Origin of the sequence: Dyadobacter sp. CY343 (assembly GCF_021390335.1) — a bacterium.
Taxonomy (GTDB): domain Bacteria; phylum Bacteroidota; class Bacteroidia; order Cytophagales; family Spirosomataceae; genus Dyadobacter.
The window spans coordinates 1-57,671 of the sequence record NZ_JAJUXK010000005.1 but is presented as its reverse complement, the minus strand read 5'-3'; the positions used below and the strand labels follow the sequence as shown (position 1 = coordinate 57,671).

49 protein-coding genes, 1 tRNA gene and 1 pseudogene (1 of these 51 running past the window's edge) are annotated in these 57,671 nt (G+C 42.6%); 21 read left to right on the top strand and 30 right to left on the bottom strand.

All coding sequences use genetic code 11. From position 1 onward, the window contains the following. From gltB to LZG94_RS17900, 8 genes are all read left to right on the top strand, one after another. On the top strand, positions 1-3,650 hold the 3' portion of the coding sequence (gene gltB / locus LZG94_RS17935) for a glutamate synthase large subunit (RefSeq protein ID WP_409013314.1). 934 nt of this gene lie to the left of the window's left edge; the window shows 3,650 of its 4,584 coding nt (coding positions 935-4,584); the start codon falls outside the window, past its left edge; its stop codon occupies positions 3,648-3,650. A gap of 60 nt (positions 3,651-3,710) precedes the next feature. Next, positions 3,711-5,219, top strand: a complete 1,509-nt coding sequence (locus tag LZG94_RS17930; protein WP_233793183.1) for a glutamate synthase subunit beta — start codon at positions 3,711-3,713, stop codon at positions 5,217-5,219. 127 nt (positions 5,220-5,346) lie between these two features. Further along, the gene (locus LZG94_RS17925) at positions 5,347-5,970 is read left to right on the top strand and encodes a polysaccharide deacetylase family protein (protein ID WP_233793182.1); all 624 of its coding nucleotides are present in this window, start codon (positions 5,347-5,349) and stop codon (positions 5,968-5,970) included. After that, on the top strand, positions 5,970-6,983 hold the full coding sequence (locus LZG94_RS17920; protein WP_233793181.1) for a glycosyltransferase: 1,014 nt from the start codon (positions 5,970-5,972) through the stop codon (positions 6,981-6,983). Before LZG94_RS17925 ends, LZG94_RS17920 begins: the two co-directional genes overlap by 1 nt. Before the next feature lie 196 nt (positions 6,984-7,179). Then, positions 7,180-7,950, top strand: coding sequence for a TatD family hydrolase (locus LZG94_RS17915; protein WP_233793180.1), 771 nt, complete (start codon positions 7,180-7,182; stop codon positions 7,948-7,950). Further along, positions 7,947-9,020, top strand: coding sequence for an asparaginase (locus LZG94_RS17910; protein WP_233793179.1), 1,074 nt, complete (start codon positions 7,947-7,949; stop codon positions 9,018-9,020). The genes LZG94_RS17915 and LZG94_RS17910 overlap by 4 nt, the downstream gene beginning before the upstream one ends. A gap of 61 nt (positions 9,021-9,081) precedes the next feature. Next, positions 9,082-9,168: transfer RNA gene (locus LZG94_RS17905), tRNA-Ser, on the top strand. A gap of 252 nt (positions 9,169-9,420) precedes the next feature. Continuing rightward, positions 9,421-10,647 carry a site-specific integrase gene (locus LZG94_RS17900; RefSeq protein ID WP_233793178.1) on the top strand — a complete coding sequence of 409 codons (1,227 nt, stop codon included), beginning with the start codon at positions 9,421-9,423 and terminating at the stop codon, positions 10,645-10,647. Between the two features lie 172 nt (positions 10,648-10,819). Here LZG94_RS17900 and LZG94_RS17895 read toward each other — a convergent pair whose 3' ends face one another. The 7 genes from LZG94_RS17895 to LZG94_RS17865 all read right to left on the bottom strand — a co-directional run bounded on the left by LZG94_RS17895 (position 10,820) and on the right by LZG94_RS17865 (position 17,825). Then, positions 10,820-11,296, bottom strand: a complete 477-nt coding sequence (locus tag LZG94_RS17895) for a hypothetical protein (RefSeq protein WP_233793177.1) — start codon at positions 11,294-11,296, stop codon at positions 10,820-10,822. Positions 11,297-11,536: 240 nt separating this feature from the next. Then, positions 11,537-12,133: a hypothetical protein gene (locus tag LZG94_RS17890; RefSeq protein ID WP_233793176.1), complete on the bottom strand. Its 597-nt coding sequence runs from the start codon at positions 12,131-12,133 to the stop codon at positions 11,537-11,539. Between the two features lie 131 nt (positions 12,134-12,264). After that, a complete protein-coding gene (locus tag LZG94_RS17885; RefSeq protein WP_233793175.1) occupies positions 12,265-12,690 on the bottom strand; it encodes a hypothetical protein in 426 nt (141 codons plus the stop codon). Between the two features lie 488 nt (positions 12,691-13,178). Continuing rightward, positions 13,179-14,171: a hypothetical protein gene (locus tag LZG94_RS17880; protein ID WP_233793174.1), complete on the bottom strand. Its 993-nt coding sequence runs from the start codon at positions 14,169-14,171 to the stop codon at positions 13,179-13,181. Positions 14,172-14,400: 229 nt separating this feature from the next. Beyond that, positions 14,401-14,967, bottom strand: a complete 567-nt coding sequence (locus LZG94_RS17875; protein WP_233793173.1) for a hypothetical protein — start codon at positions 14,965-14,967, stop codon at positions 14,401-14,403. 137 nt (positions 14,968-15,104) lie between these two features. Continuing rightward, positions 15,105-15,764 (bottom strand): recombinase family protein, encoded by a 660-nt coding sequence (locus tag LZG94_RS17870; RefSeq protein ID WP_233793172.1) that lies wholly within the window; start codon positions 15,762-15,764, stop codon positions 15,105-15,107. 273 nt (positions 15,765-16,037) lie between these two features. After that, positions 16,038-17,825: a hypothetical protein gene (locus LZG94_RS17865; protein ID WP_233793171.1), complete on the bottom strand. Its 1,788-nt coding sequence runs from the start codon at positions 17,823-17,825 to the stop codon at positions 16,038-16,040. 811 nt (positions 17,826-18,636) lie between these two features. Between LZG94_RS17865 and LZG94_RS17860 the strand changes: the two genes are divergently transcribed. The 4 genes from LZG94_RS17860 (at position 18,637) to LZG94_RS17845 (ending at position 23,274) form a co-directional block, all read left to right on the top strand. Continuing rightward, complete coding sequence (locus LZG94_RS17860) at positions 18,637-19,629, top strand: hypothetical protein (protein ID WP_233793170.1); 993 nt, start codon at positions 18,637-18,639, stop codon at positions 19,627-19,629. Positions 19,630-19,676: 47 nt separating this feature from the next. Further along, positions 19,677-20,261 (top strand): RNA polymerase sigma factor, encoded by a 585-nt coding sequence (locus LZG94_RS17855; protein WP_233793169.1) that lies wholly within the window; start codon positions 19,677-19,679, stop codon positions 20,259-20,261. Further along, entirely contained in the window at positions 20,248-21,426 is a 1,179-nt protein-coding gene (locus tag LZG94_RS17850; RefSeq protein ID WP_233793168.1) for a hypothetical protein, read from the top strand. The genes LZG94_RS17855 and LZG94_RS17850 overlap by 14 nt, the downstream gene beginning before the upstream one ends. A 384-nt stretch (positions 21,427-21,810) precedes the next feature. Continuing rightward, positions 21,811-23,274 (top strand): hypothetical protein, encoded by a 1,464-nt coding sequence (locus LZG94_RS17845; protein ID WP_233793167.1) that lies wholly within the window; start codon positions 21,811-21,813, stop codon positions 23,272-23,274. A 192-nt stretch (positions 23,275-23,466) separates the two neighbouring features. On the opposite strand, the gene LZG94_RS17840 is transcribed toward LZG94_RS17845, so the two are convergent. The 3 genes from LZG94_RS17840 to LZG94_RS17830 form a co-directional block, all read right to left on the bottom strand. Further along, a complete protein-coding gene (locus LZG94_RS17840; protein WP_233793166.1) occupies positions 23,467-24,627 on the bottom strand; it encodes a hypothetical protein in 1,161 nt (386 codons plus the stop codon). 63 nt (positions 24,628-24,690) lie between these two features. Further along, a complete protein-coding gene (locus tag LZG94_RS17835) occupies positions 24,691-25,179 on the bottom strand; it encodes a hypothetical protein (protein WP_233793165.1) in 489 nt (162 codons plus the stop codon). A 95-nt stretch (positions 25,180-25,274) separates the two neighbouring features. Continuing rightward, entirely contained in the window at positions 25,275-25,637 is a 363-nt protein-coding gene (locus LZG94_RS17830) for a hypothetical protein (protein ID WP_233793164.1), read from the bottom strand. A gap of 105 nt (positions 25,638-25,742) precedes the next feature. Between LZG94_RS17830 and LZG94_RS17825 the strand changes: the two genes are divergently transcribed. Beyond that, on the top strand, positions 25,743-26,042 hold the full coding sequence (locus LZG94_RS17825) for a hypothetical protein (RefSeq protein WP_233793163.1): 300 nt from the start codon (positions 25,743-25,745) through the stop codon (positions 26,040-26,042). A 322-nt stretch (positions 26,043-26,364) separates the two neighbouring features. Here LZG94_RS17825 and LZG94_RS17820 read toward each other — a convergent pair whose 3' ends face one another. Next, a complete protein-coding gene (locus tag LZG94_RS17820; protein ID WP_233793162.1) occupies positions 26,365-26,502 on the bottom strand; it encodes a hypothetical protein in 138 nt (45 codons plus the stop codon). A gap of 216 nt (positions 26,503-26,718) precedes the next feature. Here LZG94_RS17820 and LZG94_RS17815 point away from each other — a divergent pair, with 216 nt between their 5' ends. Further along, positions 26,719-27,801, top strand: coding sequence for a M12 family metallo-peptidase (locus tag LZG94_RS17815; protein ID WP_233793161.1), 1,083 nt, complete (start codon positions 26,719-26,721; stop codon positions 27,799-27,801). 61 nt (positions 27,802-27,862) lie between these two features. Continuing rightward, positions 27,863-29,875 carry a T9SS type A sorting domain-containing protein gene (locus LZG94_RS17810; RefSeq protein ID WP_233793160.1) on the top strand — a complete coding sequence of 671 codons (2,013 nt, stop codon included), beginning with the start codon at positions 27,863-27,865 and terminating at the stop codon, positions 29,873-29,875. Positions 29,876-29,911: 36 nt separating this feature from the next. Here LZG94_RS17810 and LZG94_RS17805 read toward each other — a convergent pair whose 3' ends face one another. The 4 genes from LZG94_RS17805 to LZG94_RS17795 all read right to left on the bottom strand — a co-directional run bounded on the left by LZG94_RS17805 (position 29,912) and on the right by LZG94_RS17795 (position 32,483). After that, positions 29,912-30,292: a hypothetical protein gene (locus LZG94_RS17805; protein WP_233793159.1), complete on the bottom strand. Its 381-nt coding sequence runs from the start codon at positions 30,290-30,292 to the stop codon at positions 29,912-29,914. Positions 30,293-30,431: 139 nt separating this feature from the next. Next, entirely contained in the window at positions 30,432-31,079 is a 648-nt protein-coding gene (locus LZG94_RS17800; protein ID WP_233793158.1) for a peroxiredoxin, read from the bottom strand. Between the two features lie 122 nt (positions 31,080-31,201). Continuing rightward, the gene (locus tag LZG94_RS26560; protein WP_409013312.1) at positions 31,202-31,561 is read right to left on the bottom strand and encodes a DUF4369 domain-containing protein; all 360 of its coding nucleotides are present in this window, start codon (positions 31,559-31,561) and stop codon (positions 31,202-31,204) included. Between the two features lie 484 nt (positions 31,562-32,045). Beyond that, complete coding sequence (locus tag LZG94_RS17795; protein ID WP_233793157.1) at positions 32,046-32,483, bottom strand: Rrf2 family transcriptional regulator; 438 nt, start codon at positions 32,481-32,483, stop codon at positions 32,046-32,048. A 103-nt stretch (positions 32,484-32,586) separates the two neighbouring features. Between LZG94_RS17795 and hmpA the strand changes: the two genes are divergently transcribed. The 3 genes from hmpA (at position 32,587) to LZG94_RS17780 (ending at position 35,308) form a co-directional block, all read left to right on the top strand. Then, positions 32,587-33,792: an NO-inducible flavohemoprotein gene (hmpA, locus tag LZG94_RS17790; protein WP_233793156.1), complete on the top strand. Its 1,206-nt coding sequence runs from the start codon at positions 32,587-32,589 to the stop codon at positions 33,790-33,792. 110 nt (positions 33,793-33,902) lie between these two features. Further along, positions 33,903-34,352, top strand: a complete 450-nt coding sequence (locus tag LZG94_RS17785; protein WP_233793155.1) for a cupin domain-containing protein — start codon at positions 33,903-33,905, stop codon at positions 34,350-34,352. 62 nt (positions 34,353-34,414) lie between these two features. Continuing rightward, positions 34,415-35,308 carry a dihydrodipicolinate synthase family protein gene (locus tag LZG94_RS17780; RefSeq protein WP_233793154.1) on the top strand — a complete coding sequence of 298 codons (894 nt, stop codon included), beginning with the start codon at positions 34,415-34,417 and terminating at the stop codon, positions 35,306-35,308. 62 nt (positions 35,309-35,370) lie between these two features. Here LZG94_RS17780 and LZG94_RS17775 read toward each other — a convergent pair whose 3' ends face one another. From LZG94_RS17775 to LZG94_RS17760, 4 genes are read right to left on the bottom strand one after another with little or no spacing between them, the layout of a single operon-like run. Then, positions 35,371-36,861 (bottom strand): catalase, encoded by a 1,491-nt coding sequence (locus tag LZG94_RS17775; protein ID WP_233793153.1) that lies wholly within the window; start codon positions 36,859-36,861, stop codon positions 35,371-35,373. 35 nt (positions 36,862-36,896) lie between these two features. Then, on the bottom strand, positions 36,897-37,469 hold the full coding sequence (locus LZG94_RS17770) for a MarR family winged helix-turn-helix transcriptional regulator (RefSeq protein ID WP_233793152.1): 573 nt from the start codon (positions 37,467-37,469) through the stop codon (positions 36,897-36,899). Between the two features lie 8 nt (positions 37,470-37,477). Continuing rightward, entirely contained in the window at positions 37,478-38,209 is a 732-nt protein-coding gene (locus tag LZG94_RS17765) for a hypothetical protein (RefSeq protein WP_233793151.1), read from the bottom strand. 55 nt (positions 38,210-38,264) lie between these two features. Beyond that, positions 38,265-38,498, bottom strand: coding sequence for a thioredoxin family protein (locus LZG94_RS17760; RefSeq protein WP_233793150.1), 234 nt, complete (start codon positions 38,496-38,498; stop codon positions 38,265-38,267). 231 nt (positions 38,499-38,729) lie between these two features. Here LZG94_RS17760 and LZG94_RS17755 point away from each other — a divergent pair, with 231 nt between their 5' ends. The 3 genes from LZG94_RS17755 to LZG94_RS17745 all read left to right on the top strand — a co-directional run bounded on the left by LZG94_RS17755 (position 38,730) and on the right by LZG94_RS17745 (position 41,165). Beyond that, the gene (locus LZG94_RS17755) at positions 38,730-40,169 is read left to right on the top strand and encodes a PLP-dependent aminotransferase family protein (protein WP_233793149.1); all 1,440 of its coding nucleotides are present in this window, start codon (positions 38,730-38,732) and stop codon (positions 40,167-40,169) included. Between the two features lie 52 nt (positions 40,170-40,221). Next, complete coding sequence (locus LZG94_RS17750; protein WP_233793148.1) at positions 40,222-40,464, top strand: hexameric tyrosine-coordinated heme protein; 243 nt, start codon at positions 40,222-40,224, stop codon at positions 40,462-40,464. Between the two features lie 86 nt (positions 40,465-40,550). Continuing rightward, a complete protein-coding gene (locus LZG94_RS17745; RefSeq protein WP_233793147.1) occupies positions 40,551-41,165 on the top strand; it encodes an FMN-binding negative transcriptional regulator in 615 nt (204 codons plus the stop codon). Positions 41,166-41,953: 788 nt separating this feature from the next. On the opposite strand, the gene LZG94_RS17740 is transcribed toward LZG94_RS17745, so the two are convergent. The 11 genes and pseudogenes from LZG94_RS17740 to LZG94_RS17690 form a co-directional block, all read right to left on the bottom strand. After that, a complete protein-coding gene (locus tag LZG94_RS17740) occupies positions 41,954-42,244 on the bottom strand; it encodes a hypothetical protein (RefSeq protein ID WP_233793146.1) in 291 nt (96 codons plus the stop codon). A gap of 53 nt (positions 42,245-42,297) precedes the next feature. After that, positions 42,298-44,073: a hypothetical protein gene (locus LZG94_RS17735; RefSeq protein ID WP_233793145.1), complete on the bottom strand. Its 1,776-nt coding sequence runs from the start codon at positions 44,071-44,073 to the stop codon at positions 42,298-42,300. Positions 44,074-44,170: 97 nt separating this feature from the next. Continuing rightward, entirely contained in the window at positions 44,171-45,193 is a 1,023-nt protein-coding gene (locus LZG94_RS17730; protein ID WP_233793144.1) for a YhcG family protein, read from the bottom strand. A gap of 91 nt (positions 45,194-45,284) precedes the next feature. Then, positions 45,285-45,944 (bottom strand): hypothetical protein, encoded by a 660-nt coding sequence (locus LZG94_RS17725; protein WP_233793143.1) that lies wholly within the window; start codon positions 45,942-45,944, stop codon positions 45,285-45,287. Positions 45,945-46,153: 209 nt separating this feature from the next. Next, complete coding sequence (locus LZG94_RS17720; protein ID WP_233793142.1) at positions 46,154-46,768, bottom strand: Abi-alpha family protein; 615 nt, start codon at positions 46,766-46,768, stop codon at positions 46,154-46,156. After that, on the bottom strand, positions 46,758-47,525 hold the full coding sequence (locus LZG94_RS17715; RefSeq protein WP_233793141.1) for a TIR domain-containing protein: 768 nt from the start codon (positions 47,523-47,525) through the stop codon (positions 46,758-46,760). Before LZG94_RS17715 ends, LZG94_RS17720 begins: the two co-directional genes overlap by 11 nt. A 35-nt stretch (positions 47,526-47,560) precedes the next feature. After that, on the bottom strand, positions 47,561-49,042 hold the full coding sequence (locus tag LZG94_RS17710) for a hypothetical protein (RefSeq protein ID WP_233793140.1): 1,482 nt from the start codon (positions 49,040-49,042) through the stop codon (positions 47,561-47,563). A gap of 18 nt (positions 49,043-49,060) precedes the next feature. Next, the gene (locus LZG94_RS17705) at positions 49,061-51,802 is read right to left on the bottom strand and encodes an SIR2 family protein (protein ID WP_233793139.1); all 2,742 of its coding nucleotides are present in this window, start codon (positions 51,800-51,802) and stop codon (positions 49,061-49,063) included. A 185-nt stretch (positions 51,803-51,987) separates the two neighbouring features. Continuing rightward, entirely contained in the window at positions 51,988-55,776 is a 3,789-nt protein-coding gene (locus tag LZG94_RS17700) for an Eco57I restriction-modification methylase domain-containing protein (protein WP_233793138.1), read from the bottom strand. A 99-nt stretch (positions 55,777-55,875) separates the two neighbouring features. Next, a complete protein-coding gene (locus LZG94_RS17695) occupies positions 55,876-56,448 on the bottom strand; it encodes a recombinase family protein (RefSeq protein WP_233793137.1) in 573 nt (190 codons plus the stop codon). Between the two features lie 1,023 nt (positions 56,449-57,471). After that, positions 57,472-57,671, bottom strand: a pseudogene (locus LZG94_RS17690) (globin); the annotation flags it as partial.

The window sequence follows — 57,671 nt, the reverse complement described above, 5'->3', positions numbered from 1 at the left end:
TGCATTTGTCGGGTCGCTCATTGCCGCACGTGATGATGATGCTGATCCCGGAAGCCTGGGACGGAAACGAACAAATGGACCCGGACCGCCGCGCATTCTACGAATACCACGCAGCGATCATGGAGCCTTGGGACGGACCTGCTTCTATTTCATTTACGGATGGAAAAATGGTAGGCGCTACCCTCGACAGAAATGGACTTCGCCCGTCGAGATATTGGGTTTTGGACGATGATACCATCATTATGGCTTCGGAAGCCGGGGTTTTGGAAGTAGATCAGGCACGCGTGGTAACCAAAGGCCGCCTGCAACCGGGACGGATGTTTGTGGTGGATATGGAGCAGGGAAGAATTATTCCTGACGAAGAAATTAAAGCTTCTGTATGCAAGGCGCAGCCTTATCAGAAATGGCTGGACGAAAATAAACTGCACGTAGATCAGCTCGATCACCCGATCCGTACTTACCGTGCTTATGACGAAAATGCATTGCTGAAACGTCAGGTTGCATTCGGATATACTTCGGAAGATCTGCGGATGATCCTGGCGCCGATGGCGCAAACGGGACTGGAAGCGATCGGCTCAATGGGAACGGATTCTCCTTTGGCGGTACTTTCCGAGCAAAGCCAGCATTTATCGACTTACTTCAAACAACTTTTCGCGCAGGTTACCAACCCGCCGATCGACTCGATCCGCGAGCGTGCGATCATGTCGCTGATCTCGTTTGTCGGCAGCACTGAAAATATTTTAACCGAAACCCCAAAACACTGCCGCCAGATCGCATTACCTCACCCGATCCTTTCGGTGCAGGAATTTGACAAGCTGCGTTTTGTGGACAAAGACGGTTTTCAGGCGAAAACGATCAACACCTATTTCCGCGCCGATGAAGGTGGAAAAGCGCTTGAAAGAGCACTGGAACGCATTTGTCGCTATGCAACCGACGCGATTGAAGATGGTTTTGAGATATTAATCCTTTCCGACCGCGCTATTGATTCCGACCACGCGCCTATTCCTTCGCTGCTTGCTACTGCTACTATTCACCACCATTTGATCCGCGAAGGTTTAAGAGGTAAGGTTGGACTTTTGGTTGAAGCCGGAGACGTTTGGGAAACGCACCACGTGGCCACATTGATCGGCTACGGTGCAGCGGGTATTTGTCCGTACATGGCTTTCGAAACGCTTTCTTATATGAATAAGAAAAGCATGATCGATGGCGAGTTTACAGACGAAAAACTGCATTACAACTATATCAAGGCGGTTAATAAGGAGCTTTTGAAGATATTCTCGAAAATGGGTATCTCGACCTTGCAATCGTACCAGGGCGCGCAGATTTTTGAATGCGTCGGTTTGAATAAGGATGTAGTTGACAAATATTTCACCGGTACTATTTCTCGTATCAGCGGAATGGGTATTTCTGAAATCGCGCGTGAAATTCTGGTTCGTCATAAAGTGGCTTACCACGAAACGCCGGATCAGAAACCAAGGCTGGAAGTAGGTGGTGTATATCAATGGAAACAACGCGGCGAAGCGCACATTTTCAATCCACAGTCGGTGCATTTGCTGCAACAGTCGACAAGGACCAACAGCTACGAACAATTCAAAAAATACTCGAAACTGATTGACGATCAGTCACATAAAGCATTAACACTACGCGGTTTGCTGCGTTTCAAGAAAGGAACTTCCATTCCGATCGAGCAGGTGGAACCCGTAGAAAGCATATTCAAACGTTTCGCAACCGGCGCTATGTCATTCGGTTCGATCTCTTGGGAAGCACATACTACCCTTGCGATCGCGATGAACCGCATTGGTGGAAAGTCCAATTCAGGTGAAGGTGGCGAAGATGAGCTGCGGTACAACCGGTTGCCAAATGGCGACAGCATGAACTCGCAGATCAAGCAGGTTGCTTCCGGCCGTTTCGGGGTTACCAGCCACTATCTGAGCAATGCGGGCGAGTTGCAGATCAAAACCGCGCAAGGTGCGAAACCTGGCGAAGGCGGGCAATTACCTGGGTTTAAAGTAGACGACTGGATCGGACGTACGCGTCACTCGACGCCGGGAGTAGGACTTATCTCTCCCCCGCCCCACCACGATATTTACTCGATCGAAGATTTGGCGCAGCTGATATTCGACCTTAAAAATGCCAACCGCCAGGCGCGTATCAGCGTAAAATTGGTATCGGAAGCGGGAGTGGGTACTGTTGCATCGGGAGTCGCGAAAGCACACGCAGATCATATTCTGATCTCAGGTTATGATGGCGGAACAGGCGCTTCTCCATTGAGCTCGATCAGGCACGCAGGTTTGCCCTGGGAGCTTGGACTCGCTGAAACGCACCAGACTTTGGTGAAAAATAAATTGCGCGGAAGGGTTACCGTTCAGGCTGACGGACAATTGCGTACCGGTCGTGATTTGGCGATCGCTGCAATGCTGGGTGCGGAAGAATGGGGTGTGGCTACTGCTGCACTGGTTGCCGCTGGTTGTATTATGATGCGTAAATGTCACCTCAATACCTGTCCGGTAGGTGTGGCAACTCAAAATAAAGAACTGCGTGCATTGTTCTCGGGTAAGCCGGAGCACGTGGTGAATATGTTCACATTTATGGCGCAGGAATTGCGGGAAATTATGGCGCAGCTTGGTTTCCGCACTGTTAATGAAATGGTTGGACAGGCGCAGTACCTTGAAATTCGCAACGATATCAAGCATTGGAAATATAAAAACCTGAATTTCGACGCGATCCTTTACAAGGAAGGAGACTTGTCGGTAGCTCAGTTCAAGCAGGAAGAGCAGGATCACGGTATTGACAGTATTCTCGATATTGATTTGATCAAAGCGGCGCAGCCTGCATTGGAAAGTAAGGAAGAGATTTACGGGGAGTTTCCGGTGAACAACCTGAACCGCTCGCTCGGAACCATGCTTTCTAATGAAATCTCTAAAAAACACGGCGGCGCGGGACTTCCGAAAGGAAATATCCACTTCAAATTCCGCGGAACAGCGGGACAAAGTTTCGGTGCATTCAATACTGCCGGTGTGCGCCTGGAATTGGAAGGTGACGCAAATGACTACTTCGGAAAAGGACTTTGCGGCGCGGAACTGATCGTGTACCCGGATCGTGACTCGAAATTTAAACCGGAAGAAAATATCATCATTGGTAACGTGGCATTCTACGGAGCTACCTCCGGCGACGCGTACATTCGTGGAACTGCCGGCGAGCGTTTCTGCGTGCGTAACTCGGGTGCGAAGGTAGTAGTGGAAGGTGTAGGAGACCACGGACTGGAATATATGACCGGCGGATTGGCGATAATTCTAGGATCGACCGGCCGCAACTTTGCAGCAGGTATGTCGGGCGGGGTAGCTTATGTTTTGGATAAAACAGGCGACTTCCGCGAAAAAGTGAATATGGAAATGGTTTCGCTTGAAGCGCTGAACGAAGAAGATCAGGGCATTTTGCGCGAATATCTTGACAAACATTTCCAATACACAACCAGCAACGTCGCATTCCAGCTGATCCAGAACTGGGAACAGTCTGTGAAGCGTTTTGTGAAAGTGATGCCTTCTGATTTCAAAAAGGCCTTGGAAGGTCGTGGTATCACGCTGGCACAGCAGATAGCAGACAAGAATGTGGTGTACAAAGACATCGTTGTAGATGTGGTTCACCAGTAACAATGCATTCTCTATCAGTTAGTTAATCTATTCGAATAACGATTTAATAAGAAGTTAATAATGGGAAAACCAACCGGATTTTTAGAGTTTGAACGGGAATTGCCTAAGAAGAGAAGTGTGGATGAGCGCTTGAAAGATTACAGCGAGATTGAAACGGCACCTACTGACTCTCATTCCAAACAGCAGGCAGCGCGCTGCATGGATTGCGGCATTCCTTTTTGCCACAATGGTTGCCCTCTTGGAAATATCATCCCGGAATTCAACGACGCGGTTTACGATGAAAACTGGGCATTGGCTTACGAAATTCTGGCTTCTACCAACAATTTCCCTGAGTTTACCGGCCGCATTTGCCCTGCACCTTGCGAAGCTTCCTGCGTTTTGGGGATTAATAAGCCGCCGGTTGCGATCGAATATATTGAGAAGGCAATTATTGAAAAAGCGTTTGAACTGGGACTTGTTGTACCAAAACCACCTAAGACCCGCACGGGTAAAAAAGTGGCGGTAGTAGGTTCGGGACCAGCCGGATTAGCAGCTGCATACCAGCTCAATCAGGCAGGTCACAGTGTGGTATTGCTGGAAAGAGCTGACAAGATCGGCGGGCTTGTTCGCTATGGTATCCCCGATTTCAAATTGGCTAAGTCCGTGATCGACCGCCGTTTGGCAGTTATGGAAGCAGAAGGTGTGGAATTCCGTACCAATGTAAATGTGGGTGTGGATATTACCGCCGACGAGCTGACCAACGAATACGACGCGGTTGTATTGACAATGGGATCGACCGTTCCGAGGGACGTAAAAATCCAGGGCCGGCAATTGAAGGGTGTTCACTTCGCGATGGAATTTTTGAGCCAGCAAAACAAAAGAGTAGCTGGTATCAATCCGGAAGTTGACCACCGCGGCGCAGCTTATATTAACGGACAGATCATTGCAAAGGATAAAAATGTAGTTGTGATCGGTGGCGGCGATACAGGTTCCGACTGTGTGGGAACATCCGGCCGTCACGGAGCTGCTTCGGTTACCCAGATAGAACTAATGCCGATCCCGCCGAAAGACAGGGATTCGAGCACGCCCTGGCCTAACTGGCCGATGATGCTGCGGACTTCCACTTCACACGAAGAAGGCTGCGACAGACACTGGTCTATCAATACCAAAGAATTTGTAGGCGACGAAAATGGTAACCTGAAAGCATTGAAGATCGTTGACCTCGACTGGCAGAAAGATCCCGAAACCGGCCGCATGCAAATGGCGGAGGTTCCTGGCAGCGAGCGGAATATCCCTTGCGAACTGGCATTCCTGGCAGCAGGTTTTCTTCACCCGCAGCAGGAAGGTTTGCTGAACGACCTGGAACTGGAATTTGACGAAAGAGGAAATATCAAAACCAATGGATATCAGTCTACCAGCAACGAAAAAGTGTTCGCAGCAGGTGACTGCCGCCGCGGACAATCGCTCGTGGTTTGGGCGATCAGCGAAGGGCGTGAGGCAGCAAGATCGGTGGATGAATTCCTGATGGGACAATCGTTTTTGGAAGCTAAGGCGGTATCTATGTTCAACCCGATGTTTGCCCACGCATAATCCCAGGCCGTTTTTCAGACCTGATTTATATTATTTATGGTGAGAAAGCTGCTCGTTTCGGGCAGCTTCTTATTTTTTGAGCCCCTATATTTGACTGAAAATTCCTGTCGGAACAGAATAGCATTTCATGTTTATACACCACTCTCCTTTTTGGCTCAGAGCATTTTTTCCTGGCTTTACCTGGCGCGTACCTACCAATGAAAAGAAACTTTTCATCACTTTCGACGACGGCCCAATCCCGGACGTTACAGAATTTGTGCTCGAAACTTTGAAGGAATTCAATGCAAAAGCCACTTTTTTTTGCATCGGAGATAATGTGCGGAAATATCCCGATATTTTTCAAAGGGTTTTAGAATCCGGACATTCCGTTGGTAATCACACATTTAACCACATGAATGGCTGGAAAACAGAAGATGATATTTATTTTGATAACATTAAAAAATGCGACGGGCAGCTGAACCTGCAAACTATACTTTTCCGGCCGCCTTACGGAAGGATCAAGAAAACGCAATCAAAAAAAGTGCTTGAAAACAGGCAGATCGTTATGTGGGATGTGCTGAGCGGAGATTTCTCAACGGAGCTTTCGCCTGAAAAATGTTTAAAAAAGAGCATCCAATATTCGCGAAATGGCTCGATTGTTTTGTTCCACGACAGCCTCAAAGCTTCAAAGAATATGCAATACACACTTCCAAGATACCTTGCACATTTTTCTCAAAAGGGTTATACTTTTGAGTCCTTACCCATGCAATAATGCTATCCATGCCAAGCCCCGACAATCCGGTCCGAATAAGCATATTGGTAGCGGCGCGCAATGAAGAGCAGAATATCGAAAGATGCCTTCGTTCGCTCGACTTACTTGACTTCCCCAAAGAACAGCTCGAAATCATCATTGGCGACGATGATTCGGAAGACAATACCGCTTGGATTACACAGCAATTCAGCGCTGAAAAACAAGAATTTAAATACGTAAAAATCACTAACCGTATTTCCGGATTGAAGGGAAAGGCCAATGTACTCGCGCAGCTTGCCCACATAGCGCGGGGTGAATATTTTTTTTACTGTGACGCTGATATAGAAGTGCAGCCAGGCTGGGCTTCGCAAATGCTTTCGCATTTTAAGCAAAAAACCGGCGTGGTTGTGGGTGTGACAAGAATGAAGAAGAACAGACATTTACTGGCAGATATGCTTTCGATGGAATGGCTGTTCGCATTAACGGCAATGCGTTTTTTCTCGCATTTCAAGGTCCCGATCACGGGAATGGGAAATAATATGGCGGTGACGCGGGAAGCGTATTTCAAGGTTGGCGGTTATGAAAAGATCGGATTTTCGATTGTTGAAGATTACGCCCTTTTTATGGGAATAGTGCGCGGCGGTTTTGATTTTCAAATGGCTTACAAACCCGAAGTGATCAGTATCTCCGAACCTGTAAATACATTTCCAGAGTTATTGAGGCAGCGAAAAAGATGGATGCACGGTGTGATGGAATCTTACTGGGTCACGCGGCTGAGCTTGTTTGTATCGTCGCTCATCGTGCCTATCTTGTTTCTGCTGTCGATCTGGTTGCCTATTAATCCCGTGAGCAGCGTTGTGCAATATTATGTATTGGTAACTGCTGTTTCCCTGACGGCCGTTGTACTATTAAAACAACCCGACCTCTGGAAAGCCGCCCTCCTTTTCTGGTTTTATATGGTGAGTATTGGTTTGATTATGCTGATAAATTATTATTTGCCTAGCAGGACGGTTTGGAAAGGGAGGGAGTATTGAGGGGGGGCGGTCGGCTATCGGCTGTCGGCTGTCGGCTGTCGGCGATTGACTTTTAGCTTTTGACGATTGGCTATTACCCTAAATCCCTAAAGGGACTTTTTTGTTCATTCAGTCATTCACTAATTAACTCATTAACCGCTCTACGGCAACACATTCAATCATTCAATCATTCAATCATTCAATCATTCCCTCCCCCATGATCGAAACTCACGCACATATATATAGCGACGATTACGCGGACGACCGCATCGAAATGCTTACCCGCGCCTGGAATGCAGGTGTGGAGCAAATTTGGATGCCGAATTGCGATTCGGGAACGATTGCCGGGATGATGGAACTGGCGGCTGCTTATCCGGAAAAATGTCTGCCGATGATCGGCCTTCACCCTACTTATGTGAAAGACGGTTTCGAGAAAGAGCTGCAAATTATGGAAGAGTGGCTTGACAAATATCCTTTTATTGCGGTTGGAGAAATCGGCATGGACCTGTTTTGGGACGTCACCTATAAAGAGCAGCAGGCGGAGGCATTTTTGTATCAATGCAAACTGGCGCGCAAACACAATCTTTGGATCGATATTCACAGCCGGAATGCGTTTCAGGAAACCGTCGATTTGATTGAGCAGTTCGGAGATTCTGCGTTGAAAGGTATCTTTCATTGCTTCACAGGTACGCTGGAAGAAGCGAATCAGGCGATCGAACTGGGTTTCAAACTGGGTATCGGCGGGGTCGCAACTTTTAAGAACGGCGGGCTTGATAAGGTTATTCCTTATGTCGATCTGGAACATCTTGTACTGGAAACTGACGCACCCTACCTCGCACCCGTCCCCTACCGTGGCAAACGCAATGAAGTTTCTTATATTGAAATCGTTGCACAGCGCGTGGCTGACTTGAAACAACTATCAAAACAGGAAGTGATCGACGTTACTACCGAGTCGGCGCGTAAGTTGCTTCAAATCCAACCGGCATGAAATATTCCAAAATTAACATCAATCCCATTTCGCCTGAACCGACTTCGGGTTCCGTGCTGGTGATTTATACCGGTGGAACTTTGGGAATGGTTTATGAGGCAAAAGGCAGGCAGCTCGTTCCCTTTAATTTTGAGCAGATCATTGAAAGAGTGCCTGAAATTGGCCGGTTCGACTTTGCTATTACCTTCCTTTCACTCGCTGAGCCCATCGATTCGTCGAATATGAGCCCCGCTATTTGGGTTGAGCTGGCAGAGATCATCGGTTCGCATTACGATCAGTTTGACAGCTTCGTGATCCTCCACGGAACGGATACGATGGCTTATACTGCTTCTGCATTAAGTTATTTGTTGGAAAACCTGAATAAACCCGTGATTCTCACCGGCGCGCAGTTGCCTATTGGTGTGGCGCGGTCGGATGCGAGAGAAAATGTGATCACGGCGCTGGAACTGGCGGCGGTCAAAAATGAGGAAGGTAACCCGATCATCAGCGAAGTATGCATTTACTTCAATTCCGTTTTACTCCGCGGCAACCGTTCCAAGAAGAAAGAGAGCTCTGATTTCAATGCATTTCACTCTGAAAATTACCCAGCGCTGGCCACGGCTGGAGTTCGCATTGAATATAATTTGCCTTATATCAAAACCTTTGATCGGGACAGTCAACTGGTTGTTCATAAGTCATTTAGCACGCAAGTTTCATTTCTAAAAATGTTCCCCGGCATTAGCGCGGAAGTGGTAAGGGCTGTGATGAATATCCCGAACCTGCGCGGCATTGTATTGGAAACTTTCGGCGCGGGCAATGCCACTACCGACATCTGGTTTCTGGATGCGATCAGCGACGCGATCCAGCGGGGAATCGTGATTTTTAACGTATCCCAATGCGACGGTGGCCGCGTGGCGCAGGGACACTACGAAACCAGCAGGTATATGCAGCAAGCCGGCGTAGTAAGCGGCTCGGACATCACGGCCGAAGCCGCGATAACAAAAATGATGTATGTTTTCGGCCAGGAAAGCGACCATCTTAAATGCGCCGAAATGCTTGGGAAACCAATACGGGGAGAAATGAGCATTTGATTTGATCCCGCATTTGCATTACAAACCAGCTTTACTATCTTTGCACCCTCAATAACCACACAGAGAGGTGTCCGAGTGGTTGAAGGAGCTACCCTGGAAAGGTAGTATGTGGGTAACTGCATCGAGAGTTCGAATCTCTTCCTCTCTGCAAGTAAGAATAACAAAAAGCATCAAAAGCCTGTAAATCATACATTTACAGGCTTTTTTGTTTTTCAGATTTTGTCAAAATCTGCAAATATTCGCAATATCTAGGTGAGCATCGGGTGAGCACTTCGAAATAGCAAAAAAAGTGCTCACCTAAACTGCTGAAACAATCTGAATTACAACCTGTTCATCAGATAAACATCTTGATTTTTTGGAAGCATCGGTAGTAGTTTTGTTCCACTAAACATTGAATGTTATGTTATCAAGAAATCTGACTATGTTTTTTTATTTGAAAAAACGTAGCAACTACAAAAGCGGCAAACTGCCAATTTACATCCGCATTACCGTAGAAGGAGAGCGAATGGAAATATCAACCAAGAGGGAGTGTGAACCAGAAAAGTGGAATTCTCAAACTGGACGAAAAAACGGGACAAAGGATGATACGAGGACATTGAACGCCTACCTAGATGCCCTTCAATTCAAAATTTATGAAATACAAAGGCAAATCATCGAATCAAATTCATCTTTAACAGCTAAGTTAGTCAGAAACAGGATAAATGGAGTAGCGGACAAGTCAAAGGGAATTTTGGAAGTGTTCCAAGATCACAATAAAAAATTGGAACAACTTGTAGGAAGCGACTATGCGCTTGGTACGTTAACACGGTACAAGACCACCTACGACCACACAAAGACATTCATACTCTGGAAATACAAAACGTCTGATGTCGACATATTGAAACTAGACTACGACTTCATCTCAAGTTTTGAGTTCTGGATGAAAACTGTAAGGAAAATTGGTCATAATACGACAATGAAATATCTTACGAACCTAAAAAAAATCGTTTTTATCTGCATCAAAAACGGGTGGCTCGTAAAAGATCCTTTCATAGCTTTCAAAATGACCATTAAAGAAGTTGATAGAGACGCTTTGACTTCAATAGAGATTCAAAATATATCCAACAAGGACTTTGAGAACGAGAGACTAAATCAGGTTCGAGATATATTTCTGTTTTGCTGCTATACCGGTTTGGCATACGCGGATGTGTTTAAACTTAAAAGGTCGGAGATTATTGATGGAATGGATGGAGAAAAATGGCTATCGATCAAGAGGCAAAAAACAGATACGCCTTCGAGGATTCCTATTTTGCCGATGGCAATGATGGTGCTTGATAAGTATCAGCAACATCCACAATGTATAACCAAAGATAAGTTGCTTCCTGTACTTTCAAATCAGAAAATGAACTCCTATCTAAAGGAGATTGGTGATGTTTGTGGTGTAAATAAGCCCATTACTTTTCACCTAGCGAGGCACACCTTTGCCACCACTATCACACTTACCAACGGCGTACCGCTTGAAAGTGTATCGAAGATGCTTGGACATCGTAATATAAAAACAACTCAGCATTATGCGAAAATCGTGGATAAGAAGATAAGCGACGACATGAAAAATCTGAAGGCCATTCTTCAAAATGTTCAGCATTGATATCCTTACAGCGCTACTGGTAAATTTTGTTTGAGCAATTCTTTACCAGTGGCGTTATTAGGTTCAACTCATCTTGCTGGATAACCCTTATTATGTTAAGTGACGAAACACAGAAAAAGAGCCTGATAACGTATCTGTAAAAGTTCATGGAATAGTGCAGTGAATGCGACGTTCACTTTGTAAGTAATGGTGGTGGCGTTGGAAGCTCCTCGTTCTGAATTGCAGTTTGAAAGTTGTAGTGGTGAATTGGCTCTAGCTTCTTACTTGTCTTATAAACTTCTAGGTATTTAGAAATTGAATCACCACTGATACAGTCATCGAAGTACCCATAGCCGTGTTTTCCCACCTTGTCATTTCGTGCTGAAAAGAATAATTCAACCTTGCTGTAGTGACTCCATTTAAGGGTGTCCATAGTACTCATGCATTGCATATTATCACCAATGTAATTAATTATCCATTTAGCTTCTACGACATCAATTTTACCCTTGTAGAAATGAAATGAATCTAATATAGGAGCATCGGTATAATAATATAATTCACCTAACTCATTGATTTCTACAGCTTGTCTGGGAATATTTACGTCTTCGCCATAACCTATGGCAACACTTATAAAACCTACTTCTTTGTTGTTCTTACATGCCAGAAACATTTGGCTACACTGAGCCAAAACAACGATACTGATCAGACTACTTCTTATCCTTTGGCTAACCATCTATATCAAGACTTACTTTTTAAATACCTACGTATAGTTAAGAACAGCTACATAACGACGGTTGCAATTTAACATTAACTCTCCGTCCGATCGTTGCGACTGATCCAGTCCATCCTGCCTAGGGGGTGATTGTCTCACGTTCGAGGGTTTTGTGAGAGGGCATCAATATTCTCCTACTTAGAGCGTTTCACTTCCATTGATAACGAAGCCATATGTCTTGTAGGTAGTAAAATTCACTTTGAGGGAAAAAACTTGATCTCCGCCATCATGAATCGTAATATTATCTTTTCTCCAGTTATAAGGCGTAAAGTGAAAATTTTTGATAAAGTCCTCGTGCATACATCTGATCAAGACTTCCCGATCACCGGACGCCATAATACCAGGGAAATATTGTCTCCTATACCTTGCTAGATCTATCATTTCCGCACCCCTCCGATCATTATACAGCTTGACCGATTTTCTGAGCGCATACTCAACAACAAGAAGGTCTTTTTCATTGAGTGTATCTTGCTTTGCATCGCCCAAGGTATATCTTTCGTAAGTCACAGGCAAAATGGCGAACATCGAAGTGTCTGGTAAGGATATCGATGCTTCGGCAACGGATTCTGCATTCCTTTTTTGTCGGAAGTCACATCCAATTGTCCCAAATACAAAGAATACTATGTAGGTAACAATGTGCTGTTTCACGATTTGCTTTCGTCCAATAAAACTCGAATATATAACATCGTAAAAAATACGCTCAGTCTTTTTAAACATGTCTCGAATTGCATTCATCAGTGCAGCAATCTAAGTTATGAAGGGCAGGAAACGCCATTTCAAGTTCGAGGATTTTCTGAAACGACCAAAATACATTGAGTAAATTCCTATTGGGTTTCCCTCTTTTCGGTAAGACGTATTCTGCGCAGTTAATTCTTCACCTTTACGGCTTTTACCTTGATTAGCTCATTAACAAGAAATCTTGAATTGTTCGTCCCAAGGTGGCCATAACCACCAATTTGACCAGTCTCATAAGTTCCTATCGCTTCAAGCTCAAGATATTGGCTCCAATAATTGTTAATAGCCTGGGTCATTTCTTTTTGAAATCCGTTGGGCACTTCGTAGTTCACGACGTACTCAAGATTTACTTTCAAATCATTGTTACACTTTTTATTCTTTTGAGAACCAAGAGACCAATATTCTTCTACTCCGGCATAGTTGGCTCTTAACATAACCTTCATGTTGCGATAATTAGGTAAATCACACAAGTCAACCACCGGCAAACCATTGTATGTTGCACTAAGTTTCCCTGTCCGAGGCGAACAATCACTTAACGCAAGTAGGATCGGCAGCATGAAAGTGAGACGAAGCTTATACACGGGTGTTTGTCTATTGTGATTAACGTTTTAGGGCTTTGAGCAAAATGGAAAAATGAAAAATATCAGAAATATACTCTTAGGTTCTATTTGATTATCTCATAAAACGTCGGGTATCTTTGACACTTACCACGTGTTACGAGCAAATGGTTGACACGTGAACCATAGGGGACAGATGGAGCCAGTTCTGTAATTTTGTTGTGATAACCGTTTTACATTAAGTGACGGAACACAGAACAAGGGGAACTTTGACTTTTGGTGAAGTTCTTCGTTTTGTACAAGGAGAGATCACTTTTCCCAGTTTCATCAGGAGGCGGAGCTGAGCAGGTCAAGCTGTCTCACGAAAAGAGGCTTTGTGAGGCAGCTGCGGCTATCCTCTGTAATTACATTAATCTGCATAAGCATTTAAATGCTCTTCTTTATGAAACAAGCAGCCAATACTTTGAAGTCATCCTAATTTTGATATGTTACGTTTTCTTCACGAGCCTGCTCCTTACTTTTGCAGCATCAAAGCCAACTGCAACTTTAAGATTGATCTGTGTTCCACTATTGTTTTTGATGAAATTGGAAGGATTAATGGAGGCACGGATCCGGTAAAAGAATGAGGCGTTTTCCTGCGGGTTAGTTTTATTTTTGAAAATTCGATTCAGCTCGAGACCCACTACTGGGCTGTAACCAGCCAGTCTGCGCTTGTCATCCTTACTAGATTTAGCCGGTGTAAATTCGTTAATTGCCAAGCCGACGTAAGGCACTGCGAGCCATTTATTTTTGGGGATCTTTAATCCGTAAGTTAATTCAATGCTCGCAAAGTTCGTTTTCATTGCAGCTGGCCAATTCCCTTTTCCTTCAAGTCCTTGTCTGGTTTTATTAAAGCTTAAACCAACATCCAGGCCAAATCTCGATCTTTTTACATCGAAATTAAAACCCAAATCAATTCCCATTGCATCAGTAAAATGATTTTTGGTTTTTCCGGAAAATATACTTCTGGCGACCCCCGCGAACAGCCCGATCTGGAAATTACCGACCGTTTTTTCTTCCATTATTTCGGGCGTATTACGCAACAAGTCAGCCACTTTAGTTTCCCATTCACCCATTGCCTGATCATTATCTAGGCGGGATAGTTGTTGAATCATATCTTTTCTCAATTGTGAAACTTCACTGGCCGCCTCCAAAAAAACACGGTCCATGGCCGGTTTTATCGGAATAACTTGCTCGTCTAGCTCGCCAAGCCTAAAAGCCTTCCACTCAATCAGCTTGCCCTGGTAACCCGACAAATCAAAAAGGAGCTGTGCATAGCGAAGCGTGCGCCCACTGGAATCAGGCAGTATAGCAGTTCTCCTGTTCAATACCGAATACGCATGAACTAACGGCAGGTATTTCGCTGCTCTTAAAGGCTGAAATGTGTATTCGTAATAGACGATTATATCAGCAAAAACATGCTTGATAGCCGGATCGATCAAAAAATCACTGGACTTAAGCTTTAATCCTAGTTGCCATTTTAAGGTGTCCGATTGGGCAAAGCAGGGATCACAGATAAATAATAGAAAAAAGATTAGCTTGAACTTTTGTAGCACAGATATGTAGTTAGAGGATGCAATAAAAATTACCTAGTGATACTAGCTACATTCAGCCAGGTATTTCAAATGGCGCAATTTAGCTCCATTTGATATTAGTGTGAGGTATCTAATTTTAATCATCATACCATTTTACCACTTCTAATCTATTTTCTGTCTTAGAAACACTAGTCATTAGCCACATTGGCGCATAATTATCCTCTTGTGCTGGTATAAGTGACTTGCAGATTAAAGCGTTCTGGGTTTCGTATCTAATTATTTCCGCATTGCCAAAGTACCTGTCTGCTAATTTGATGTCTGGAATGGAGTCACCTTTTTTGATAAATTTGAGAGAACTTCTTATTTGCTCAGTAAGCAAAGCTTTGTCTTGTAAATCAATGTTTAGTACTAATCTTTGTGAGGGCCAATCCCATTGATTGTATTCATTTTCCGTAACTTGAAACTCATGCTGAGTTCTGAGATCCTGAAGTGCCAATAGTTCTCTTGCATCATTCTTGGTGAAAAAGAGTTTTTGTAACGGTTCCGGATAAATTATGTGCATTACAAACACAGCCAATGTGGAACCAAGTGCAATCCCGATCTTACGGTAACCGTATCTATTTGGAAGTAAATAACCGAGGTAGGGTATACAAATAAAAATAACAAAGCTTACTCCTACGGCAAAAAATAGAATAATGTCCATGTATTAGAAGAGTATTTTTTATCAAAGCAATGCTCCACTTTTCTTCCGGGGAAGCTCTGAAAATTTAAAACTTCTCAAATTGTCATCTCACAAATCAACGTATCACATTTATGCCGTTGGCTGACTTTGTGATACGGCTAATGTTTTCCAATATAAAGACGTTTAAGCAAGCGATGCACTGTGGTTCGGTGCGATTGCTCACTACCATTTCGAAACGTCTCAACACCTCGCCGGTTTAGCTCGTCAGAGATTCCTCGAACGGTTATAAAACCCTCTGTCTTCAATTCGTTAATGATTGGCTGCATCGTTTCCGCAAACTGATCAGCAGCTTTCGAATTCTTCTTGCTCTCGATTTCCCGGCCGTGTTTACCCAACAGCACACCGCGGCGTTTTGCAGTCTGCAATGCCTCTTTCGTCCGAGTACTAATCTGCTTCCGCTCGTGCTCAGCAAAAGCGGCTAGCAAATGCACCATCAGGGGATTTGCATGTGGGTTATCAACTGCCAGAAACTCAACCTTGCTCTCCATTAAGTTTGCAATAAAAGCCACATTCCGGACTAGCCGGTCCAGCTTCGCAAGGATCAGCATTGCTTTCTCTTTTCTACACAACAATAAGGCAGCCATTAGCTCTGGCCGCTCATTTTTCTTCCCGCTCTCGATTTCAGTAAATTCTGCTGTGACTTGGTAGCCTTGATGTTGTGCGAACAAGTGCACTGCTTCGTGTTGCGCTTCCAAACCTAAGCCGCTCTTTCCCTGGCGATCTGTTGATACTCGAAAATAGGCAACGGCTCTTTTCATACTTGCAACAGTAGCAATTTAAGAACACTTTGTCCACATGTATACGGTGGTGGTATGTATGTGGACAAATATACGGATGTAGTATACTCTGCCTAAAAAAGGGGGTGAGATTATTATGTTCAGCGGCAATGGTTAGCAGAACCTGTGTGCAGCGTAGGCAATAAGCTGATCACTGCGCCAGTGCAAGCTACATTAATGACCACTATAGTGCGACTGTCATTGTAAATAATATAGTTTTTGCTTCCAGTTAGGTTGATAGTAGGACTACGCCGGTCATTCCCTTAGTGAAAGTTGTACATCGAGGGGATAAGTGTAGCTATTATGAATACCGGACGCCTCAGTTCTACGAAACGTAATTTTTCCAGAAATTTTCTTATCAACTATCTCTCCTTCAAAGGAAACGTTCCAGAGACTAGCGTCTGCGTCAGATCCTTTAAAATCAATATTTACAGTTTTACCTAAAACGGTAAAACTATTCATACTAAACGAGTATGGTGTAGTGTAGTATGGAATTGGATTAGTACATGGGTTATTTATGTTGTAAGTTCCAATAGTTCCCGTTAGCCTCGAGTCAACAACATTTATAAATGAGCTCCCTTCAAACGAGATAGTTATCTTTGAATTTAAAAAAATTTTTTTAGTGTGACATATCATAGAGGTGGTAGGTGTTGCTACGGCACCTGGTAGATCAAGTAATATCCCACGTTCACTACCACCTTCAAAAATCGCCATGCTATTATTTACCAAAGTATTATCTGTTATTGTCTGGCTAAGCTGCTCGCCCATATATTCATAATTTATTACAAAATCGAAGATTGTTCGACCTGATTTTTTTGTCGTAAAAACAAGATCAAAGGACTGTTCATCTAATTGCGGTACTTCGGCAGCAATTTCCGGATCACCAACTATATCGATTCGAAACTTGGAGAGATCGTCCGGATAAGTATAACCTTTCTCAAGTGGAAATGAAGGGATTTTGATATCTATGTCACTTTTTATTAATACAGACATTTTTCTCAAGCCTTTTAATTGCCTGGCAAATGAGTTCACGTCTGGATTAGGAGAATTTAAATCCAAATCTTCCTGAAAATTCCTCACTGGAATGCTCAATTGCATCTTTTTCGCTTTGCCATTCTGAAATTCAAAATTCAGCGTTCTCAGACCATTTAGACTGAGCACCTCTCCGAGTTTAATTAACTTATTGATACTTATCTGATATAAGGCTCCATAATAGTCTACCAGCGAAACTGCGACAACCGCGCCAATAACGGCCAATGCTACCGGAGCTGTTATGGTAACTGCAGCGGCACCTAATAGTAGCAAGCCCATGCCCGCAGTACCACCGGCTTTGAAGCCCCTATAAAATATACAAGCAAATAATTCGTTGTCAGGCAGCGATTCATTACAGTCATTCATGACTCGTGCTCCCGAGAACCTTTGATTCTGCTCGGCAAAATTTTGAAAAATCAAATCGATTTTATCCTTATTCGCAAATAGATATCTAGCAAGTGTTAAATTGTCGACTTCTGAATTTGAAGTAAGCATCCCATTAAACTTGTTTATAGCCAAGCTGATCCTTCCTAAGATTGAATCGCCTTGAGTCGGACTGATGTATTTTTGCTGTACCAAATTTTCGATTCTGCCAGTCACTTGGCTCACTATGGTATCTAGCTCAACTTTAAAATCATTGACGTATATTTTCGGCTCCTTCATTTCAGGTAGTTTGTCTACGACTAATGTTTCCGTCCAACTATTACCATCCATGGTCACCTTATTAGCACCTGCTACAGCATTCTCAGGTATAGTTAGCACGTACGTCGAGTCCCCAACCTTAACCACTGGTATTTGCGAATCGCCAAATTTTACCAGGGAAAGGTCCTTTTCATACTTGTCGATAAACGATAATTGAATCACCTCTAAGGGAACTACTCGATGTTTGGAGAGTGAAAAATTTATGCTTGGGTTAGAAGGAGTTGGCGTTTGGTGTTTTTCTTTACAACCCGGAACGAAAAATAAAACCAACAATACAACATAGAAGGCATATTTTGAGATCGGTGTCATGTTTGGCTAAATTTTAGAAAGATAATGATAGGGCGACAAAAGCACTTTCATATGGCGGTAATTAACTGATAGTGAGCCTGCTATTAGCATTAAATTTAGTAATATTTTTGAGTTAGTACTATGGTAACTTAGTATTCGGCGAATGCCAGTCATGCTTATGTTTTTCGTGGCGACTGATGGTTTCTTAGTATAGTTGCCATAGTAAATAGGTCGTATGCAAAACTGCTCTGCCTAGAAAGAATAGTTTTGGTGAAACATTTCAGTCCAGATTATAATTTGATGGTCGGCCGTATCTATCATCCGTTCGCAAAACCGATCCATTTACCTAGCAAATGCACCTAGACTTACAGACGTAGCCAGCGCGTCTTTGGTTATTGTAAGCCTATTTCAGTGCTATACACACTGTTGTATAACTTTTGTTATGTTAAATAGAATAATCTAAGCTGATGACAATTATTCTATTTTTAGGTGATTAAAGAATCTCTGTCCTTCTGGTCGATTTACTTCATTGTCGTATAACTCGTAAGACATTACCATGCAGTGTGGCGGTGATGAAGCAACCATTTCCTTTTTAAAAAAGGTAATTAGCTCGTTAACTTCAAGCTTTGACGATTCGGTTGATCGCAATTCGCAGTCATGCAATCCGTCTTCAAATTCGGTATAAGATTCGTTTAGCGGTCAATCGTCGGTAGAAATGAACCGCTTATGATTAGGGTTTGAAATGATATTGAATTTATTCTTTCGATCGTGCAACGATTTTTCAAGAGATTCGTGTCTGAGGGGTACAATCAATAAATCCACAAAGAGACGTATGAAGAATCGGGTATTATATTTTGGCAGCGTTTGGGTGCTGGGCATTCTGGTCTGTATTGCTTTCCAATCTTGCGATAAAGTCCAGGGGCCGGAACCAACCCAGGTGAAAGTTCCGGATTCGGTCGCTTCCCTGGTTTCTGAAAAGTACCCGGGCGCCTCAGAAGTGGTACTAAAAGCTGTCCGGGAAAACGAATTGTGGGAAGCACGATTTACGGCAAACGGCATTCAGTATTATGCAGGGCTAGACCCTGAGAAGATCATCGCTGAACACAAGTTGATCAGCCCTTCACTACCCGACTCGCTTGAAAAGCTTTTCAGGGACGCCATACCCTTTGATTTTCAGAACGCAGTTTTTTCCGATTACCGCGAGGACATGGTCACGAGATTGTTTGGTATGTCCAACAACCCCATGTATAATGTTAAACTAACTACTGGCGGCAAAGAATACCTGATTTACTGGGTACCACTGAAGGTTCTGGACGATAACCCGAGATGGGTGTATTTATGGTGGATGATTCCGTATGCCAAATTCTCCTATTCGGCATTCGACGCCACTCCTGCTGAAATACCGGCTGTATTGGCAAACTTTGCCGCCAGCAAAGGCCTTCCTGCAAACGCCTTTTCGGCTACGGTTTTCGGCGACAACAACCTCGAATTAATTCTAAACGGCTGTTGCGGGCACTATGTCATCGATGGTTCGGGTAAGCTTTTATTTTCCAATGAAAATGCGCAAGCTTATAAAACTTTAAGCGAAATACCCCAGCAGATCCCTCAACGGCTTTCTCAACTGGTTAACGATATACAGAATTACAAGCTGAATGGACCGGATAATTTTCGGTTTTCGGATAACGGCACGACAGGTTACAGTGTATCCCTTCTTCATGATTATAATATGACTAAAAATCCCAATGTGCTGATCCAATCCGATTTTGACAATGATTTTAAGCTTGTAAGATTTCGATTGTCCGGCACAGTAGTACGCCCCCTCTGAAACACCTTACAACTTTTCTGCCCGAATCCTCGCGTTCACTGCCCCTGATGAAGTTTTTTCCAAGTAAAAAATACAGTACGCTTACCGACCTTGTAAAGGCTTGTCAAAGGCTAGATTCCCGGGCGCAAACGATATTTTACGAGCGTTACAAATCTGAGCTGATCGGAATATGCTTACGCTATGCGAAGACGAAAGCCGAAGCGGAGGATATTTACCAGGAATCGTTTATCAGGGTGTTCAAATATATCGATCAGGTAAAAAATCCTGAATCGATCGACTCATGGATCAAATCGGTGGTGATCCGAACAGCAATCAATTACTATCACCGGACTACAAAATTGGAAAACCTGCACATTTCAGCGGATGCTCACGCCATTGATTTTGAAGGGGATCAGCACGAGGGGATTATTGAAAGATTAAGTGTTGATGAGCTGCGGGAAATCATCGGACAGCTGGCCGATGGTTACCGTATGATTATCAACATGCATTTGATCGACGGGTATTCGCATGTGGAAATTGCCGAAATGCTTTCCATATCTGACAGCACATCCCGCTCACAGTTTTTGCGCGGACGAAATATATTGATCAAGAAATTAAGGGAAGCAGGAATTACCAGATATGAAACACGCTGACGACAAATTGAATGAATGGTTGGCATCGGAACTTCGAAAAAAGCTGACCAACACGGGAGACCAGCCGGATGCCCGGCTGGATGCAAACATATTGAATGCAGCCGCCGGCAGCAACCGCTCCGGTTTGCTTGTGAAGGTATTGATGCTTTTGATTTGTGGCCTGCTTTCTGTTACACCCGTCGCCGACCAGCTTCCTACCGATAAAACCACCCAGGCCCAGCACCGCATTCAGAGCCCTGCTCCTGTCGCGACTGGAAATGCAGCTTTAAGTAAACAAAACGCTATTGAAGCTGGGGCAGGTTCCACAATGCCAAAACGCATGAAACTTGATGGAGGTGGGAATAACCGACAAGTACCCGTAGCTGAGTCTGTGATAAAATCGGCGCTGGCTTTGCAGGAGTATGCAGTGGTTGATCCGTCAGATTATGGAGTGGCCAATAAGGATAATACCTCTGACAGCATGAGCTTGGAAATGCTCACTCCTGTCGAAGGAAACTTTGCATCCCCTGCGCTCGAATTGCAAGCTCCGACATTCACACAGACGCCAGTGGAACCTGTTCAAACTTCAAATAAGTGGAATATAATAGCGGGCTTTACGCCCATGAACAGTTTTCAACTCATTCAGATCAGGGCAAATCAGCAAGTTACCTATCAAAATTTCAGGTTTCCTTCCGTGTTATCGGGTCAAAAGATGGCGTACAAGTTGCATGCTGGCGTTGAGACAAACGGCTGGCAGCTGATGGCGGCTTATACCCATTTTAAGCACAACTTTTCTTTTGAGATTGCTACTGATGAATATGTGTTCAGCCAAGACGGTTCCGGGACCATATTGGAAAGGAATGGGATAGAAATGCACGAAAAGCAGATCATGAATATGGTCGGGATCGGCCTGACAAGGAATATAACATTTAACAAATCCATCCATCAGGGTTTTCTCGCCAGGGTCGGTGCTGAATATTCTCATGATTTTTCTTCCCGGCAAAGCGCCGTTTGGGGAACACTTACCATCGGGCGGCATATTAATTTAACCAATAACACCTCAATTTTAATCGGCCCTAGCCTCACGTATGGTCTGACCAGGCTTCGTACCGCGAGCGGGCGTTTCAATGTCCAGCCCTACCAAATCGGGATTGCGGTCAATTTTACTTACCGAGGCATGCGATAGTGTAGCCTTCAAATAGAAGCTCTAAAAAATCCAGGTTGCGAGCTTAACTTTCCTGAGAAGCTATCATCTGTTACAGACAGGCCTGGATTATTATGTCTTATTAATTCCACTTCATTTCTTTAATTTCTACCACTACAATCCGGCTTGTGTGAAATTACATTCAGTTTTTCCTATGGGGATCTGCCTAGCGCTGATTCTATTCTTCTTTTACATAATTGTTAGTAATTCAGTCAATGTACCAAACGGTGATGATCTCTATTGTCTTTTGCTTTTCACCCAACAGTTCCAGGATGCATCTTCGCTTACTGAGCGTTTACAACTTTTGCTAGGGCAGTGGGTTGAGCACCGGATTGTGTATTCCAGGTTCACCGCGCTTTTGTCTTATTGGCTGACCAGCCACGTCAACTTCGTTACAATATTCTGATTGGCAATTTCACCCTGGTAGGGTTTACTATCCTATTTTGGAAATTGATTAAACGGACTGGCACTTCTTTATATTACCTTATACCGGTTGTGTTAACACTGTTTAGCCCGGTCACTTATGAAGCCAATCTGTGGGCCGGAGCAAGCACGGTTTATATGCCAGTTGCCTTTCTAGGGCTGTTGACAATTTATCTCCTTGTATACCATGGCCGAGCTGGTGCCATACTTGCATTACTAACTGCACTGCTGGCAACGTTTTCCTTTGGTAACGGAATGTTTTCTTTCGTTGCGGCAATTGCGGTGATGCTGTACCAAAAAAGGATTAGAGGCGCAGTAATTTTCGGACTCATTGGTGCGGTTGCCATAATACTGTATTTTCAGGATTTTGAAGCTCATAGCAGTACCAAGGCTTTTAGTGTCAGTGAACATTTTAGGCAGCCGTTATACTTACTATATAATCTCTTCGCTTTTGTTGGTGGTATCCTGGATTACACCGAGAATTCTAATGCTCCTATTGTCGCTTCAAACATTCCGGCAGTGCTGCTTGGCTTACTTTTGTTTACGGTTATTTGCGTGGGCAGTTTACTTTTTTTTCGAACGAAGCCATCTCAAAACGAAAATAGAAATATCACGACCTTAAAGTTAGTTTGGTTTGGTATGGCTGCATTCATTGTAGTAACTTCAGTGGTCATAGCTTACTCCAGAACGTCTGGTGCGGCCATGAACACATTATCGAGCCGCTACAAGATTTACTCCATGTTATGCTGGATATTAGTTTACTGTTTTTGCATGATCCAATTTAAAAAGCATGAATTTGTTGGATTATTTTTTGGCAGCGCGAGTTTGCTCATGCTCTTGTTTAACTATTACACCAACTATGACAAGCTCACAAATTACAAGTCCTATTTTCTCTCTGGACTTTTCAACTATAACAACAACGGGCAATGGGTCATATATCGTCACACCTCCTATTATGAGGGTGCAAGTAGAATGCTCAGCGATTCTATTGCAGCAAACCTCAAGCCTGTTTATGTATTCAACCCGGTCTTTCCTGAGCTTTCTTACAGCGCGCTAGAAATGGCACCTATCTTGAAAAACGTCCGGATTTCTGAAAATGAGGGGTGCAGTAGTAAATCCAGAAAGTGCCTTATCGTACAAACAGATAATTATCCACTGGTCTCAAATGATTTCAGAGGGATCTATCTGGTCGTATACAATGACGCAAACATATATCTGTTTGTAGCCAATCCCATCAAAAACGGCAGAGCTAGTATGCTTACTGGAGGTGAGTATTACAAAGAAGGGTTTTATCTGGAAGAAAATTTCGGAAAAACACTAAATCCTGGAAGTCATTATAAGCTAGCCGTCTTCTGCCCGACAGAGAAGCATAATATTAGGCGTCTCGATTATAGAATAGATGGATAGCTGTTTATAATATCTGGCAGAGTGAACCCTATATTTCCGGTAGTCCTAACTGGAGTCGCGAAAATAATCTGATACATAAAGTAGGTCGCAAAAGTGAATAGAAATAGTAATAATCTTTTGCAGCCGGCCGTCGACTGTAACGTGAGTGGCTATGGCGATGATGGTAAATTACAAAGAAACGCCATTTTCTTTCTAGAAATCGATCACTTTCCGGATCACCTTGTACTCTTCCGCAGCCAGCACATCGATCTTCCCATCTGATGCGATATGGACCTGGTCGCGAAACCGTTTTACTCGGGAAAGCATTGGTTCAATGATAGTATTGCTGTGGCTGACAAAGTCATATAGATCTTGCTCACTTGCCGGCAGCTTATATCCGCGCGAGCTGCTGGCTATCAGCACACCTGCATCCCTAAGGGGCGCTATTACCTTGGTTTGAAAGTAATGAAGCGAAACGTTTTTTCCTTTCCGGGCCCTGATATGCTCCATCAGCTCAAAGCTTGTGATGTAGCGGACTGGGTCAATATGCCTGAAATGAAAGAGCAGATAGCTCAGGGTGCTCACCTGGTCAATAGCCTGCGGGGCTCTATCGGCTGATTTGCGGTGCAGGAAGTCGTTGGCCAGGTTAACGCTAAGCCTGGACAATAGCGGGTCGAAGCTGGGCCCTGGCTGTGGCCGGCTGATCAGGTTATGCTCGAAAGCATCGGGCCAAAACCTGATAGTAACCACTTTGCGTTTAAGGACTTCTATAAAGTCAGCCCTCTGATCAGTTATGACTGTCTCATCGTAGCAGCGTGCCAGCGTTCCGGCAATCAGCCCAGCGGTCTGTACCACTAAACTATCCTGTGCTGCGATAAAGCCAAAAGAGGACTCATTGAAAAGGTTGGCGATATGGTTCTGCTGCACATAAGAGACGAACCCTTTCATAAAGGTTTCATCCTGGATCTGACCTGTGACCATTTCCAGGTCCGGAAAGATCCGGAACAGCTCCCGGTCGGCCAGCCCATGCAGGAATTTGAAAAAGGAACCTTTGTAGCGCAGCCCCTCTCCTATCAGCTGTCGCTTATCTACAATGACCGAAAATATTTGGAAGGGCAGCTCTTCGAGGTCTTCCAGGATTTGTTTCCTCTTGATATGGTCGTTGCTGATCTTTTCTGAATCAATCTGACCTCCATTGAAGTAACGCTTGCTGACCGCTTCAAGTACAGGCAAGACACACGGCACATCGGCTTTGCCAATGATTATGGCACAGACAATAAAATGGGTGGTTGGTAAAGTGGTCGAACCTGGCCTTTTAGAGAAATCAAGTGCGTTGTTTCCCCATTCGCTTAGAAAGGCAATATGATTGTGCATACTATTCAATGCCGGTAACCGGCCCCAATTATTAACGTATACTGGTTACCGGCAATATTATCCTTACTGTGAAACCTGATCAGTATCTTGCTGGCTGGCTTTCGACTTGCGGCCCCGTGGCTTTCCAGTATAAGGTACCTTTTCGATAGCCTGCTCAGGAGCGATTTCCAAAGCATAGCCTACTGAATCCTCATGCTGAAAGATGGAGGCTGTAAACACATACTTCTGATTGCTGTAATCGATCCCGCCTTTGGAAAGGATCACCTCCAATGGCAGCGAGTAGCCCCGGCCAGTGCGGACGATTGAAAAGGCGCTTTGCTGCTCAGTTGGCACAAGGTAAAGGTTTTTGATCTTGCGCTTGCCACCATCAGTCCCTACCTGAAATTTAGTAGTCTCAGGTTCAATGCCCAATTCTTCAATGGCCGCTGACGGGAACACTATTTTGCCAGCAGCAGAGATATAGCCTTTTGGAAGGGCTTTTGCTTTGGCATTCTTTTCTGCTTGAAGCTCATTTTCCTGTGGTGAGAAAAACCTGATATTTTTAGCTTTCATTTATAGTGCTAATTGGTGAATAATAAAGTGCAATATATAAATAGGATAGCAACAAACATGACGTGCCCAATCTGATGATAGTATGCAACTAACTCTCATCCTTTGTGTATTTCTTTCCATCTGTTATAATCCTGCTCTAACAGGTACTGCTTCATGTACTGGTCAAGCCCCAAGTCGTTCCGCTCAGCTGCATGGCGCCGTAATGACAATGATTGTCGGTTACGTTCTAAACCTTCTATTTGGAACATGTTTGCCAATACAGAATCTAGTCCTTGCAGCCAATCATCAAAATCATCCTGGGTCGGTTCAGCTGCATGTTCATTGTAATAATAGGAGCTGACATTTCCGGTACGAAACATAAAGGCCATTTCATCTCGATGCTGCTGTGGCAATGCGGCCAGTGCCTCTGCTTGCCTTGCCTGTAAAACCGGGTCCCAGTGTACAGTCCTGTCTTCCATTGTTCCAGACTATTTTTTCTCAAATGTGCAACGGGCGTTGCAGAAATCAAACTAACATATATTTTTGACTTTGAAGCCGAATGAAGAAACGTAAATAATTTCCGAATGCTATTTATTGGAATAATCAAAAATGAGGACCCAACATCACTGATTGATCCGTTAAGTTTCGAATCAGTAGAAGCACTGCACCAATTTCTAAGCCAGGTACTTGATAAACGTAATTTTTCTCTTTCGACACCAATTACAATTGAGCTGCTTATGGAAAGCTTAAAACTACAAAAGCCAATGGTCGTCAACTTTGGGGAGCGTAATGTTTCGCTAATGATGGGAGAACAAGAAGTGATTTATGCAAATACCTCGCGCTTCGTACACGTAGGCCTAATGCAAGAATTGATAAATCTGTAAGTAACTAATAATTCAGACTTTTGGTCTCGCATTACTTATTAATGCTCTAAACTCACATGTCAGGTTTATTCTAACTTGCATGCACCGGGGCGGGCAAAATACTGCTTTGTCAATTATCCTTTAGCCCGAGACTTTTTTTGAGCTTTCGATGCATCCTTTGCCGGAGCATCTACTGCTTGGTCGTCATCCTGAGGCGGCAGCGTACGATGTTTCAGATAGGCATCAGTGTGATCGATTTTGATCTCAACCCACATAGGCAGATGGTCTGACATCTAAGGTGCGGTAGTATGTCTAATAGTAGCCGGCTTTGTCTTTTCGGGCATTAGCTTCCGAGTTCCATATGGTAAGCCTCACCCATGTCTGCCTCATATACACTTTCATCCTCTTTTCGGTACACTGTCTCAAAAAAGTCAAAGACACCTGCCTGTCCACTTGTTTCAAAACGGTCTTGACGTACCATAAAAGCAATCTGGTCGTAGAACTTGTTTTTAGGCGCGTTGCTACCTGGAAGGGCCTGTATGCCCCTGATTGCTTCTAGCTTAAATCATTGTAGGAAATTACCGATCAATAGTCATTTTCAATTTAGATCAACTTAGGCAACATAGCTGCAATAAATAGTGTCTATCTTGTTCAACGCTGCATTTTGAATACCCATAACATTTCGTCTGACTTAGCTATGAATGGTTCAACCTTTTCCTCTGCCGGATTCAAAATCCTGTTTGTCCTTTTACTTTCCTGGCAACAGACCTTTGGTCAGGAAAAACCTATCATGTGTGGTACCAGCGACAGCGACGCGCCGCAACAAATAAAGCATCTGATGAGCAGGCTCCCGGCTGTCATGGCTTCACAAAAAGCGCGCACTGCTGCCGAAGAAATGAGGCTATGCCGCATTGCCGTCGATATCGATTCGGAGACTTATGTAAAATACGACAGGGACACAGCTGCAATCATCCTCAAAGTGCTTGGAAACGTTGAAAAGGCATCGAAATTCTTCGAAAGGGAGGCTAATATCCGAATGGTGGTAACCAGCATCCGGATATTTAAAGATGACGGCGTGGATCCGTACGCAGGAGTGGACAATGTGCACCCGATGCTTACTGTGCTGGTCAACCGGAATTTATCGGATTTTAATTTTGATAAAAGGGTATATCTCTATACCAAGCCTGTATTTGGAGGTGCCTCAGGGGTTGCATTTATCGGGGGTGTCTACAACGTGTCCCCGCTTGAACACAACGGAACCCTCATGCACGAACTGGGCCATAACTTCGGGTCTTACCACTCAAATAACTGTGGCTGGCCCGGCGGACCACTCGACTACTGCGGTGGTGCGGAAGGCGACTGTTACGACAAATCTTCCGAAAATAGTACAAAGGGATCTCTGATGAGCCAATGCGGCGGCACCGCCGGACAGCCCCTTCATCCCATGATACAAGCCGTGATCAAACAGCATGCAGAAGTTAATTTTCCCAAAATAGAATCTAAGCCACAATCGGTTTCACTGGTGGGCGACATTACCGCGATCAAAGGGGACTTTTATTCCTGGCCAGTCTCGCTGAACGCCAGCTCCTACGAATTCAGTTATTCCACGGACCCAGATTTTGTGGGCGAAACTATCTCGACGACCGCATTAAACGGTATCCATTTACTGAAACAAACGCGAGGGTCAGATTATTTTGTCCGGGTGAAAGCGATCAACTCATTTGGTTCTTCAGAATGGTCAAATACGATCAAAAATCAGGATCGACCCCGACCAGCCTGACGTGCCTGAGCTAATTGAGCCTGCTAACAATTCATTTCCCCCTGCACATTTCTCATTAACATTGTTATACTCAAATGTTCCAGGCGCATCAGCATACCGCATACAGGTCACCAGCCTCACCGATTCTGATTTTGCCTATCCCTCAGACGATATCATTTCATCAAATCAATACCCCTACACACCTTATTTTGGAGGGTACAAGTGGCGCGTCAAGGCTATTGTAGATGGAAAAGAAGGTAAGTGGTCTGAAATAGGGTATTTTTCGATCAATCCGCGTTTGAACATCACTGGGCTGTACTTACCAATTCCGGATGATCTGCTCAATGCGCCCCGGACTATTCCGATTGCCTATTCTCCATCCAATTACTATTCGAATACCAGCATCACAATTGCCGATAATCCTGGCTTTTCTAACCCGCTCTTTCAACGTAACTATAAGCCTTTTATGGAAATTGCTGATGTGGTTAAAGATCTGCCGGCCAACACGCAACTGTATTTTCGTGTGCAGGAAAGGAATACTGATCTGATCAATTTCCCGGATCGTGACCTGATCGACTATGTCTTTTCATTTACAACAGGCAACACTAACGGTCCGCCGGCACTTACATTCCTCAGCGAAAAGGACCAGCATGTTTTTGGTCGTATGAACCCGAAAATTGCCCTTTCAAAAGGGCACGTCTGGCTCGGGGTGTTGGATGCAGGGTTTATAAAACTTGATCAGAAAGCGCTGACTTTCCAGGCATTCAACCGTGACAACACCGACGGACTTCTTGGGATAGGATTGGATAATCCCGTCCGTACAGACAATGAGCTGAATGTACATACGATTAACCCCACGGACGGCAACAAATTCCGTAAAGTCAAACTGGTCAATGAGGTCCCCTCATCAGAAGCAACAGTGACACCGATCCACTTTGTGGGCTATGTTCAGGATTTCAATCCGCAGCACGGTGTTTTCTGGACGCAAACTGTAATATTCAAAGAAACCAATGGCGGCTTTGTCGCGCTGCGCCAGGTTTCGGAAAATCAATTTATCAGGGATATCAGGTTTCGAGACAACAAAGCGTGGATCCTGCTGGTCAATACCGACCGCGATTACAGCACTGAAATCCTGGTAATGGACCTCAACGATCATGATCTGATCTACACCATTAACTTTGAAACCAGCCCTGCAATAGAAAATGTGATCGACCAGATCGAAATCCAACCTGACGGAAAAGTCTGGCTCCGGCAGACCGATTTCAGCACCCTTGATAATTCCATTGCTTATTTTGATGGTTCATCCTGGTCGCTTTTCAATTCGGAAAATGCCCCTTTTGGCAACAGGATTTCTAGTATCGGCCTTTCTCCGTCCGGCAAGCCTTTTTTGCTGTCCACCGGCAGCGAGACGCAGGTTTACAAGTTCAATAATACCACTTGGGAAAAGGCTGGCGAGCCACTTCCATATCGAAAATTCGAAGGCGATCTCTTGATAGATACTTATGAAAGCTTCTGGATATCAAACCGGTTTGGGTTGGCAAGATTAGCCTCGAAAGAGGCCCTGCCGGTGACACTGGTAAATTTCAGTGCGGCTCCCGAAAATAATATTGTTGTATTGACCTGGCAAGTGACAGACCAGGTCAACATGGCCAGCTACGTGATAGAGCATAGCACGAACGCAAAAAACTTTCATGTGATCGGCCAAACGCCGGCAGTTGATACGACTTTTTACAGTTTTGCTCACGCTAACCCCAATCCTGGAATCAATTATTTCAGGCTAAAATCAACTGAATTGGACGCGAGTTTTGTTTACAGCAAAGTAATCAAGGTCAGTCTGAACAATCTGGATGACATCGTATTTTATCCAAACCCAGCCACCGACCAGCTGCAAGTAAAATTGAGACATGATATGATTGGTCAGTCTGGCCAACTTTCAATTTTTGCCAGGGATGGGAAACGGATCCACGTAAACAAATTTGAGAAATTAAGGGCGCAGGAATCCATTAATGTTTCTAACCTGGAAGCGGGCAACTATTTAATCCAGATTGAAAATAAAAATGGGTCCAGCAGCAGGGCCATACAAATTGTACGGTAAAAAGCTTGACTGCCAGCGACGTTTAATGGGGAAAATTTACATCTTAATCCTTATTTGCAGATTTCCTGATGTAGAATCATTTAGAGATATATATTTGACATACAGTTTATTGCTGTAATAATCTCCCCGAACGTTTGCTTTGCTTACTTTCCCTTTCGGCAATAAGATTTCATTGGCACCAGCAAAAACAGTGTCAGCGCTAGGCACTGTGTCGCTCCACAATATCTTGGCGTCGTGGCTAAGGTCCCCTTCGATGGTAAAAAAAACAAAAGTCGGTTGCTTTCTATTTTCTATGATAAAATAGTCGTCTTTATTAACCTCTGTTACCTGATGATAGAATTTTTCATCTTTCAGACCCAAAGCCTCGCAGCCTATCAAGCCGGCAGCGACAAAAAATAGTAGTAATGTTTGTCTCATAGTTTTGCCTGAATGAATTTTATTAGAAAGAAAAACGCTCTGATTACCCTAATACAAGAACTTACACAGATTACCTTCGCGCTCCGATTTTCTTTGCTTTCATAGTTAACTTAATTGGCGCAATATGTTACGGGTAAAATCACCGACTCGCTCCAAAAATTTCTGCCAGCTTGTCGGATAACAAATTGCCTCTCAAATCTTTTGCAATGACGATCCCGTTCGGGTCAATCAAAAAATTTGCTGGAATAGCATGGATATCATACATCCTGGCCACCTGGTTTGACCAACCTTGAAGGTCGGAAAGCTGGCTCCAAACTAATTTATCTTTCTGAATTGCTCTAATCCAGGCATCTCGTTCAGACTTCTTGTCCAAGGATATGCCAATGATCGAAAAATCCCTCTCCTTATACTTCTCGAATTCCTTTTTAAGACGTGGATGTTCTGCCCTGCATGGACCACACCAGCTCGCCCAAAAATCAATCAGGATATATTTGCCGCGAAAGTCAGAGAGGGATACCTTTTTCCCCGCTGTATCGAGTTGTGAAAAATCAGGAGCCAGGGATCCGATTTTTACGTTCCGTAAATTTGATAATCTGGCTGCAAAATGAAGGCCCATGGGGCTATTTTGAACCGAGCTAGTCAAATTTCTAAAGAGCTTCTCCGCCAAGTCTATGTCCGGTCTAGGTCCAAGGATATAGTCGATAGCCTCGATGGCAATAAGATTATCAGGGTTCTCTTCTAAAAACTTTTGATAGGCCCTTTCCATTTCACGGTCAATCTGCATCATCTTTCGTTTGAAGCCTTCCAGGAATGTGGTATCTTTTTTTAGCTCTGGGGACAAGTGCATCTGAGCGCGTGCTTGGGTACTAACTTTTCGTCCCTTTGCCTCAATGGGCGCCAGCCGCAACCTTAGTACATTGAAGTCACGATATTTACGTTGCCTCCTTCGATAATAGCCGACGACAAAGAATCAGGACTATAAATTTTGATCTGTCCGGGTTCAAGGTACAAATCAATACTGCCTTGATCTGGGTGAGATCTTACAAAAGCTCTTGCCGGAATGTTGACAGTTCCTTTGAAAAGAAACTTTCCATCTTTGACTACACACGAATCCATTGTCTTTTGCCCTGTACCAGGATCAGCATAAATTAGATATGCTTTTGTCGCTCTGGTGGAAAGTAGCTCCCCACGGACCGTATAGGGGCGCACCTGTGCATGGGCTTGCAACGAGATTAGCAAACAAATGATTGTAGATACTTTATAGGGCATAGAGTTAGTCATAAAAGGCTTGTGATAATTGCAATCTCGTATCCAGTGCTAAATAGGTTCAAAGGTGCAAGCTACAAATTCTGTACGCCTTAGAAACCTATAAGTTAACGAAAGTTACAAAACATGATTATCTAATCACGCTTAGCATCAGACTACGTAACTGCTGTGGATACTATCTCATTAGTGACATTCATCTTTTTTGAGACTGTCCGTTCTAACTTAAAGTGGCAATCACAAGTGAAGAAAACGGAGGTTTTCGTTCCAGTTTTCAATAGTCTTATTTGAGCTACTCAATCGCCTACAATCGGTAAGTGAACTCGGCAAAAAAATTAAAGTAAAGGGATATTACAAGATAGCGGATGCTTGTCTTGTTTTGAATTTTCAGATGCTCGGGAGAATTATCTAACCTAGTAGCTCTTAACATAGAATATGAATCTTATAGAGCACATGCAATCAAACGAGCCATTTTACTAAGCCTATTACCCTATTTCTTCAAAGCAAGCATGCCTGCCAGTAGCTCCTGGTTAAATGCTCCAATCGTTGTGGTAAAAAGCAGATCTTTAATTTGATCCCTAATAGCCTTGAACTGGTCATGGAGTGGGCATGGCTGGATTTCTGAACACTGTTTTAAGCCCAGCGCACAGCCATAAAAGAGTGCGTTCCCATCCACTGCCTCTACGATGTCGCTTATTGGCTTGGATAAAGATCCGTTCTCAATGTAAAAACCGCCGTTTGGTCCTTTTACGGAACTAATTATGCCTTTTCTACTCAAATCTTGCAAAATCTTGGCAAGGTAAAGTTCGGGAGAATCAATGCCTGCTGCAATGTCTTTGATCCCTACCCTCTTGCCCAAAGCAGATTTGTGTGCGATATAAAGCACCGCCCTTATTGCATACTCGCACGTTTTTGAAAAGATCGCCATAGCCGTAAACCCAAATTTAAAAATAATAAAAGATATTCTTGTCCTTTAATGTTTTTAATTTAATTTTGGATAAAAGATAAAAAGGTATTTATATATTTAATAAATGACAAACGAACAAAAAGATCTCGTAAAGGCCACTGTGCCAGTTTTAAAAGCAAACGGCGTGGCGCTGACCACTTATTTTTATAACAGAATGCTCACAAAAAATCCCGAGCTCAGAAATGTGTTTAATTCGGCAAACCAGCATTCAGGAGCACAGCCCACTGCGCTGGCAATGGCTGTGCTGGCATATGCAGAACATATCGACAACCCGCAAGTACTTTCGCATGCCGTAAACCGGATCGCCAACAAACATGTAAGTCTGGACGTCAGACCCGAGCAGTATGCCATTGTGGGCAAGCATTTGTTGGCTTCCATTAGCGAGGTGCTTGGCGAGGCGGCAACGCCTGAGCTGATCGATGCCTGGCTGGTCGCTTACCAGCAACTGGCAGGGATTATGTCGGGGGCAGAAGCTGATTTGTATAGCCAGTCCGCAGCGAAAGAAGGTGGATGGAGCGGGTGGCGGCCATTTGTGGTAAAACAAAAAGTGCAGGAATCGCAGGAGATCACTTCATTCTATCTGCATCCTTATGACCAGGGAAAAGTAGCCGGTTTTATTCCGGGACAATACATTACTGTCCGCTTGTTTGTGCCAGAATTGAATGTATTCCAGCCACGGCAATACAGCATTTCCTGCGCTCCTAATGGTGAATATTACCGCATTTCCGTTAAGAAAGAGCATGGCAACCAGCAGCGGCCGGAGGGCTATGTCAGCAATTTACTGCACAACAGCATTCAGCAGGGTGCAATGATTGAAGTGGCTGCGCCGTCCGGGGACTTTGTTTTGGATATTGAAAACACGAACCCGGTTATATTCATCAGCGGTGGTGTTGGCCTCACTCCATTCATAAGTATGCTGGATTATTTGATCTCTGTCGGAAACAAAAGACCGGTTACCTGGATACATGGATGCCGCGGTTACCGGGTGCATGCATTTAAAGATCTTGTGCGTGAGTTGGGCGAAAAGCATGGCACAATGTCTGTCCACACTTTTTATGACAAGATTGAACAACAAATTGAAGATGGTTATTATGAAGGTTTTGTGGATCTGAGCAAGGTGCAGCAAGCCATGCAACCCGATGCCCAATATTACATCTGCGGACCGGGCGCTTTTATCAAGAAACATTTTGACTATCTGAGTGCGCAGGGTGTTGCGCGCGAGGCCATCCATTTTGAAGAGTTTGGTCCGGCGACATTGGCTGTGGGATAATGAACGAGAAGCTGGCCCAGGGATTTATCTTGATTCTGTACCATTCCGGCCGTCCATGACTGCAATACTTTTGTGATGCAATAATGCGTGAAACACAAAAGTTTTCAATCATGGATACGTTCAGTTCAAAGGATTTTCATCAGACATTTGCACGGCCGCAGTTTCAAAAACCGGCCTATCTGATCCATAAGAATGTGGAAAACGCGGGAGAGCACAGCCAATTTTCGACAGAAAGGAAGCATCCCGTGTTCTTCGTGGATCTGCCCAGCAAAAATGTGAGTATGACCATCGGCGGCTTATTACCAGGCCAGCTGACCAACAGGCACCGTCATACTTACGAAACGGTGCTGTATGTTCTCGAGGGAAAAGGATTTACGGAAATCGAGGGTGAAAAAGTGGAATGGGAAAAGGGAGATGCCGTTTACATTCCTTCCTGGGCATGGCACAGACATCAAAACCTGAGCGGTACACAGCCGGCAAAATACATTGCCTGCGAAAACGCGCCCCAGCTTCAAAATCTGGGCGTTGCGCTTCGTGAAGAAGAAGGAAGAGATCTTTAAAACCATTCAAATGAAGTCTTCATGCCGGAGACTTCATTTCACTTTTTTAACCATTGATAAAAATGAAAAATGTTCCATTCAAGGGGATCATCGCATACCCTATTACGCCATTTGACGAAAATGAAAGCGTAGATCTGCCCCTGTTCAAGACACTGGTTGAACGCCTCGTTGCATCCGGTTCACACGGCATAGCGCCACTGGGAAGCACTGGCGTGCTACCATACCTTACAGATCAGGAAAAAGAGGCCATTACCGAGGCTACGATCCAGCAAGTTGCGGGGCGGGTGCCGACTTTGGTCGGTGTGTCCAACCTTACCACCGAGCGCACGATTTATCATGCCAGCTTTGCCGAAAAAGCAGGCGCAACCGCTGTAATGATCATTCCGATGAGTTACTGGAAGCTGACCGATGATGAGATCGTCAGGCACTACGATGCCGTCGCTTCTAAAATCTCTATTCCCATCATGGCATACAACAACCCGGCAACAGGCGGAGTCGATATGCCGCCTACCCTTTTGAAACGGTTGCTGGAAATTCCCAATGTAACCATGATCAAAGAAAGCACGGGTGATGTGCAGCGCATGCATTTGCTAAAAAGAGAACTGGGTGATGATGTGGCATTTTACAATGGCTCCAACCCGCTGGCACTCGCTGCATTTGCCGCAGGCGCCGACGGATGGTGCACCGCCGCACCCAATTTGATCCCCGAACTCAACCTGAGTCTATACGACGCAATCCTGAACAATGATCTGGCATCAGCCCAAATTCTCTTTCTCGAGCAGTTGAATCTGCTCACGTTCATCGTCGCCAAAGGCTTGCCCCGGGCCATTCAGGCAGGGCTCACAATTCTTGGAGAAAACGCAGGACATTTGCGCGCGCCATTGCAACCGCTAACCGAAACTGAAACCACAGAACTCAGGCATATTCTGGAAACCACGAAAGTGGTCTTTGACTGAAACGTTTAAACAGAAAAATCATCCCTGTTTTAAATAGGGATGATTTTTTATTGGAATACTATCTACATTTCCGAAAGCGGCTTCATTTCGTAACCCTGGTAATCACGGACTACCTCCATAGATAAGCCAAGCGCCTTTGCCACGCCCCGTCCGTATTCCGGGTCGGCCTGATAGCAGTTACGAATGTGGCGGATTTGAATGAAATGCTGCGCGCCGCCAACTGCTTCTGCTGTGTTATTGAAAAGCGCTGTCTTTTGCTGTTCATTCATCAAACGGAACAGGTTTCCCGGTTGGCTGAAATAGTCGTTGTCTTCGCGGTGGTCCCAATGTGCCGCTTCCCCAGTAATTTGGAGCGGCGGCTCACTAAAATCAGGCTGCTGTTGCCACTGGCTGAAACTGTTGGGCTCATAAGATGTGGTGCCGCCATAATTTCCATCTGTGCGCATCGCACCGTCGCGATGGTAAGAATGGTAAGGGCATTTAGGCGCATTCACCGGAATCTGGTGGTGGTTAACGCCTAACCTATAACGCTGCGCGTCGCCGTATGAAAAAAGCCGCCCCTGCAACATTCGATCCGGCGAAAAACCAATCCCCGGAACCACGGAAGCGGGATTAAACGCAGCTTGTTCGACTTCTGCAAAATAGTTGGATGGATTTCGATTCAATGCCAGCTCGCCGACTGGAATGAGTGGAAAGTCAGCGTGTGGCCACACTTTCGTCAAATCAAAAGGATTGATTGGATAGCTGTAAGCATCGCCTTCTTCCATGATTTGCACATACATGTTCCATTTCGGGAAGTTACCCGCTTCAATGTTGTCAAAAAGATCACGCTGATGGCTTTCTCTGTCATTTCCAACCAAATCAGCTGCTTCGCGGTTGGTCAGGTTTTGAATTCCCTGTTGTGTTTTCAAATGAAATTTGACCCAATAACGCTTTTGGTCACCACTGATAAAACTGAATGTATGACTGCCAAAACCGTCCATATGCCGGTAACTTTTTGGCAAACCGCGGTCGCTCATCACGACCGTTACCTGATGTAATGCTTCCGGCAAAAGTGTCCAGAAATCCCAGTTATTATCGGCACTACGCAGATTCGTCCTCGGATCGCGTTTCACAGCGTGGTTCAGATCAGGAAATTTCAGTGGGTCACGAAGAAAGAAAACCGGCGTATTGTTTCCTACCAAGTCCCAGATGCCTTGATTGGTATAAAATTTCAAGGCAAAGCCGCGAATGTCCCTTTCGGCATCAGCCGCGCCGCGCTCGCCAGCAACGGTAGAAAACCGTACAAACACTTCTGTTTCTTTGCCAAGGTCAGAGAAAAGATCCGCTTTGGTAAACCTAGTTATGTCGTGCGTCACTTTGAAGACCCCATATGCGCCCGAACCCTTTGCATGCATGCGGCGCTCAGGGATCACTTCCCGATCGAAGTGCGCCATTTTCTCTAAAAACCATGTGTCTTGCAGAAGTGCCGGCCCCCGCTTGCCGGCGGTCATGATGTTTTGGTTGTCCGGCACGGGCGCACCGGTCCGATTGGTCAATTGGTTGTTGTCCATAGTGTTCAGATTAGGTAAGGTAAAATCCAGCCTGTTTAAAGGCTTAGATGATGATCAGCACAATCGAGTTTCAACTCCTTGTCTGCCAAGCCGCTTTTTAACAACTTGCAGTAATGCCCACTGCCAAGATGATCGTAATGACAGCAAGTGAAACACATTTGTTGAATGCTGATAATGCCGGCCAGGTGAAGCTGCCGGATAAGTTGGAGCAAACCTGTAAACATGATTTCTTTTTGCATTGGAGATAGTATGTCCAGCGGTTTTTCAATGGCCCACGCAAAACCGGCACTTTTAAGGGCCAACTCCCTGCCCCGCCCAGTCAATACAATCATGTAACTTCTTACATCCGCAGCATCCACATATTTTTCAATCAGGCACTTTTGTGCAAGCGACTTGACACTGTCGCTGACTGTGGCTTTGGTCAGATCAAAATGCCGCGCTAAGGCAGTGACTTTGGAGCTTTCCCCGAATTGAAAAAGCAGAAAGATCAGGATCTGGATTTGTATGGGGCTCAATGCATTCAACTTCCCTTCGTTGCGAAGCAATACGCGAAATGCCTGCGAGACCCTTGCCAATGCATCAACGATCTTTCCATCAATTTCAGTCATGGCCCGGCTTATTTTACCTTGTAAGGCAAGGTCAGTTTGCCAGAAAGCACGCTATAAACATTAATAACACCCAGCATCGGCTTGTCCATGGACATGCCATTTGCCGGAGCGGACACCTGCATATAGCAACTGACGGCATCGTAATTGAAATCCACCTTATTATTGACCCTGTATGTAGGCACTGAAACACGGATTGCGCTTTGCTGGGTAACGACCTGATAACCTGGCGAATCCATATACATAGGCATGTCGGGGGCTGTTTTAGGCTTTGTTATTTTATCTGCCTTTTTATATTCCTTTACCGAGAGTCCGCCTTTTACACGCTCGTCTTTTACAAGAACCACCCAGTGCGGGTGCCATACAATGCCGTCATTATCAAACTTGCCGTCGGCATTCTCATCCCAAAGCGGGCTATCGTCGAAATCAGGATGCGAAGTAAGGGCAAGGGCCACAATGCCTTCGGTTGGATTAAAACCAATATCTTCCGGCTTCAATGTTGTAGGAAAAACGTATCCTAAGACAGGGGCCATATCCATTTTCCCCACGGCAGTGGGAACAGTCTTTCCGGCCGTTCCTTCCACAGTGATCTCAAATTCGAGTGATCCGTATTTTTTATTATGGATTACCTGCGCTGATTTGATCTTAAAATCCTTTGAGTCTTCGTATTTTTTGCAATGTTCGCATGCCATAGCGGCCGTGAAGGACAGGATGGCGGCGAGCGTGAATATTGTCGTTTTCATGTTTTGATTAGTCAAGATAAATTAGCGTTACCGGCAGGTTCTGCCGGCCTTTTCTTCAACCTTTAACATCTTCCAGCGATGCGCCGAAATTGATGTGCAGTACATTGCCATTGGGCGTAAGCAGTGCGGGAACCGATTTAATCCCAGCACTTTCTGCTTCGCTGAGACGGCTGCGGTCTTCCCCGATATTTACAACTTCAACCTGATCTGCACCGATTAGATTAAGAATGTCGTGCTCTGCACTGACGCATACCGGGCAACCTGCGTGATAGAAAATTGACTTGCTCATTTTTGTGATATTTGATAGCTGGCACCATTGCCGATTCAAACTTAGTGAGGAGCCCTAACGATACTTGCTGGACCATTTTGAATTAATAATACTGGACTATCTGGCTCAGCTTCGACTTATCCAACTTTGTAAAATCATAATAATCACCTGAACCTTAACAGTTGGTAGAATGCATGCACATTTTACTTTGGCCTGTTGAAATGAGACATTCAAATAAAACCAGCTAGTCCAATGCTAAGACCCTGGAAATTGGAAATCCGGATTGATCACAAGTCACAAAAGCCAGTTTATCTGCAAATCGCGGATGCTGTCATTTCAGATATTCAATCTGGAAGACTTAGTAGCGGTGATGCTTTGCCAGGAAGCCGCAACCTGGCCGAAATGTTACATGTGAACCGGAATACGATTGTAGAAGCATTGCATGTGCTGCTTAACGAAGAATGGATTGTATCCAAGGAGCGGAAAGGGACATTTGTTGCCGGTACACTGCCGGTGTTCAGCAGGCAGCGTAAGGCAGAAATCACCACACCGGATCAAAGCCTACCGAAGCAACATTACAGGATCATTTTTGATGATGGTTATCCCGATAGCAAAATCGCACCCGTGACCGAGCTGGCGCGTGGATACCGGCAGATTTTCAACCGGAGTGCACGATGGCAAATGATGGGTTACGGCTGCGAATTCGGTCATGCAGATTTCATCGAAGCCATTGTACAAATGCTGAACCATCAACGTGGTATGCAAGTCAGCAGCAGTTCCGTTTGCGTGACGCGTGGCAGCCAGATGGCGATGTATCTCGCTGCCCATTGTATTTGTTCAAAAGGCGATTTTGTTCTGGTCGAAAATCCGGGTTACCAGCCTGCCTGGAAAGCATTTGAAACTGCCGGTGCCACATTGCTGCCGGTTCGTGTTGACAAGGACGGTCTGGTTATTCAGGATGTAATTGATCATTTGAAAACGCACCCTAACATTAAGGCCATTTACATAACACCGCATCATCAATATCCGACCACGGTAACATTAAGTCTGCAACGAAGGCTTGAACTGATCCGCTTGTCCAACGCTTATGGATTTACCATCATTGAGGACGATTACGACAACGAATTTCATTTCGGGTATCGTCCGGTGCTTCCAGTTTCGAGCTTTGCCGAGCTGCAAAACTATGTGTACATCGGCACGATGAGCAAGGTTGTTGCGCCTGCCTTACGCATTGGCTATCTGGTTAGTCATGATGCTTCGCTGATTTCAAAAGTGGGCGAGCTGCGCAAGATTATTGATGTTCAGGGTGATGGCATTATGGAACAGGCCGTTTTGCAGCTGATCCACGACGGAACGATAAAACGCCACATTAAAAAAGCAACAAGCTACTACAAAGCAAAGCGCGACTACACGGTTTCGCTGCTAAATACTTATCTAAAAGAAAGGGCTGATTATACAGTTCCGGAAGGCGGTCTGGCGATTTGGATACAACCAAAGCAAGCGCAAAACTGGCAGCAGATCAAAGACATGATGGCCGCAAGTGGGGTTAAAATACTTCCGCCAGAACATTATAGCAACGACCCGTCGGTCAACGGCATCAGGTTGGGCTACGGATCGCTTTCCGAAAAGGACCTGAAAGAGGGAATAATGCTTCTGGCTAAACACTTTGCCTTACATGGCACAGACATTTAACCACTGGTTCACAGGCAGTATTTTACTTAACATCACTTAAACAAATAAAGAAATGGCAGATCCGATTCAACTAGTGCCAGCAGGCTCACTTATTACGCCTACTGCCGAAGAAGGCAGACAGCTTGCAATCAAAATGGCAAGACTCATCATTAAAGCCACCCAGCCAGATGCAGCTGTCCGTGAAAAACTTAGGTCTATATACGCTCAGGATGCAACAATGCTGGTTTTGATTGGACAAACTGTTGCCACCGAATTTGCCACAATTGCAGCAGCTAATAGTTACTGGCAAAAATGAGCAATTGGTAGCTTAATTTACACAATTCAAGCCTTACCACGCATGCAGTAATAGTTTGTAAAGAACCCTCCTTAACAAAGGCACCTATGTATACAATGCCCTATTATTCTTCTGCAAATCCGGAAGAAGTTGTTGCTTTTATGCAAGCAAATCCATTTATTACCCTTATTGGCTATGACGGGATGTACCCGGTAGCAACCCAGGTTCCGGTAAATATTATCAATGAGGGAAACGCCTTAAAGCTGATAGGCCACGTAATGACAAAAACGGATCATTGCAAGGCCTTTGAAATGCATCCTAATGTGATGGCAGTTTTTAGGGGTGCACACAGCTATATTAGTGCGTCGGTCTATGAAAAGCCTGCTGCTGCTTCCACCTGGAACTACAAGACAGTACAAGCCAAAGGGATAATAAGGCTTCTTTCGCAAGAGCAGACCTATGAAATCATTAAAGACATTACCGATAAATACGAAGATCCACACAGCAGCCCCTCGGCATTCCACAAAATGGATCAGGAATATATCCGCAAAAACCTGAAAGCCATCACCGGTTTTGAAATTATGATTTGTCACATTTCCCATGTCTTCAAAATGAGCCAGGACCACTCCCAAAAGGACAGAGAAAGAATAGTTGAAGACTTGCAGCAGAAGGAAGATGCCTTGTCCCATCTGATGGCAGAAGAGATGAAACACTACGTTTGATTTTTGCCGCAAGTCAGCTTCTATAGACATAATGCATGTTGACAACAGATGGCATGACTTGACACAGCCTGATATTAAATTGCAAATATTTTTTCCTTGCTGGCCTATGTTTACTTTCAATTGTGCAACGGGTGTTGCACAATTGAAAGTAGTTAACCTTTTTGCCATAGGTGGCTCGTACGCTACTGAAATAGGTTGTCGCAAATACTACATCAAAGATCCAAATCTGCTGCTAATCTAAATGCTGGAACTTACTTCTCCGCTACTTTTCTCCTATCAAGTTCAAAGGTTATCTCTAACCCGAAAGTATTTTAGTGAACATAAGGCCTGTTATATAACAAAATATTATTTGGGGGGAGAATCTTAGAAATTACGCAATTAGCACGGTTGTCAGGGCAAACAAAGTGCCAAAGGTGTCACGAAATGCATCGATTTATGCAATTGTAGCGAATATCGTTTATAATTCGATTTGATCGTTGGGTTAAATCTTGGCGTAAATGGTGCATCCTTAGCAACCTCAATGGCCATTAGCCACCGGTGCTACTTAACTTTTTGTATTTATTTCTAATGATGTTACGCATCTTAGTTTTTCTTCATTTCGGTTGACATTTTCGCAGTCAAAAGAGTATTTTAGAATCGGGCTACCCTCATTCGCGTCTGAAATTGCATTTTCATCTAGTCAGCATGCTGGCATTAACAAGTTTTAATTTTGTGATGGCAGTTGAGTCTTTACCATATAAATCATTTTTCGGTAGTAATATGATATGGCTAAAAACAACTATTTCCGTCTATTCCGCTTTCGAGCCATCAAAGAATATTTTTTGCGAAAGCTTAATATCTGGTATTTCAGTAGTTGCTACTAGCTTATAATCACCAAGACGGTTTGTAAACATCATCGTGTTGCCATCTTCCCCACCCTTCAAAAATCTATATATATCAATACCTGGCCCGTCAAATACTTGCTCAAATTGACCATTCTGAACCCCCTCACTTAATATCTTTAATAAATTGTTTTGAGCCGTTATCGCATGATTTTGATACCAATTCAATATATACACATGGTGTTGAAAGATCTCCATTTCACTTATGTTTTATAATTTACCCTATAAAGTAGCGATGTATAATTAACTACCTATCGATGAATAACAAGTTCGATCTTAGTCTGTAATATTGAATTTACCCATAAGGAAATAATGCAAAGCCTGCCTAAACAACTCTTGATCGGGGCGACTAGAAATTTTTTCTTTAAACAAAAAGACTGTGCAAAATGGAAAAATGACAGCCCGGTAATTACTTGTTGATTGTTCTGAGCATGAAGGTGATGGTCTGCATACCGGCGCAACAACAATTCGAAATAGTGAGGAGAGCGACGAAAAAGTTGGTTGAAATTTATTATCGTATCTATCGTGAGAATAACTACCGGATTAACATTAGAAATATTGACGCAAGGATCCGCACCAGATTGGAGATCTTCAATAAACCATTGATTTACAATATAGTTTAAAAATGGAGAATTAAATGTTTCATCATGTAAGACTAGAATTGGATAAAATTTTATCTTTTTAGGCTGAGTAATTTGGTCGAACTCTAAATTGTTGCTGTAAACCCTATTGATATTTGCAACAAGTTGACTAATTCCTGATGTTCGTAATTTTTTTTCTAGATCAGCCTCTATCTCACCGTAATCATAAGAAGCCTTGCTCTGAGCTGTGAGATAAGTATCTTTAGACTCAAACCAAAATACGTTATTTGAATCCCGCACGTAATAGTCTGGGGCTTGCTTAAACTCCTTACCATTACTATCACATAAAGCTTCACCAAACCGAATATTTGCCCCGGACCTAAATACACCACTCAATGCATTTACCAATATAACTTCTTCAGTAATTTTCTTCCCATATTCCCCTTTAAGTGCTTTAACCTTGAATGGTGGATCTTCAAGAGTCATATTAAGCTCGTTAAATTGAAAGTACCAGCTCTTGTAAATCTTGTCAACTACAAATAGAGGGTAAATGATCCTAAACTCACCACGAGTCACTTCATAAAATGGATTTGTACGTAAGAATCGAAAATCATCACTTTCACTCCCAGTTACAGTTGTGTAGTATTGAAAAATTCTTTCCATATGTTCAATGTCAGGATCATTTGGATCCAAATCGATTGTAACAGCGCCTTCGGAACGTTTTACACTTTCAAAAGCCATGTCGATGAAAAAAGAGTAGATCGGATAAATACTGTCAAGCATCAACTTCGCTAAAAGGGAACTAATCAATTGCTGGTATTTCTGATGACTACTTATATGGGAAAATAACCAGTACGCCTTAATGATCTGACATGTGAACGCCTTAGGTAAATTAACATTTGAAAATTCATAATCCGGTAAGGCGACAGTAAATTGCATTCTGATGAAACCTTCAATACCTGAATGAGGTACAGTTTTAATTGCATTCGTATGCTTGCTATCTAAAACTTCGTTTAAGTACAGGTATGCTTTCAACAAGGTAATTTCAAAGGCAGCACGGTCATGATCAGTAATTTCGTCGGGGCCCTCACAAAATTCAAGCGCCCAGTTGAATAATGTGAGACTTGTAATAGTATTGATAATTTGCAATTTGGTTGCAGAAGATCTCTGCAAGTCTGAAACTGTCTTCAATATGGGCAACTTTACTTCATTCGAGGTGTATCCAAAATAATTATCAAGAAAACTGATTGCATCTTGGTTAAATTTGGATGACTCATAGTCGAAGTATCCAGCAAAATGAGCAGATGCTTGCAGCACTGTTTTTTTTGGAAGCCCTACAATTAGCGCTTTGATATTTTGTTTATGGTCATTCTCAGATGGCAAATTAAGTGCTTCTGAGAATATGTCACTATATCTAAGGATCGGATTTACTCTTATAGTTGACATCTGTCAGTTCATTAATGAGAATTAAAATAACCAAGTACGAAATTTTATGATGTCATTTGCCACTTTCGAGATATTGATTTGCTAAAACCTCTCTTAATTATCTACGACTATCCTTATTTTCGCCTTGTTCTAATCGTTCTTCAATTTCCTCAATCGTCGGTAAAGTACTTTTGAGTTCATCAGGTAGCGCCTCAGATATTCTGTATTCGGAGATTCCAATTGGCTTGTTCACATCGCGCAATGCGTATTCCGCCATCAGTTTGTCGCGCTTTCGACAAATCAAAAGCCCAATTGTTGGATTGTCATGTTCGGTTCGCAGCTGATCATCAACAGCAGATAAATAGAAATTCAGTTTACCGACGAATTCTGGTTCGAATTCAACCGCTTTCAATTCAATGACCAAATATGCTCTGAGTTTCAAGTGATAAAACAACAGATCTATTGAAAATTCCCTGTCGGAAACCTCTATTGGATATTGTCGGCCGACAAAGGCAAAGCCCTTGCCCAGTTCTAGAAGAAACTTGGTAATGTGCTCAACCAGTCCATTTTCTAAATCACGTTCTTTGTAACCGTCAGCCAAAGTTAAGAAATCAAAAAGATATGGATCTTTGATCGATTGTTGCGCTAAATCAGATAATGGATCCGGAAGCGCTCTCGCAAAGTTTGAAACTGTATTTCCATGCCGTTCTGAATAATTGGATTCTATCTGCATGATCATGACATCACGAGACCAGCCCTGCTGAGCTGTTTCTGTAATGTAAAATAGGCGCTCGTCTGGGTCTTTTACTTTACTAAGTAAGGTTATATGATGGTACCAAGTCAATTTTGCAAGTGTGACTTGCAAAATTGACTCATCAGGATACGCCGCAGCGAACGACTTCATATATCGCAGGTTACGCGGCGACAAACTTTTCATGTTTGGAAACTCTGCCTTTAAGTCTGTTACTAAGCGCAATACAACTTTTTGTCCCCACCCTGCTTGCTGTTCTTGATCTAATATGATCTTACCAATTTTCCAATAAAGAGACAGCATTTCGACGTTAGCCGAAATCGTTGCTCTTAACCGAGCCTCTCGAATCTCTTTTTTAAGCTGCTCTAAGAGAGCTATGTAATCTGTCATAAGGAAATTCTTAATACATTATTCCATACAAAATCACATCCAAAATGTTACTGCCGACTATTGCTATATAGCACCAGAAGAAAAATAAAATCTAGGATCTTATGCTCTTATATGCTTGTGCCAATTCATTATAAAGCCACTTTTTATCTTTTCGGCAGGATGGATGAAAGAAATTAATGATGCTGATCCCTTCCCATGTTCCGATGCTAAATGTTCCGGACTCTGATTTTTTCATTTGGACATCAAACAACTGAATGGGATAATTGTCATATCGAAAACCGCAAACGATTAGCGTTGGAGCAATTTCACGAATTTGTTCTAGGAGCAGTGAACAACTTGCTCCAATGTAGCCCCAAATTGTTTTTGGGTTAGCATTTGCTCTACCGGCGGTCTTTTTTACGTTGATAAAAGCAATTGATTTTAATGCTTGTTCTCGGTGAACTTTCTCTATTGCATCATATGGTGTTGAAAAGTTGTTTTCGATACCATGTGCCCACTCACTTATTCTGACCGAAAATCCCAAATGCACATGATCCTCCCACCATATCCGATAGTCAGCTGCGTAAGTTTTTTTACTGTAGGAGTTAGGCAAGTTATGCTCCTTTGCGATAAAGAGGATTTTTTCTCTGCTCTCGCGAAATAACTCCTTGTTAACTATTCCATCTTTTATAAAAACGCCGTTATAGTCTGTAAGCTGGGTTTGCACTTCATACAATGTACGAAAACTGTCAAAAATTATATCGTCATTCATATTGAGGGCTGTTCATAACATTTAGCAATACATTTAAACTTCTTCTACCGGGTCCTCAAACGTTAACATTGAGATTGAATTATAGCCACCGCCTCCACCATCACACAAATGACGCTTAGCAACACATCTAGAATATATTGTGGATTACCAAATTCATTAGCCCAGTCATTGCAAGTTACACGTACAAAATTGTTTAGCAAATACTTGGTCTACCTAACACAGGCCCTAAGAAAATCTTTCCCAAACTTGCTAAGGAAATAATTATCCGTCTTCTTCCAGTTGACCTCTGTTGAGCCGTAGGTCATCTGGAAAAATTTTATTTCACCCTCTATCAGTGAAAGACGTTCCAGGTTGTTGATCTCGTGAAGTTCGAATTCAATCGTTTTATGAATACTTGCAGTGTTGATACCAGATTCAGGATGCTCATGTAAATGCCAAAGAAACCTTACCTCATTGGTCGAAAGGCTCTTCAATATGCTGGGATATACTACACTTATAGTCGTTGCAGCGCTATCCAAATAGTTAACAAGAAGATTTGCCCACATTTTTTGAAGCTCTTCCGACTCTTCTAAACCTATACCTTCCAATAAAGGCACCAAAGCTTTAAGATTGACCTGTCGAAGCGTCAAATTACTGTCGAAAACGATTTCTTTTACTTTTTCAAGAATTTCCACCTGATTCCTGAGGCGCCTAAATCGTAAAGTTTCTTGCACTAAGAGATTGAATTCAACTAATGATGGACCAAATAGATGTTTAGCAATTAATTCAGCTTTCTCAATGATATTCTTCAATTCATCAAAATCTTCATTCAACTTATTGAGCATTTCTTTTATCTATTAAAACTTGAACGGAAGATATAATGCTATCTCTATCCTCTTCCCATATCGAATGATTGACTTTTTCCGTCAGATTAAAAAATGTTTCAAATTCCTCTTTGAGGCTATTTAATTTACCTTTTTCATCAAGAGTCATTCCTTGTGACAAAGGTATAACCCCCTTTATTTGAGCATAGGTAAAGGGTGGAATCAAAATCGGAATATGCTTTTTTGTTGTTATCCAGGCAGCACCCATTTCACATAAACAAACAGGGCTATTGTAAAAGTGTTCTGAGAGAACAAAGAGCACTAGAACATCATTATTCAGCTCTTTTTTCAAAACATCTAAAAAATTTTCACCTAATGAAACTCCATAGCCTGGAAAAGAAGAACAAAAAATTCTATTCGTATTAACACCCGCCGCCCGGATTATATCAATAATTTTTTTTACGATGTCTTTATCGGAACTTGAGTGACTAATGAATATTTTTCTTTCCGGGAAGTTTTTGAGTTGATCTGTGGGCATATTGCTAATTTCAGGTTCGCTTGGAATATCAACTAGAAATTCCCTAGCAAGTTCAAAGAGCCTATCTTCTGGAAGTTTGGAAATTACTTCCCTTGTTAAATCTCTTTTACTTAAGGTACTTTGGTTATCGTATTCAAACCCATACTGATCAAATAACTCCTTAAGGATTGGCCAGGTATAGCTTCCGGAAATTGTAGTTGAGAGAGCACTAAGTAAGGCGACGTGATCTTTTGGTTTCATTTAATCCCTTTTAAAACAAATAACTTTTGAAGCCTTCAGATATAAAAACGGAAAGACGTCGGCATTTTTACTTCTTTCTTTACACTCAACTCGGCCATAATTCCTCCTACCTGTCTAGAAAAAAATAAGGTAACTGGGTTCCCTCCGGTGATACTAGATGTGTTCCAATTCATACGGGCAAGTGCCAAAATGTCCTCAGCAGCTTTTACAGCATCAAAAGGTTCATTGCTCCGAATTTCTATCGGTCTCGGAATATGCGCACCTGGATAGGTTCCCAATTCCTGAATGAATCCTGTATTAAACAAAAAATAGCTCGATCCGTTCACGACGCAAAGCGTTCCTCGATCAACAGGATACTTCCCATGCTTAACCAACCGGAAAGTTGTTGGCTGCAGATTAATTAACTCAACAATTGGAATACTACTAAATGCAGAACGAAAACCCATCTCTTCCTCCTGATTAAACAAAGATGTCTTATGAAGAACAATACGTTGTGGTGGCACGCCTGTCCTGAAGGCATATTCTTCAATAATTGAATTTCCTAATTCAAAAGCTTGCTGCTGAGATAGGTGAACAGTTTTGTTGAAGCGTGGGTTATAGGGAACATCTCCACCCCGTAGCGCAAAACCTTCCCCATCAGAGGAAAAGCCCTGAGCAATACAAGACTTAACAACTTGTCTAATATTTGTTTTTAAGTGATGAAATGTAATACCAACAAAGCAGGTTTCAAGTTCATCGCTTCGTAAGCGCCAAGGGATGCCTCCTGCCTTATAGTATAAAGCCACAGAGCTATGCCATGCACGAGTTGCAGCATCTTGATTGTCAGCTAGATCTAAAAAAAGGCGATCACGTCCTATTTGAATGGGTACATTAGCTAAGATTGCTTTGGCTTTCAAGGCTCTTCTAAAATCTCGGTATAATAAGTCTTCCTCAGTATCCTCAATAGGTTCATCGAACAAAGACAACTGTTTACCCGGTGCAACTAATTTTTTTAAACTTGCTTTCTGAGCCTTCGTTATATTTTTCTCAACATGATGACAAGCTTCCAAAACTGATTCAGGTAAACAGCAGATAATCACATTTGGTCTGCTTATTTCCAGAGTCATCAACCGATCAATTCCTTGCACATACAAATCAAGAACTGTTTCAAAGCGAGTAATATCTTCTTTAATAATTAACGCACTTTCAAGATTTTCATCCGGAATGACATAGGTCCAATGCGAATTTGTATTTAAAGTAGCTCGGAAGATCGCTTCAAAGCCTAAAAAATCCGGATACTGTTGTATATTCTTCATCGTTGTAGGGATCATTCCTTGACAACGTTCAAGCCATCCTACTGCCTTAATTGTCATGCTACGAGTACCTACAAGACCTACACGTACATCTTTTAATTGAGCTGGACCAAAACGCATATCAAACGGCCCGGCTTGAGTAAGCCCATTCTTGGGATCTGGAAAAGCAGCTGTTCCTCCAAATTCCAGTTCTGTTGGTTTGATCTCAATAAGTTGAATATCCATGTACGATATTTTTTGACATTATACTTCGTCGTTCCACTCGTCAATATCCTCTACAATACCTTGTCGCTGCTTTTCTGCTAAATGAGCTAGTTCAGAATCGATATCACTATCGTCTTGTTCTTCATCTACCTCGTACTCTTCACTTTCATAATTTTCGAAATTGTTCATCTGTGCACCACTAAAATCTGCCGCTAAAACAATGTTATCGCCTAGTCCATCTGTATTTGATGACCGCAACGTAAAGTGATCAGTTTCACCAATTGACAACATACGCAGCCAGAAAGTAAGGTCATTTAAGACACTAGCATTATAATCCCTTGACATTTTTTTCGTCGCCAAGGATCCAACACGCGTTGATGCTAACAAATCCTTTTCGCCATTAAGTGTAAATACATAAGTCGGTTCGATTATTACCGCCCACACATCGGCAAAATTCCTTATTGAATAATGAAAGGCCTTATGCTCCCAATACTTTATTTTTTCTTTATTGGCTGAAAAACGTGGCCTAGCAACAGTTCGTTTAGCCTTCTTAAATCTCGCCTGATAAGCGATAATACGTTCCCCATCTTCTTTTTTTGGAAAATATGCCCTCTTTTTTTGTATATCTACGATTAGACCAACCCGGTGAAAATGACTTTTCAGACTATCGTTAAGTAAGCGAACAAAACGTTTTTCCCCTTCAGAACCGCCAAGATATTCGTCAATCGAAATTGAATTTATACTTTTCACATCTACTAAGTTACGTAGAGTATTGTAGCCTATATTAAGATTAGTTAAGGTATACAATTCCTTTTCATATAGTTCAAATGGAGGGAAAAATATACCTGGGTAGTCAGAAAATATTGCATTTCTACTTCTGTAAGACGTGTCAGCGAAAGTAACAAGTTCAGGAAGACGTTTAAACTCCAGGATATTAGAAGAGTATTTTGTTGTAACTACTGTAAAGGGAATAGCTGTACGAGTAATTTCGTCAACAGCCTCTGGGCGGCATTCCAAAACAACAGTAAAATCAGTGTTCGCTAAATTAGGCTCAAAGTCAACTCGCCCGCCGTTTTGCCGCACTCGTTCTACAACATCGAATAAACCTGATCCTCGTTTGTCCATTGCCCCTGCACCATAAAATAAGTCAGCTAAGACAGGATTGCGATAACCCTTAATTCCTCTTCTGCCTCTTCTGATTTCTTCGATCATACCCTCGTCTTCAAAAAAATGACGAACTTCTTCGGTAAGACCGCCTGGATTTTTAATGGAAATCATACTGGGGCGAACTTCGATGAGATTTGGCGCATCTAACTCGTAATCCCTATGAACTAACGAGTTAACAATAACTTCTTTTAGAGCAATTGGATCGTATGGAGTAACATCTACTGACTCTGATTCCTTTAAACGAAATGGGCGATTAACCATGATCAATGCATCATTAATTGCGTTTAGCTGATCCCATAAATTACCTGAAACTTCATATTCCATAAAATCCTCATTTATGGAGTCATCGCTCAAAGTTTTGCAAAGCCAATCTTTTGGCCCAGAAAATCGAATAATCGTTTTGGCAGACTGAATTTGTTTTTGTGGAACTTTACTAAACAGAAGAAGCCCTGCATTAGTGGTGTATATGTTCCCATCTGTTCCTTTTCGAAGGAGATTAAGTAATAACAATTGACTGACAAGCCAAGAATCGTCAATTCTAGTAGGAACGTCAATATTTAGCCGTTCACAATACTTAGGAATTCTTATTCGTAAAAGAGTCTGATCTAGGTCCGCATCTTCATTAATCTTGGCATTTTTTAAATCAAAATTTGTTAAAACAGGTTGTGGTCGGTTGTTGAAAGGAATACTCCGGTCATAGTCTATTTTAACTTTTTCTTCCTCAATATGAGACCAAATAACTTTATCGAATAAACTGTCAAAGCTTTCAATCTCAACAAATTCAAAATTATTACCTACCTCACCAACCAATGCCTTAACATAATCAGACGCATCTTCTGGTCGCTCTCCGGGGCGCAAACACCAATAAATACCATTTTTATATTGATTTGCCCGCTTAGCGTTGTCAAGTAAAAGATGTTCCATAACAGAAGGCTCTGCACCACGATATCCAACGACAATCAAAGGATGATCCTTCAGCAAAGGAACGAGTGCTTCGACAAGATCATCGTCCATGCGCTTTATCTCATCAATTACGTTTTTATCAGAGTAATTATTGACATCGCCATGCAGAAAGACAGAAACAGGAAAACCGGGAGTCGCGGTAATTTTAACATATTCTGGGGAAGTGCGGACATAGTCTATCATTGCCGGCCGATTTATTTCGTTCCTCGCCTTATTTATACATTCATCGAAGTTGGTGGTCAAGACCGTGTCTATTTTCCCAAGGTGCATCAACTCTACCAACCGTAGATATCCTATACTCGGCCTAACATCTGGATTTAGAATTTTTACCCAAAACTCCTTTCGGGCCTTTTGTGGTTTCAGCAGATTCTCCACCGCATAAGGAAATAAATCGGCCAAAGGAACATCCTTTCTGAACCAATTTTGTGTCTGTTCAAGCCAGGGATACCAATCACTTCGCGTAATCCTCGGGTCGTCAGAATTTTTACCATTTTCCCGAGCATATGCCCACTTCGCCGCCTTACTCACAACTTCACCAGCCAAAGGGATACCGGCTGTGACAGACGCTCCAGCTCCCAGCAAGAAAACTGGTTTGGGTGTCTCCTTTAACAGTGTTGCAATGATAGCGGCATTTTTTATCGAGACAGCCATATTTTAGGTATATTAGATCTATCCACTACCTTGATAACTCTAGGTGAAAGATCAACAAGAAAGAAGCTACAAATAGTAAAGATATATGTTGTAATGCCAAGCCTTATTTAAATATTTTGTACTAATCAAGCATATCTATAATCTTCATATCTAGGAGATACATAAACCTGGTAATGCATGGTTCGTTAAAATGGAACGCTCGCTCTCTCTACAATTTCTATCTCTTCAACTGAAAGGTTATAAAGCGCATAAATAAAGAGATCAATTTCTGACTCCAAGAGTGATGTATCTCTCAACGGAGAATTTTGCTTAGACTCCAATATGATAGTTACCAACCGTATAATGCGATCATTTCTCCTTAGTGCATCAGACAATGGCAAGTTTAGTATGTACGGACTCTGCAGTGCTAGCGCACCTCGCAAAACATTGGCTGTATTTTTTAAATAAAACCAAACAAGTTTACTGTTCAAGAATCCGAGTAGAGCTAAGTCATCGCAGGTAATAAAAAAAAGCTTGTTATTTGAAAAAAGACCCGTACTATCATATGCAAACGTAGAGTACGACGCAATTTCTTGATAAAATATTTTTGGTTTTTCAAACTCAGCATGATAGTCAACCGCATCTTGTATTTCATACCATTTATATGTACCTTCCTTCCTACCTTTCCAGTCATTACCAACCCAATTCTTGGGCATTGGTTCTAAACTTGATCGGAATTTTTCGAGATGCTTTTGCACTGCTGGATATCTATTGTTATCAATGCCACGTCTTACAAATAGCAACCACTTATCGTGGACTGGATTGCAATATCGTCTAATATCCCTTCCTGACAAAAATGGCTTAATTATCTCTTCACTTTTCGGATCTGCTGCAATTAGACTATTCTTAGTTTCTAAATCTATAACAAAAGCGTCATTTAGGCCAGTTAAAACTCCTCGATATATATCTTGATTGATATATTTTACCAAGGGCTTGCCTACACTCTTTATCTTATTTATCACTTGCTGTGATTCGAAGTCTACTAAATTCCAACTCTCATCTGTCAAACTTTCAGCGCTTACATTAAACCAGCGATTTCTTAGATAAAAATCAATCCCGTTTGGGAAGGCCAAGGTATCCACGATTGCAGCATTCAAACTATTAACTTCGCTATATTCCCTTTTCATAAGCCACACACTCGGGTAAGTTGTTGCTTCATCAAATACTGGCAAATCACCAAAATCAATCATTTTGACCGTTTTCAATTTACCCGCAAATTTTCTTAAAGCCCCACCATAACCACCTTTCATCCACTTGTTAGGAAGTATGTAGCAAAAGTACCCCCCATCATTTAATATGTTTAAGCCTCGCTCTACAAAAAACACATACAAATCCGCTGTACCGGCGTAAGTTTGATAATTGCTTCTTAAATATGGCTTTTGATCAATAATTTGTTCCTGACGGACATATGGTGGGTTACCAATTACGGCATCAAATCCTAGAAAATCTCCCTCATCATTTAGAACATCTGGGAACTCGAACCGCCATTCAAATGCATTTACGTAAATTTTGTTACTTCTTATTTCTTCAATTTGAGATGTATATCTCTCTATTTGTTGTTCTATGGCTTTCTTGTCTTTCTGCTGTGCCTTGGTCAACCTGATTGTAAAGAGCTGATCGTCTAAGTACTTAGTATTTAATGCCTTAGTAAATTTTATTAATTCCTTTTGTTCCTTGCTACTACGGCTTATCTCCGTACGTAAATTGCCTTTTATGTTTTCAATTAACCTTTCCATTTCCCGCTTTTCCTCTTTGCTTTGAGCATTTCGGTAAGTACGGACGGCTTCTTTATAGTTCTCGATCGACCACTTACTTTTCCTTAGTGCTTGTCCTAAATCGGCGTCAAGGGCAAAGCGACTAATCAGGCTATTACCGCATTTAATATTAATATCAATATTGGGAAGCGTTTCTAATTCAGTAAACTGGCTATCCGATTTGTAGTACGCATTTTTGAGCAGTTCTATCCATAAACGCAAGCGGCATATTTTAACCGAATTGGGGTTTACATCTACACCAAAAAGACAATTTTCAATAATGGTCTGTTTTTCATGAAAAAGTGTTTCTTGTATACGCTGACTTTCTCTATTATGGGGTTTATATTCAAATGCATCACCTTCGTCATTAGCAATGGTCAGTTCATCATTTTCAACTTCGATATGATAACCTCTCAATACTAATCCTTCTTTATCCTGTAATACTTTAAGTCGGCTCTTAATAAAAAGGATTTCATTAAGTGCTGAAACAAGAAAATGTCCAGATTCAACAGCAGGATCACAAATTCGGATGCTGTTAATCACTTCGTTGACTTCGTTTTTAGATATCCGTTCACCTATAACATTATAAATGTCATCTAAGCTCTGAAGCGGTTCATTTTTTACCCTATCAATTTTTAGTAGCCGCTCATTGATTTTATGGATAACAGTTCGTTGTATAGTTTCCCGACACATATACATTGTTATGAACCCAGGAGTAAAAAAAGACCCGTCTTTATAGCCATTTATTTTCTCGAAGATCAATCCTAAAACAGAGGCATTGATAAGAGTTTTGTTTTGCTCCTGAATGTCTTCACTACCCTCACTACTGAAATCATACGATTCTAAAAAAGCAAATAAGTATTCCAAAGTATTTAAATATCCTGTTCGTTTCCTACCAAAATTGTCTTTTAAAACGGTACTAGAAACGATTGGGAGCGACCGGTCATCACTCAAGTTGCTAACAACCACAGACTGATTTTCAAGTATAGTCAACTCGAAAAGTGAGCTATTTAGATAAGGAACTTTTCGAAACACTGTTTTTACCTCCTCGATTCTGTTATCTTGATGGCGAGCCAGTACGGAAAAAAAAAGACGATTAAGATCGTCAAAGTTTTTAACCATTTTGAAATTCAAAAAAGCATAAGACTCATCATCTTTATGGTAACTTATCAACTGCGCCTCAAGCAATTTTAAAAACAATATCCGATTTATCCAGGTAATTACTAGCTCGAGCCCAATGTTGAATAGTCGCTCTTCATAATTCGAACCAAAGATGCCGGGATTTTCTAAACGATTAACCTTGTCCAGACTATCAAGTTGGTTGATGGTATTTTCGAGCAGAGACCCATTATTTCGACACTCCAATGTGGGTCTTTGAATTATCTTTTTGCCCTTTTCCTTGACTTCTGTCAAACCAATTATATGGAGTAACTCAGAGTAAAAGGACCTGTCTAAACTATTGCTATCATTGGCAAAAGGCTGTTTTAAAAGGTGGTGGGGAGACAATATTTTAAAAAGAGCTATCAGATCCCTATCATCTTTTTTGTCTTCATTTAGTAAGACTTTTTTGTATTCTCGGATATCAAAATGCGTTACAGGAATCTCACTTTCGATAAGAGGTAGGATTTTACTAACCTCTTCATAGAAAAATGGTGTATCCTTTTTGTCCCCACGATAGGTTTCATACAATCTCTTAATTTTAGCATTACGGTAGATCACACGGTCAAAATGATTTGCATCTATAATAAACCAATCGTACACGTTAGTAATTACTAACTGCTTAAGTTCATTATTTCCGGCTTTGTAACGTTCATTCAGATAATACAAGATAAGTTCATGCAGGGATTTTGTGTTGAATTTTTCCGCGGAAAACATTTCACTTTTATTACCTGGCCGCTTGGCTTCAATAATGACTCCAACGTTATCCTTGCTTGTTTTTCCTAAGTGTATGACAAGATCTTTACTGTCCTTGGTATTAATTTCATGATTTTCTTTATAAAATGTATCTCGTAAAAAATCACGTATATGATTCTTTTGGTTTTCTTCACGCTCTATCTCATCAATTTTACCTAATAGCCTAATTAAGTTGAATTTAAATATATCAATATCCTTTCGTAAAGGTCTTTGCTTTAAAAATGCCTTATTTAAGCTCTGCTTCGGCTTTTCTGGTCTAAATATCATTTACTAATATAATAGGGATAACCAAGCCAATTTACAATTAAACTAGCTTTTAAAATACTACATATAAATTGGTCCGCAAGTCCGCAAGCATCTTTACCGTCACTCTTTTTCGAATTTTACTCTTGCCCAACCCTCAATTTCAAGCCCCTCATGCCTCAAATAGTTGTAGAGCGTGGTCTTACTCCCGATTTTTAGTTGCTTGCAAATTTCCGTTGTGGTATATTTTTTACTTAAATATAATGTGGTAGCCAAACTGGCAAGCTCCTTTGATTTTTTAGTTAGCCCTTTTGGACGACCACCAACCCTACCCCGCGCCCGGGCGGCTTCCATACCAGCCAAAGTCCGCTCCATCAGAATTTCACGTTCATTCTCCGCAAAGACAGAACTGAGCATATACCAAAGGCGGCCCATTTTGGTAGAAGTGTCAATCCCTTCAGAAATACTCCGAAAGTCCACGCCCATTTCCTTCCATTCAACCATTAGCTTGTTTTCATTCAATTGAGCCCCTCCAAGTTTCTCAGACGGTTGAAGGTAGAACTTCTTATGCTTTTCAGCCCCTCCCCGTCTTTCGATCCGAAAAAAACCTGAGTTCTTGGTTTGAACCGCATCACTGTCAATGATCAAGAAGTGTTTTACAAGGCCAGACAAGGCAGCAGTTACAGGAAATTGCATATCGATTTTAACTGTTTATAGACAAAGGATTAAAAAGCTTACTATCATGAAAATGTGAGCAGAAGTAACAATTCTACCGCTGCGTGAGCCTTGGATAATCGGCTTCACTACCCATTCACGAACTTCACAACAATCTGTTACCTATTTGGATAACTCGTCGCTTAATTGATTATTTTTGCGCAAATTAGATCATTTCTGATCATTATTTATAAATGTGTTGAAATAATTTTTATCTAATTAGACTTGAAAAATTCGCATGTTTAGTTGTTGCCTTCTTTTTGTTGGTGGGCTGGTCACACGGCCAGGATTCGCTAGGATATCAGCTTCGCCTTTTGGTGCCCGTCATTGATCTTCCCCAGAACTGAGGCCTACCCTACCACTATCCTTCGATGACCCGAGCTCTGGAGTTTTCTGCCGACTTCTACGAGCTTGGTTATATGGGCATTGAAAAACTCGGAAACAGCTTAAGTACCAATTAACGTATATCGAGGTTAAATTTTTACAGATCACATTCCGTCATTTCTGGCCATCAGAGAGCAATATTGTATGCCGTAGCTTAGTGGCTTGAGAGAATATATAGCCTATGTGTTCCTGTGTATGTTCGGGCTAGACTGTCAAAATACAGTTTAACGTGTCAAGCTTTTGTTTTTTGAACCGGAAAACAACCCACAATTGCTGGAATGGAAACTTTGGTTATATTAACCAAATTACGTTTTAACCAGCGAATATTTACAGTTAAAATAATATAGACAATATCTATGAAGGTAGTACTTCTATTAACGGTGTTATGGCAATTAGTAGCTTATTCTGACGAAACCAAAAGAGCTTGTAACGAAAGGCTACCCCTTAACTCTTGACATGGCTTGATAGAAAAATTTGCACTGCAACACAAAGGAGATCTGCATCTGCCTGTTTGATAGTTCTGCAGATCAAGCTCACAGCCATCATCGCCTATTGTGGATCTGCGGTATCAGCGTTCCTGGGCCTGCATTTCAATAATACGATGTTGATTTGAGCCGGAGATTATAAAATCACACGGGATGGATCGCTTTGGTAGTACTTGATCTTATGTTCAAACATTTCCGCCATTTTCTGCGCCCTGAACTTTGCTTCCTGGGCTTTCTCGCCGACAAACAGTTCATCAATGGTCCCGACAAATAAATCCATCCATTTTTCAAAATGCGTGTGGTCAACCTGTAACATGGCATGCGGCGTAAACGGGC

Excerpts from the sequence above, each read along its gene's own strand:
- LZG94_RS17930 (WP_233793183.1), top strand. The coding sequence starts at position 3,711 with ATGGGAAAACCAACCGGATTTTTAGAGTTTGAACGGGAATTGCCTAAG.
- LZG94_RS17925 (WP_233793182.1), top strand. The coding sequence starts at position 5,347 with ATGTTTATACACCACTCTCCTTTTTGGCTCAGAGCATTTTTTCCTGGC.
- LZG94_RS17920 (WP_233793181.1), top strand. The coding sequence starts at position 5,970 with ATGCTATCCATGCCAAGCCCCGACAATCCGGTCCGAATAAGCATATTG.
- LZG94_RS17915 (WP_233793180.1), top strand. The coding sequence starts at position 7,180 with ATGATCGAAACTCACGCACATATATATAGCGACGATTACGCGGACGAC.
- LZG94_RS17910 (WP_233793179.1), top strand. The coding sequence starts at position 7,947 with ATGAAATATTCCAAAATTAACATCAATCCCATTTCGCCTGAACCGACT.
- LZG94_RS17900 (WP_233793178.1), top strand. The coding sequence starts at position 9,421 with ATGTTATCAAGAAATCTGACTATGTTTTTTTATTTGAAAAAACGTAGC.
- LZG94_RS17895 (WP_233793177.1), bottom strand. The coding sequence starts at position 11,296 with ATGTTTCTGGCATGTAAGAACAACAAAGAAGTAGGTTTTATAAGTGTT.
- LZG94_RS17890 (WP_233793176.1), bottom strand. The coding sequence starts at position 12,133 with ATGAATGCAATTCGAGACATGTTTAAAAAGACTGAGCGTATTTTTTAC.
- LZG94_RS17885 (WP_233793175.1), bottom strand. The coding sequence starts at position 12,690 with ATGCTGCCGATCCTACTTGCGTTAAGTGATTGTTCGCCTCGGACAGGG.
- LZG94_RS17875 (WP_233793173.1), bottom strand. The coding sequence starts at position 14,967 with ATGGACATTATTCTATTTTTTGCCGTAGGAGTAAGCTTTGTTATTTTT.
- LZG94_RS17870 (WP_233793172.1), bottom strand. The coding sequence starts at position 15,764 with ATGAAAAGAGCCGTTGCCTATTTTCGAGTATCAACAGATCGCCAGGGA.
- LZG94_RS17865 (WP_233793171.1), bottom strand. The coding sequence starts at position 17,825 with ATGACACCGATCTCAAAATATGCCTTCTATGTTGTATTGTTGGTTTTA.
- LZG94_RS17860 (WP_233793170.1), top strand. The coding sequence starts at position 18,637 with ATGAAGAATCGGGTATTATATTTTGGCAGCGTTTGGGTGCTGGGCATT.
- LZG94_RS17855 (WP_233793169.1), top strand. The coding sequence starts at position 19,677 with ATGAAGTTTTTTCCAAGTAAAAAATACAGTACGCTTACCGACCTTGTA.
- LZG94_RS17850 (WP_233793168.1), top strand. The coding sequence starts at position 20,248 with ATGAAACACGCTGACGACAAATTGAATGAATGGTTGGCATCGGAACTT.
- LZG94_RS17840 (WP_233793166.1), bottom strand. The coding sequence starts at position 24,627 with ATGCACAATCATATTGCCTTTCTAAGCGAATGGGGAAACAACGCACTT.
- LZG94_RS17835 (WP_233793165.1), bottom strand. The coding sequence starts at position 25,179 with ATGAAAGCTAAAAATATCAGGTTTTTCTCACCACAGGAAAATGAGCTT.
- LZG94_RS17830 (WP_233793164.1), bottom strand. The coding sequence starts at position 25,637 with ATGGAAGACAGGACTGTACACTGGGACCCGGTTTTACAGGCAAGGCAA.
- LZG94_RS17825 (WP_233793163.1), top strand. The coding sequence starts at position 25,743 with ATGCTATTTATTGGAATAATCAAAAATGAGGACCCAACATCACTGATT.
- LZG94_RS17820 (WP_233793162.1), bottom strand. The coding sequence starts at position 26,502 with ATGGTACGTCAAGACCGTTTTGAAACAAGTGGACAGGCAGGTGTCTTT.
- LZG94_RS17815 (WP_233793161.1), top strand. The coding sequence starts at position 26,719 with ATGAATGGTTCAACCTTTTCCTCTGCCGGATTCAAAATCCTGTTTGTC.
- LZG94_RS17805 (WP_233793159.1), bottom strand. The coding sequence starts at position 30,292 with ATGAGACAAACATTACTACTATTTTTTGTCGCTGCCGGCTTGATAGGC.
- LZG94_RS17800 (WP_233793158.1), bottom strand. The coding sequence starts at position 31,079 with ATGATGCAGATTGACCGTGAAATGGAAAGGGCCTATCAAAAGTTTTTA.
- LZG94_RS26560 (WP_409013312.1), bottom strand. The coding sequence starts at position 31,561 with ATGCCCTATAAAGTATCTACAATCATTTGTTTGCTAATCTCGTTGCAA.
- LZG94_RS17795 (WP_233793157.1), bottom strand. The coding sequence starts at position 32,483 with ATGGCGATCTTTTCAAAAACGTGCGAGTATGCAATAAGGGCGGTGCTT.
- hmpA (WP_233793156.1), top strand. The coding sequence starts at position 32,587 with ATGACAAACGAACAAAAAGATCTCGTAAAGGCCACTGTGCCAGTTTTA.
- LZG94_RS17785 (WP_233793155.1), top strand. The coding sequence starts at position 33,903 with ATGGATACGTTCAGTTCAAAGGATTTTCATCAGACATTTGCACGGCCG.
- LZG94_RS17780 (WP_233793154.1), top strand. The coding sequence starts at position 34,415 with ATGAAAAATGTTCCATTCAAGGGGATCATCGCATACCCTATTACGCCA.
- LZG94_RS17775 (WP_233793153.1), bottom strand. The coding sequence starts at position 36,861 with ATGGACAACAACCAATTGACCAATCGGACCGGTGCGCCCGTGCCGGAC.
- LZG94_RS17770 (WP_233793152.1), bottom strand. The coding sequence starts at position 37,469 with ATGACTGAAATTGATGGAAAGATCGTTGATGCATTGGCAAGGGTCTCG.
- LZG94_RS17765 (WP_233793151.1), bottom strand. The coding sequence starts at position 38,209 with ATGAAAACGACAATATTCACGCTCGCCGCCATCCTGTCCTTCACGGCC.
- LZG94_RS17760 (WP_233793150.1), bottom strand. The coding sequence starts at position 38,498 with ATGAGCAAGTCAATTTTCTATCACGCAGGTTGCCCGGTATGCGTCAGT.
- LZG94_RS17755 (WP_233793149.1), top strand. The coding sequence starts at position 38,730 with ATGCTAAGACCCTGGAAATTGGAAATCCGGATTGATCACAAGTCACAA.
- LZG94_RS17750 (WP_233793148.1), top strand. The coding sequence starts at position 40,222 with ATGGCAGATCCGATTCAACTAGTGCCAGCAGGCTCACTTATTACGCCT.
- LZG94_RS17745 (WP_233793147.1), top strand. The coding sequence starts at position 40,551 with ATGTATACAATGCCCTATTATTCTTCTGCAAATCCGGAAGAAGTTGTT.
- LZG94_RS17740 (WP_233793146.1), bottom strand. The coding sequence starts at position 42,244 with ATGGAGATCTTTCAACACCATGTGTATATATTGAATTGGTATCAAAAT.
- LZG94_RS17735 (WP_233793145.1), bottom strand. The coding sequence starts at position 44,073 with ATGTCAACTATAAGAGTAAATCCGATCCTTAGATATAGTGACATATTC.
- LZG94_RS17730 (WP_233793144.1), bottom strand. The coding sequence starts at position 45,193 with ATGACAGATTACATAGCTCTCTTAGAGCAGCTTAAAAAAGAGATTCGA.
- LZG94_RS17725 (WP_233793143.1), bottom strand. The coding sequence starts at position 45,944 with ATGAATGACGATATAATTTTTGACAGTTTTCGTACATTGTATGAAGTG.
- LZG94_RS17720 (WP_233793142.1), bottom strand. The coding sequence starts at position 46,768 with ATGCTCAATAAGTTGAATGAAGATTTTGATGAATTGAAGAATATCATT.
- LZG94_RS17715 (WP_233793141.1), bottom strand. The coding sequence starts at position 47,525 with ATGAAACCAAAAGATCACGTCGCCTTACTTAGTGCTCTCTCAACTACA.
- LZG94_RS17710 (WP_233793140.1), bottom strand. The coding sequence starts at position 49,042 with ATGGATATTCAACTTATTGAGATCAAACCAACAGAACTGGAATTTGGA.
- LZG94_RS17705 (WP_233793139.1), bottom strand. The coding sequence starts at position 51,802 with ATGGCTGTCTCGATAAAAAATGCCGCTATCATTGCAACACTGTTAAAG.
- LZG94_RS17700 (WP_233793138.1), bottom strand. The coding sequence starts at position 55,776 with ATGATATTTAGACCAGAAAAGCCGAAGCAGAGCTTAAATAAGGCATTT.
- LZG94_RS17695 (WP_233793137.1), bottom strand. The coding sequence starts at position 56,448 with ATGCAATTTCCTGTAACTGCTGCCTTGTCTGGCCTTGTAAAACACTTC.